55 protein-coding genes and 5 pseudogenes (1 of these 60 only partly in view) are annotated in these 55,353 nt (G+C 60.8%); 26 read left to right on the top strand and 34 right to left on the bottom strand.

The window, feature by feature from the left end; all coding sequences use genetic code 11:
• The 5 genes from RG836_RS22850 to RG836_RS22830 all read left to right on the top strand — a co-directional run.
• On the top strand, positions 1-215 hold the end of the coding sequence (locus RG836_RS22850) for a hypothetical protein (protein ID WP_310849802.1). It extends 790 nt beyond the left edge of the window; 215 of the gene's 1,005 nt are visible here — the last part of the coding sequence; its start codon lies off the left edge, out of view; it ends in the stop codon at positions 213-215.
• Positions 216-244: 29 nt separating this feature from the next.
• Positions 245-595, top strand: a complete 351-nt coding sequence (locus RG836_RS22845) for a hypothetical protein (RefSeq protein ID WP_310849799.1) — start codon at positions 245-247, stop codon at positions 593-595.
• Positions 596-956: 361 nt separating this feature from the next.
• A complete protein-coding gene (locus RG836_RS22840; protein WP_310849798.1) occupies positions 957-1,088 on the top strand; it encodes a hypothetical protein in 132 nt (43 codons plus the stop codon).
• A 180-nt stretch (positions 1,089-1,268) separates the two neighbouring features.
• Positions 1,269-2,048, top strand: a complete 780-nt coding sequence (locus RG836_RS22835) for a hypothetical protein (protein ID WP_310849797.1) — start codon at positions 1,269-1,271, stop codon at positions 2,046-2,048.
• A 72-nt stretch (positions 2,049-2,120) separates the two neighbouring features.
• On the top strand, positions 2,121-2,270 hold the full coding sequence (locus tag RG836_RS22830) for a hypothetical protein (RefSeq protein WP_310849795.1): 150 nt from the start codon (positions 2,121-2,123) through the stop codon (positions 2,268-2,270).
• Positions 2,271-2,427: 157 nt separating this feature from the next.
• Here the strand turns inward: RG836_RS22830 and RG836_RS22825 are convergent.
• From RG836_RS22825 to RG836_RS22815, 3 genes and pseudogenes are all read right to left on the bottom strand, one after another.
• A pseudogene (locus tag RG836_RS22825) lies at positions 2,428-2,697 on the bottom strand (integrase arm-type DNA-binding domain-containing protein); the annotation flags it as partial.
• 293 nt (positions 2,698-2,990) lie between these two features.
• Positions 2,991-3,452: pseudogene (locus RG836_RS22820) on the bottom strand (site-specific integrase); the annotation flags it as partial.
• A gap of 144 nt (positions 3,453-3,596) precedes the next feature.
• A complete protein-coding gene (locus tag RG836_RS22815) occupies positions 3,597-3,854 on the bottom strand; it encodes a hypothetical protein (RefSeq protein WP_310849794.1) in 258 nt (85 codons plus the stop codon).
• Here RG836_RS22815 and RG836_RS22810 point away from each other — a divergent pair.
• The 5 genes and pseudogenes from RG836_RS22810 to RG836_RS22795 all read left to right on the top strand — a co-directional run bounded on the left by RG836_RS22810 (position 3,798) and on the right by RG836_RS22795 (position 9,240).
• Positions 3,798-4,120, top strand: a pseudogene (locus RG836_RS22810) (cell wall hydrolase). The gene RG836_RS22815 and the pseudogene RG836_RS22810 overlap by 57 nt on opposite strands.
• Positions 4,121-4,506 (top strand): annotated as a pseudogene (locus RG836_RS27385) (lysis protein); the annotation flags it as partial.
• 200 nt (positions 4,507-4,706) lie between these two features.
• Positions 4,707-5,741, top strand: coding sequence for an acyltransferase family protein (locus RG836_RS22805; RefSeq protein WP_310849793.1), 1,035 nt, complete (start codon positions 4,707-4,709; stop codon positions 5,739-5,741).
• Between the two features lie 435 nt (positions 5,742-6,176).
• On the top strand, positions 6,177-8,756 hold the full coding sequence (locus tag RG836_RS22800) for a bifunctional diguanylate cyclase/phosphodiesterase (RefSeq protein ID WP_310849792.1): 2,580 nt from the start codon (positions 6,177-6,179) through the stop codon (positions 8,754-8,756).
• Between the two features lie 16 nt (positions 8,757-8,772).
• On the top strand, positions 8,773-9,240 hold the full coding sequence (locus RG836_RS22795; RefSeq protein ID WP_310849791.1) for an anti-virulence regulator CigR family protein: 468 nt from the start codon (positions 8,773-8,775) through the stop codon (positions 9,238-9,240).
• A gap of 62 nt (positions 9,241-9,302) precedes the next feature.
• Here RG836_RS22795 and RG836_RS27380 read toward each other — a convergent pair whose 3' ends face one another.
• Entirely contained in the window at positions 9,303-10,058 is a 756-nt protein-coding gene (locus tag RG836_RS27380) for a methyl-accepting chemotaxis protein (RefSeq protein ID WP_409078106.1), read from the bottom strand.
• Between the two features lie 99 nt (positions 10,059-10,157).
• A pseudogene (locus RG836_RS27375) lies at positions 10,158-10,895 on the bottom strand (cache domain-containing protein); the annotation flags it as partial.
• A 477-nt stretch (positions 10,896-11,372) separates the two neighbouring features.
• On the opposite strand from RG836_RS27375, the gene RG836_RS22785 reads away from it, so the two are divergent.
• From RG836_RS22785 to RG836_RS22775, 3 genes are all read left to right on the top strand, one after another.
• The gene (locus RG836_RS22785) at positions 11,373-11,801 is read left to right on the top strand and encodes a DUF2231 domain-containing protein (RefSeq protein ID WP_310849789.1); all 429 of its coding nucleotides are present in this window, start codon (positions 11,373-11,375) and stop codon (positions 11,799-11,801) included.
• Positions 11,798-13,093 carry a PQQ-dependent sugar dehydrogenase gene (locus tag RG836_RS22780; RefSeq protein WP_310849788.1) on the top strand — a complete coding sequence of 432 codons (1,296 nt, stop codon included), beginning with the start codon at positions 11,798-11,800 and terminating at the stop codon, positions 13,091-13,093. Before RG836_RS22785 ends, RG836_RS22780 begins: the two co-directional genes overlap by 4 nt.
• A gap of 162 nt (positions 13,094-13,255) precedes the next feature.
• Complete coding sequence (locus RG836_RS22775) at positions 13,256-13,453, top strand: hypothetical protein (protein WP_310849787.1); 198 nt, start codon at positions 13,256-13,258, stop codon at positions 13,451-13,453.
• 54 nt (positions 13,454-13,507) lie between these two features.
• On the opposite strand, the gene RG836_RS22770 is transcribed toward RG836_RS22775, so the two are convergent.
• The 7 genes from RG836_RS22770 to RG836_RS22740 all read right to left on the bottom strand — a co-directional run bounded on the left by RG836_RS22770 (position 13,508) and on the right by RG836_RS22740 (position 20,705).
• Positions 13,508-14,653, bottom strand: a complete 1,146-nt coding sequence (locus RG836_RS22770) for an alpha-hydroxy acid oxidase (RefSeq protein ID WP_310849786.1) — start codon at positions 14,651-14,653, stop codon at positions 13,508-13,510.
• Positions 14,646-15,905, bottom strand: a complete 1,260-nt coding sequence (locus RG836_RS22765) for a flavin-containing monooxygenase (protein ID WP_310849785.1) — start codon at positions 15,903-15,905, stop codon at positions 14,646-14,648. The genes RG836_RS22770 and RG836_RS22765 overlap by 8 nt, the downstream gene beginning before the upstream one ends.
• A gap of 115 nt (positions 15,906-16,020) precedes the next feature.
• Positions 16,021-17,175 (bottom strand): acetylornithine deacetylase, encoded by a 1,155-nt coding sequence (gene argE, locus RG836_RS22760; protein ID WP_310849784.1) that lies wholly within the window; start codon positions 17,173-17,175, stop codon positions 16,021-16,023.
• The gene (locus tag RG836_RS22755; protein ID WP_310849782.1) at positions 17,176-17,850 is read right to left on the bottom strand and encodes a DUF1028 domain-containing protein; all 675 of its coding nucleotides are present in this window, start codon (positions 17,848-17,850) and stop codon (positions 17,176-17,178) included.
• 56 nt (positions 17,851-17,906) lie between these two features.
• Complete coding sequence (locus tag RG836_RS22750) at positions 17,907-18,725, bottom strand: ABC transporter permease (protein ID WP_310849780.1); 819 nt, start codon at positions 18,723-18,725, stop codon at positions 17,907-17,909.
• 1 nt (position 18,726) lies between these two features.
• Positions 18,727-19,581, bottom strand: a complete 855-nt coding sequence (locus RG836_RS22745) for an ABC transporter permease (protein WP_310849779.1) — start codon at positions 19,579-19,581, stop codon at positions 18,727-18,729.
• Between the two features lie 95 nt (positions 19,582-19,676).
• Positions 19,677-20,705, bottom strand: a complete 1,029-nt coding sequence (locus RG836_RS22740; RefSeq protein ID WP_310849777.1) for a polyamine ABC transporter substrate-binding protein — start codon at positions 20,703-20,705, stop codon at positions 19,677-19,679.
• Positions 20,706-21,051: 346 nt separating this feature from the next.
• On the opposite strand from RG836_RS22740, the gene RG836_RS22735 reads away from it, so the two are divergent.
• Positions 21,052-22,026, top strand: a complete 975-nt coding sequence (locus RG836_RS22735) for a LysR family transcriptional regulator (RefSeq protein WP_310849775.1) — start codon at positions 21,052-21,054, stop codon at positions 22,024-22,026.
• 3 nt (positions 22,027-22,029) lie between these two features.
• Here RG836_RS22735 and RG836_RS22730 read toward each other — a convergent pair whose 3' ends face one another.
• From RG836_RS22730 to RG836_RS22700, 7 genes are all read right to left on the bottom strand, one after another.
• Complete coding sequence (locus RG836_RS22730) at positions 22,030-22,962, bottom strand: 2-hydroxyacid dehydrogenase (RefSeq protein ID WP_310849774.1); 933 nt, start codon at positions 22,960-22,962, stop codon at positions 22,030-22,032.
• Entirely contained in the window at positions 22,959-23,405 is a 447-nt protein-coding gene (locus RG836_RS22725; protein ID WP_310849772.1) for a type II 3-dehydroquinate dehydratase, read from the bottom strand. The genes RG836_RS22730 and RG836_RS22725 overlap by 4 nt, the downstream gene beginning before the upstream one ends.
• A gap of 15 nt (positions 23,406-23,420) precedes the next feature.
• Positions 23,421-24,032, bottom strand: a complete 612-nt coding sequence (locus RG836_RS22720) for a glutathione S-transferase family protein (protein ID WP_310849770.1) — start codon at positions 24,030-24,032, stop codon at positions 23,421-23,423.
• Positions 24,033-24,063: 31 nt separating this feature from the next.
• A complete protein-coding gene (locus RG836_RS22715) occupies positions 24,064-25,068 on the bottom strand; it encodes an NAD(P)H-quinone oxidoreductase (RefSeq protein WP_310849768.1) in 1,005 nt (334 codons plus the stop codon).
• The gene (locus RG836_RS22710; protein WP_310849766.1) at positions 25,065-26,219 is read right to left on the bottom strand and encodes an ABC transporter ATP-binding protein; all 1,155 of its coding nucleotides are present in this window, start codon (positions 26,217-26,219) and stop codon (positions 25,065-25,067) included. The genes RG836_RS22715 and RG836_RS22710 overlap by 4 nt, the downstream gene beginning before the upstream one ends.
• A 30-nt stretch (positions 26,220-26,249) precedes the next feature.
• Positions 26,250-26,675 carry a RidA family protein gene (locus RG836_RS22705; protein WP_310849764.1) on the bottom strand — a complete coding sequence of 142 codons (426 nt, stop codon included), beginning with the start codon at positions 26,673-26,675 and terminating at the stop codon, positions 26,250-26,252.
• 248 nt (positions 26,676-26,923) lie between these two features.
• Positions 26,924-27,967, bottom strand: a complete 1,044-nt coding sequence (locus RG836_RS22700) for a hypothetical protein (protein ID WP_310849763.1) — start codon at positions 27,965-27,967, stop codon at positions 26,924-26,926.
• Between the two features lie 171 nt (positions 27,968-28,138).
• Between RG836_RS22700 and RG836_RS22695 the strand changes: the two genes are divergently transcribed.
• On the top strand, positions 28,139-29,950 hold the full coding sequence (locus RG836_RS22695) for an ABC transporter ATP-binding protein (protein ID WP_310849760.1): 1,812 nt from the start codon (positions 28,139-28,141) through the stop codon (positions 29,948-29,950).
• Here the strand turns inward: RG836_RS22695 and RG836_RS22690 are convergent.
• From RG836_RS22690 to RG836_RS22680, 3 genes are all read right to left on the bottom strand, one after another.
• On the bottom strand, positions 29,947-30,912 hold the full coding sequence (locus RG836_RS22690) for an alpha/beta hydrolase (RefSeq protein ID WP_310849758.1): 966 nt from the start codon (positions 30,910-30,912) through the stop codon (positions 29,947-29,949). The genes RG836_RS22695 and RG836_RS22690 overlap by 4 nt on opposite strands.
• Positions 30,913-31,194: 282 nt before the next feature.
• Entirely contained in the window at positions 31,195-31,482 is a 288-nt protein-coding gene (locus tag RG836_RS22685) for a hypothetical protein (protein ID WP_310849756.1), read from the bottom strand.
• A 129-nt stretch (positions 31,483-31,611) separates the two neighbouring features.
• Complete coding sequence (locus RG836_RS22680) at positions 31,612-32,829, bottom strand: MFS transporter (protein WP_310849754.1); 1,218 nt, start codon at positions 32,827-32,829, stop codon at positions 31,612-31,614.
• Positions 32,830-32,985: 156 nt separating this feature from the next.
• On the opposite strand from RG836_RS22680, the gene RG836_RS22675 reads away from it, so the two are divergent.
• A complete protein-coding gene (locus RG836_RS22675) occupies positions 32,986-33,804 on the top strand; it encodes an AraC family transcriptional regulator (protein ID WP_310849752.1) in 819 nt (272 codons plus the stop codon).
• Positions 33,805-33,818: 14 nt separating this feature from the next.
• Here RG836_RS22675 and RG836_RS22670 read toward each other — a convergent pair whose 3' ends face one another.
• The 3 genes from RG836_RS22670 to RG836_RS22660 all read right to left on the bottom strand — a co-directional run bounded on the left by RG836_RS22670 (position 33,819) and on the right by RG836_RS22660 (position 37,067).
• Complete coding sequence (locus tag RG836_RS22670) at positions 33,819-34,856, bottom strand: alpha/beta fold hydrolase (RefSeq protein WP_310849751.1); 1,038 nt, start codon at positions 34,854-34,856, stop codon at positions 33,819-33,821.
• Between the two features lie 160 nt (positions 34,857-35,016).
• Positions 35,017-36,330 carry a sensor histidine kinase gene (locus RG836_RS22665; protein ID WP_310849749.1) on the bottom strand — a complete coding sequence of 438 codons (1,314 nt, stop codon included), beginning with the start codon at positions 36,328-36,330 and terminating at the stop codon, positions 35,017-35,019.
• Positions 36,327-37,067, bottom strand: coding sequence for a response regulator (locus RG836_RS22660; RefSeq protein WP_310849748.1), 741 nt, complete (start codon positions 37,065-37,067; stop codon positions 36,327-36,329). Before RG836_RS22660 ends, RG836_RS22665 begins: the two co-directional genes overlap by 4 nt.
• 294 nt (positions 37,068-37,361) lie before the next feature.
• Between RG836_RS22660 and RG836_RS22655 the strand changes: the two genes are divergently transcribed.
• Positions 37,362-37,592: a DUF2790 domain-containing protein gene (locus RG836_RS22655; protein WP_310849746.1), complete on the top strand. Its 231-nt coding sequence runs from the start codon at positions 37,362-37,364 to the stop codon at positions 37,590-37,592.
• Positions 37,593-37,674: 82 nt separating this feature from the next.
• On the opposite strand, the gene ppnN is transcribed toward RG836_RS22655, so the two are convergent.
• A complete protein-coding gene (ppnN, locus tag RG836_RS22650) occupies positions 37,675-39,048 on the bottom strand; it encodes a nucleotide 5'-monophosphate nucleosidase PpnN (RefSeq protein ID WP_310849744.1) in 1,374 nt (457 codons plus the stop codon).
• A gap of 244 nt (positions 39,049-39,292) precedes the next feature.
• Between ppnN and RG836_RS22645 the strand changes: the two genes are divergently transcribed.
• A complete protein-coding gene (locus RG836_RS22645; protein ID WP_310849742.1) occupies positions 39,293-39,820 on the top strand; it encodes a DUF3087 family protein in 528 nt (175 codons plus the stop codon).
• Positions 39,821-39,912: 92 nt separating this feature from the next.
• Here the strand turns inward: RG836_RS22645 and RG836_RS22640 are convergent, their stop codons facing one another.
• Complete coding sequence (locus RG836_RS22640) at positions 39,913-40,782, bottom strand: isocitrate lyase/PEP mutase family protein (protein WP_310849741.1); 870 nt, start codon at positions 40,780-40,782, stop codon at positions 39,913-39,915.
• A gap of 843 nt (positions 40,783-41,625) precedes the next feature.
• Here RG836_RS22640 and RG836_RS22635 point away from each other — a divergent pair.
• The 5 genes from RG836_RS22635 to RG836_RS22615 all read left to right on the top strand — a co-directional run bounded on the left by RG836_RS22635 (position 41,626) and on the right by RG836_RS22615 (position 43,454).
• Positions 41,626-42,324 (top strand): AzlC family ABC transporter permease, encoded by a 699-nt coding sequence (locus RG836_RS22635; RefSeq protein ID WP_310849739.1) that lies wholly within the window; start codon positions 41,626-41,628, stop codon positions 42,322-42,324.
• Positions 42,321-42,635 (top strand): AzlD domain-containing protein, encoded by a 315-nt coding sequence (locus tag RG836_RS22630; protein ID WP_310849737.1) that lies wholly within the window; start codon positions 42,321-42,323, stop codon positions 42,633-42,635. The genes RG836_RS22635 and RG836_RS22630 overlap by 4 nt, the downstream gene beginning before the upstream one ends.
• 117 nt (positions 42,636-42,752) lie before the next feature.
• Positions 42,753-42,956: a hypothetical protein gene (locus RG836_RS22625; RefSeq protein WP_310849735.1), complete on the top strand. Its 204-nt coding sequence runs from the start codon at positions 42,753-42,755 to the stop codon at positions 42,954-42,956.
• A gap of 50 nt (positions 42,957-43,006) precedes the next feature.
• Complete coding sequence (locus tag RG836_RS22620) at positions 43,007-43,162, top strand: hypothetical protein (RefSeq protein ID WP_310849733.1); 156 nt, start codon at positions 43,007-43,009, stop codon at positions 43,160-43,162.
• A 91-nt stretch (positions 43,163-43,253) separates the two neighbouring features.
• Entirely contained in the window at positions 43,254-43,454 is a 201-nt protein-coding gene (locus RG836_RS22615; protein WP_310849732.1) for a DUF2188 domain-containing protein, read from the top strand.
• A 55-nt stretch (positions 43,455-43,509) separates the two neighbouring features.
• Here RG836_RS22615 and RG836_RS22610 read toward each other — a convergent pair whose 3' ends face one another.
• Positions 43,510-44,214 carry an SOS response-associated peptidase gene (locus tag RG836_RS22610; RefSeq protein WP_310849730.1) on the bottom strand — a complete coding sequence of 235 codons (705 nt, stop codon included), beginning with the start codon at positions 44,212-44,214 and terminating at the stop codon, positions 43,510-43,512.
• Positions 44,215-44,359: 145 nt separating this feature from the next.
• Between RG836_RS22610 and RG836_RS22605 the strand changes: the two genes are divergently transcribed.
• Together RG836_RS22605 and RG836_RS22600 are read left to right on the top strand one after the other, a co-directional pair.
• On the top strand, positions 44,360-45,259 hold the full coding sequence (locus tag RG836_RS22605) for a polysaccharide deacetylase family protein (protein ID WP_310849729.1): 900 nt from the start codon (positions 44,360-44,362) through the stop codon (positions 45,257-45,259).
• Between the two features lie 292 nt (positions 45,260-45,551).
• Positions 45,552-45,887: a hypothetical protein gene (locus RG836_RS22600; RefSeq protein ID WP_310849728.1), complete on the top strand. Its 336-nt coding sequence runs from the start codon at positions 45,552-45,554 to the stop codon at positions 45,885-45,887.
• A 5-nt stretch (positions 45,888-45,892) separates the two neighbouring features.
• On the opposite strand, the gene RG836_RS22595 is transcribed toward RG836_RS22600, so the two are convergent.
• The 3 genes from RG836_RS22595 to RG836_RS22585 form a co-directional block, all read right to left on the bottom strand.
• Complete coding sequence (locus RG836_RS22595) at positions 45,893-47,134, bottom strand: NAD(P)/FAD-dependent oxidoreductase (protein ID WP_409078105.1); 1,242 nt, start codon at positions 47,132-47,134, stop codon at positions 45,893-45,895.
• A 65-nt stretch (positions 47,135-47,199) separates the two neighbouring features.
• The gene (locus RG836_RS22590; protein ID WP_310849725.1) at positions 47,200-48,288 is read right to left on the bottom strand and encodes a polyamine ABC transporter substrate-binding protein; all 1,089 of its coding nucleotides are present in this window, start codon (positions 48,286-48,288) and stop codon (positions 47,200-47,202) included.
• 123 nt (positions 48,289-48,411) lie between these two features.
• The gene (locus RG836_RS22585) at positions 48,412-49,770 is read right to left on the bottom strand and encodes a glutamine synthetase family protein (RefSeq protein WP_310849723.1); all 1,359 of its coding nucleotides are present in this window, start codon (positions 49,768-49,770) and stop codon (positions 48,412-48,414) included.
• A gap of 156 nt (positions 49,771-49,926) precedes the next feature.
• Here RG836_RS22585 and RG836_RS22580 point away from each other — a divergent pair, with 156 nt between their 5' ends.
• Positions 49,927-50,844 carry a helix-turn-helix domain-containing protein gene (locus RG836_RS22580; RefSeq protein WP_310849722.1) on the top strand — a complete coding sequence of 306 codons (918 nt, stop codon included), beginning with the start codon at positions 49,927-49,929 and terminating at the stop codon, positions 50,842-50,844.
• Positions 50,845-50,847: 3 nt separating this feature from the next.
• Here the strand turns inward: RG836_RS22580 and RG836_RS22575 are convergent, their stop codons facing one another.
• From RG836_RS22575 to RG836_RS22565, 3 genes are all read right to left on the bottom strand, one after another.
• Positions 50,848-51,210, bottom strand: coding sequence for an NUDIX hydrolase (locus RG836_RS22575; RefSeq protein ID WP_310849720.1), 363 nt, complete (start codon positions 51,208-51,210; stop codon positions 50,848-50,850).
• A 339-nt stretch (positions 51,211-51,549) separates the two neighbouring features.
• A complete protein-coding gene (locus RG836_RS22570; RefSeq protein ID WP_310849719.1) occupies positions 51,550-52,422 on the bottom strand; it encodes a hypothetical protein in 873 nt (290 codons plus the stop codon).
• A 236-nt stretch (positions 52,423-52,658) separates the two neighbouring features.
• Entirely contained in the window at positions 52,659-55,082 is a 2,424-nt protein-coding gene (locus tag RG836_RS22565; RefSeq protein ID WP_310849717.1) for a glucose/quinate/shikimate family membrane-bound PQQ-dependent dehydrogenase, read from the bottom strand.
• Positions 55,083-55,353 lie beyond the last annotated feature (271 nt).

Genomic DNA, 55,353 nt, shown 5'->3' with positions numbered 1-55,353 from the left:
TGGACAATGTGCTCAACAGCTCGACAGGTCATATGGAGGAGCAGCCGATTCTGAGTGCTGCGTTCTCTAGACCAACTGTTGACGGACTTAACCTCGAAACCATCAATCCGTCTGATGCGATGAAGAATTTTGTCCATAACATGAGTTTCAAAAAGGGCGCTGGATTCTCGGCTGTTGCCGCCCTTGATGCTCAGCGCTTCGCCGTAGTCGTATAACTGAATCATCTGAGAATCCAGAGAATGACATGGCAAACATAAAAAAAATTGGCTTGTACACAGGCATATTGGGGGCTTTGGCATCAGTGGCGGCGCTCGTCCTGCCTACCCCGGCGGTTTCGCACAGCTCCAGCGGCAACAACAGTCCGGTCATTTCTGGCAATGGCAATAACGTCAACTATCAATCCGGCTTTCCCGATCTTGAAACGATAAGAGCCCAGCGTCCCAATATTAGTGATCATCAATACGCTGCAATTAAACCCGGCATGACTTATGAACAGGTGCTGGACATCGTCAAGATTCCCGGTAAGGAGGCTGCCAGTGGCGGCAACGTGCAGGTCTATACGTGGGGGACGGAGGTGTACGTATATATGGTGTGACCTTGGTGGATGGCAAGGTTCAATCCAAGTCACATTGACGCGGTTTCAAGGTATTGCATCGCCCACCGGCGGGATGCGCATTAGAGAAAACTCAAGATTGAGAGTCAACGCTTCAGCCTGATTTTTCTCACTGGCTCCCGACCGTCATCACAAAGCCAATTTTGGTGCTCTAGAATGAGCGCTTGCTTAAGCCGGGAGAAGAGTTATGACTGTTCAGCTCAAGAAAGAACACCTGCAAACTGCTTAATATACCTACACTTGGAAACGCGACAACGGTGATGGTAGATACGCAGGCCCTAAAGATCGGTCGCGTGTCGACAAAGACGAGGGCTACGAGGTTCTGGAATTCATCGAGAACCTGATGAACAAGCACAGCAAGAAAACGCTGGGGGATGTTCATAATGCCGAGAACGCGCTCCATGCAAAAGAGCTGAGTGCCGTAGTAATGCGTGATGACCTGAACGCAAAGGTTAAAAAAGCGTTGGGCTGGTAACCTACTCGGGAACTCCTCAATGCCCGCCGGCTTGCCGGCGGGCATTTTGTTGGTTCGATGAAGGGATTGCATGACAAGGCGCAACGCATTTTTGAGAAGGCAGCAGGAGCGAGTGGAGACGAGCAGCCCCACCACCAGCGGTGATCGGGTTGGCACTGAATCTGTTCGTGAGAAAGCGGATTGGCTTTCTTTGTAGAAAAGCTCTCGCAGATCGTTCTCGTGGTAGTAGCAGTTTTCGGCTATTTCTACACCGTGAAACCCATCTACCAAAAGGATCGGCTGAAAGAGCAGGTTGCTGAGTACGAGGGCATCCTGAAAGAGCAACGACCCAAGGTTGCCGCGCTGGAAACCCAACTCAAGTCCCTGGCGGCTGAGCGAGACTTCGCCAAGGGTGAGCTGGAGGGCTTAGAGCGCAGTCTCAACGCTGCTCGCCAGGAGAAGAAGCAGCTCCAGAAACAAACGCGCTACATGGAGTACAAGTATTACACGGCGGAGGGGATGCCGGCCGTAACGGATAAGCAGGTGGCTGATGCTCAAGGTCGCGGAATAGAGGCTTCCTATCTATCAAGCATAAAAATGTTTTGCGGGCTTATCGGTATAAGGACTGAAGAATTCGGAAGTTTTCGCAGTTCAAAAGACATGCCTAAGGACGAATTCTACCCGTTCACCAAAAAGGAGATGGCTATTTGGAGTAGCTTCGGCGCTAAGCTAGTTGTCGATAGAGCTTTAAGTTGTGTTAAAGCGCAAAGTGCAAGTTATTCCAGGAAGTATGCAGATGACCCAGCCCACAAGATTTTAATCGCTGCGGCGGAGAAGGTCATTCTACAGAACATCAGCGAGCGTGCTACCAAGAACCCTTGGAGGCCAAAAGTTGAGCCTAAGGATATTATCGCTGAGCATCGTGGAGCGCTTGAAGGTTTCAAGCGTCGGAAGGCTGAAGAAGTGGCGAAAGCTGAGTAGGATTATGGCGGTTGGGAGAACGTGTGGGGAGATGCTCGGCGTACTATTGCCAAACAAAACTACGAAACGGCGATGAAAAACGCTGAGATCAAAGCCTGGAGTGACAGCTTTGGCGCTAATTATGCCGCAGAATCCAAAGCAAATGATTTTGCTCAGTCACTCAACAAGGCCTCTGCTGATCTAGTTCATGCCAGTATTTCAAACCAACAAGCCACGGGTTGACTCTCTCAAGCCGCCCTAGGTGCCATAGGCAGATCGAGAGTTCCCACTGCGCTGATAAAGTCCCTGGCAGACAACTCTGCAGCTTTGAAGATTCCGGTCGACCTTTTCTTGTGCATCGTCAAAATCACGCGAGCCAAATCGACATAATGATCGAGATTTTCTTTTGCTCGTTAGGATTGATCTGCTCATCAATGAGCGCCTGGGCCTGGTTGCGTGCCTTGTGGATGTTTGTCAGGGATTTGCGCGGCCAGGAGCCACAGGCGTACTCTTTGTATTGGTCGCCCCTGCGATACCGATAGAAAAAGCTGACTGATACACCGTCCTTACGCACTGAGATTCGACCGGAGAGATTGCCATCTTCCCTGAGGATGCGGCCGGCATCTTCAGCGGTCAGCGACTCGAACTCTTTGATGGTGATTTTGGCCATGAAATGGTTTCCCCTACTTTTACCCCCACAAAAACGTCGGCTCTTGATGGACGTTCTTGGACACTCGTAGAGCAGAACACCGCTGGAGCTCAAGTAAATACTCGCTTGGAAAAATCCAGAGTGAAATTTTGGAAGCTTTCAAGAAATATGAAAAAAGAGATGGGGTGCTAGGGGTCGAGTGTTCGAATCACTCCGTCCCGACCATTATTCCTGAGTAATATCAGACACTTAAGCCGATCAGATAGATCGGCTTTTTTGTGCCTGCGCAAAACCCGCGCAAAACTGGCGCAAAATTATCCGCTGATTTCGCTGATATTCAGGTCCGGAATTGCCTCGGACCAGATGACTTCCGCGTGGTCTCGCTGGTAGTTTTTTGTCATCGTCTCGCTGGCGTGCCCGGCGATCTTCTGACCATCCTTTCCGGATTTCTGGTACAGGTGAAGCGACAGTGCCCGCACCTCGTGGATGCCCGGCATTTCCTCTTCCTTCCAGCCCTTGTAACAGCCCGCCACCTCCCGCGCCTCTTTAAAGGCCCGCGTCAAATACCGCTGTTCGACCTGTGTCCAATGGTCCTTCGTTTGCGCCTGCTTCTGCTTCTTTCGATCGGGCCGGCGGTGGATCAAGTAAGGAGAAACGATGTCATCCCGGCACCGGCTGATCACCGCCTGTAGCTCATCGATCACCTTGAACCGAATTCAGGCCGCATCACTAGCCTTGGCGGTCTTCTGCTGGACCACATACAGAAATCCCTTCCGAAGCGTTCGAACCGCATATTCCGCTGCTTTCTCGCGTTGCGTCGCTCCATAGTGTCCCGCCGTGGGCTCCTCTATTCCTCGGCCATGGCCTGCCTCTTCAATTCCGTGGGCCGGTAGATCCAGCCATATCTGTTGTCGGCGCCGTTACACCTGGTTATTCACTCGCTTCATGCCGCCCACAGCTGGTGCCAGACAGCCGGCATCGATCAAATGGCCTGTTACCCCGGTATGACCTGAGCAGTAAAGCAGCTCGCCATTGAGCAGGCATTTTTTGTCTGGAGAAAAGTTATGGCTGTTACCGAGGAAGACCGCGACATCCTCGCCCGCCCGTTGTAGGGCGAGAGCCTGGCCGGCCAGATCGCCGTGGCCTGGACTATTTGCAAGCGCGAGTTCGATGGCCAAAACCATTCCTGGTGGGGGAGGGTTACGCAGGCGTGTGCCAGAAGCCTTATCAGTTCAACTGCTGGAATAGGAACGACCCGAAGTACTCCTACCCGAGTGGCGCCAAAGCGATTCTTTTTCGTGAGCTGGCGCAGGACCGGATTGCAGCTGACGGAGTGATTGATGGCAAGGTGCCTGATCCTACTGGTGGTGCCACGCACTATTACGCGACGACAATGACGAAGCCCTCGACTTGGGCGAAGGACGCCAAGCAGCTCGCCGAATAGGCCAGGTTACATCAAGACCATTTAACCGCCATCAGTAATGGGGCTGCCACCCAGATCCGCGCTGATCAAGACAAGCGTCTTCCGCTCGAGCGGCGGCTATCTGCCAGTGATCAATCCCACCACAAGGAACTGATCGGTGCCCAAACCGATCAGGCTTGCATCCGCGATCGTATTGCCACTGCCGATTTGCGGCTGTCAGATCCTTCTCGATGTCAAGGATTCAGCCAGTGGCTGCTTACTGCCGCCGCGGCATTGTTCATGGAGGATCGCGCGCCTGAACTGTCCCAGCGCATGCACAACGAAGTATCGCCATCACCGACGCTGGTGACCAAGGACTGATCGCACTGGCTGCTTGCCAGGCCTGCGCGCGAGAAGTGAATCGCTAAATCCTGCTAACAATTTTAGATTCATGACTGCAGATTAGGTGATTCACGGGCGAGCTCTCGGATCCCAAAATTACCCTAGTCGTGTAGAATCTCGGGCTTTCGAGGTGGGCTTTGCGATTATCCGTGTTAAAAACGGAATGTTGCTTATGTCTAGCGTGTTTCTTTAGTTGTTATATGGGGAGAGATTAAACGTGTCAGGTATGGATATGAAAATAACAGACAGAGAAAATTCGTTTGATCTGATTCGGCATTTCGCTGCGTTCCTAGTCTTATTTTCTCACCATTTTCCGATATCTGGCAGGCCAGAGCCATCGGTGCCAAGTTGGGATACATTTGGATTTGTAGCAGTCGTTATATTTTTTTCCATATCGGGCTATTTTATGCCTAAGAGTTTCTCCAATTCGGCGGGCTTTGTAGAGTTTATGGTCAAGCGCTGCAAAAGGATTTTCCCTGGCCTGTTTGTTTGTTCGATTATCATGGTTTATGTAATCGGACTTATATTTACGGCAGCTAGCGTTTACGACTATCTATTCTCGACGGTTCAATTTAAGACGGTTTTTTTGTTTACTGCCTTCATGGGAAGAACCATACCGACAGTGTTCTCCGATTTTACCTTTAAGGATGCCATCAATGGTAGCTTGTGGAGCCTACCGGTTGAATTTCTGTGCTACGTAATAATCGGGGCAGTTTTATCACTATTTAACTCCTGGAAGAGCATGGTTTGTCTGCTCTTGGCTGCCTGCATTGCTAATGCAACCCTCGGAATAAAGTGGGTCGACTTTGCCGTCTTCAACGTGCCGATGAGCTACCTATCGTTGTTCGGAACAGCCTTCTGTACCGGCGCGCTGATGTCAATGACCAGAGCTTCTTGGATGAAGTATCGAATTCCAATGGTGGCGATCTCGTTGTTGTTGATATGGCTATTGCGAGGTCGTCCAGAAGTTCAAATACTTGGCACGGCCAGCATTGCAGTACTGACAATTATCGTTGGTTTATCGTTTCAAGATAGGCTGATTCGCGGGCGGTTTGATATTTCCTATGGTGTGTATATTTATGCCTTCCCGATTCAGCAGCTCGTTGTCAACTGCGTAACGCGTGATTTCTGGCTGGGCATGTTCATATCCGCACTGCTATCGATCGTAGCGGGCGCATTGTCTTATAAGTATGTTGAGGAGCCATTTCTAAGAAGCAAGAAGAAAGTAAAGCGCGAACAGCTTTCAGTAGCTGGCGCCTGATGTAGATCTACTCAAGTTGCAGGTGCCGGGCACTAGATCGAGCGAGGGGGAGGCGACGAGCCGCGGCCTACGGTCATTCCGGCGTCGTGACCACCGCGAGCGTCGTCTTAAAACGGCCATCCCGTAAGGCCTTACAGACGTGCTGCGTGCATGAGGTGCTAGGGGTCGAGGTTCGAATCACTCCGTCCCGACCATATATTCAATGTCTTAGCCCAACCTGAAAAGGTTGGGCTTTTTCATGCCTGCAAAAACTCTCAGAGTCACCCCGACGCTCACCCCCGCAAAATACGCTCTCCCATCCATCAGCTATCCTCATCACTTCGGCGGGGCCCGGCTTATTCCAGGTTCGTGCGACGTACGGACACTCACCGTTCGGCGTGGACTGCCGATATAGATGATATGCAACTGAAATGCTTCAACGACTCGCGGGAATTTATGCCTAACGATCTCCCCACGCTCCCTCAATCCTCAAACAATCCCTCAAGCGTGGCCCTGACACGCGCATCGCTGTTCAAGTTCGTAGGTCTTTTGGCAGGCGTGTTCGTGCTCGCCTGTTATTCACTGTTTTATCTCGCGCAGAACCTGGATCGGACGGAGGAGGCTGAAAGTCAGTTTTACACGAAGAAAGCCGTGGAATCGTTGGAAAAAAACCTGAGCTCGACCGTCAAGGATTACGCGTTTTGGGGGGACGCTTACCAGCACCTGCATGTTCAAGTCGACGCGGATTGGGCCTACGTACGACAAAATATCGGCACGACGCTGTACACCGACTTAGGATTTCAGGGGGTGTTTGTCGTCAACGATGTCAATCGCACGGTGTACTCCCTGATCCGGGGTGAGAGGGTGGCCGTTGAAGTCGATCAGTGGCTGGGGCAGTCCATCGACTCGCTTCTCGATGAGGCGCGCGAGGGGGCTGAAACCGAGACGCCGACGACACGGTTCGTCAATGTCGGCGGCATGCCGGTCCTGGTCGCTGCGGCTGCCATTACACCGGGAACCGATCCGACGGTGGTAGCGGATGACAGGTTGGCGTCGGTGTTGATTTTTGTCGACATTCTGGACAGCAACAAGCTCGCTGCCATCGGCCTCGACTTTGGGATCGAGGGCTTGCACATGGCCACTGCGGATGAAATTCCCATGGTGCCGGTCTATCCTCTGGGCGAGACCGGTGAAGCAGGCAGTCTGCACTGGATACCGGAGCAACCCGGACTGCAATTATTGACCCTGGGGTTGCCCTTGGTGGGAATCGCCGCGCTGTTGGTGCTCCTGATGACTTGGGTCATCCTGCGTCGCACGTCTGTCGCCGCGAAGGTGCTGGATGCCAGTTATGCATCGCTGCAAAGCAGCCAAGCCGACCTGGCTACCAGTGAGGCACGCTTTCGCGATGTGGTCGAGGCGAGCTCCGATTGGGTCTGGGAGATGGACGGCGGCGGTTGCTTCACTTATCTCTCCGAGCGCTTTGAAAATGTCACGGGCCTTTCCAGGGATGCATGGATTGGCGCGCCGATCGATGATCTGCTGCGCACTGAGTCGGGCACATTATCGCAGTGGCTCAGCGTTCCGAACCGCCGTCCGGACATCAGTATCCAGTGTCGTTACGTCGATACCCATTGCCAGGAGCGCATCACCCGTCTTTCGGCACGAGCAATGGCGGGAGGCTTCCGTGGGACAGCAACCGACGTCACGGAGGAAGTTGAAGCCCGTCGGCGAATCGAATTTCTCTCTCAACACGACGCCCTGACCGGCCTTCCGAACAGGACACGGCTGCAGGAGTTCCTGGATGGCAAGCTCAAAGCGGTGCCGACCGTGGAACAACCCTTGGTCATGCTCAGTCTGGACCTTGACCGCTTCAAACCAGTGAACGATTTGCTAGGGCATGCGGCCGGCGATCTGGTGCTCAACCAGGTATCGAACCGCTTGGCGGACTGTGTTCGCCACGGAGATCTTGTTGCGCGTATCGGGGGTGACGAGTTCGTACTGATCCTCACCGATGTCACTTCCCAAGAGGAAGTCGAGACGCTCTGCCGCCGTTTGATTGATTCCATCGAAGAGCCAATACAGGTCAATGAACAAGAGGTTTTTGTCAGCGCCAGTATTGGCATCGCCATGGCGCCCACTGACGCCTGCGAGGCGGCCGAGTTACTACGCTACGCCGATATCGCGTTGTACGAAGCGAAGGCCGCGGGCCGTAATACATGGCGTTTTTATGCGGGCGATATGAACGCTAAGATCATTGAGCGACGTCGTCTGGAAAGCGACCTGCGCTTCGCGATCAAAAATGGAGAACTTCGACTGCATTTCCAGCCACGCTATCGGATCTGCGACGGGATAATGGTCGGCGCCGAAGCGCTGGTGCGGTGGCAACATCCTGAACGCGGTCTGATTCCTCCCGATACGTTCATCTCCATTGCGGAAGAATCCGGGCTGATTCTGTCGTTGAGCGACTGGGTCCTCCAAACGGCCTGTCAGTGTGCGGCGAGGTGGCCGGAACATTTGTTTGTATCAGTGAATCTTTCCCCTAGCGAATTCAAGCGAGGCAATATCGTAGCGCGCGTGCAGAAAGCAGTCCTCGATTCAGGGATCGCCTCAACGCGAGTAGAACTGGAGATTACTGAAAACGTCATGCTCGAAGACGCATCCGGCGCATTGGAACTGATGCATACGTTAAAACGTCTTGGAGTGCGCATCTCCATGGATGACTTCGGCACCGGTTATTCCTCACTGAGCTATTTGCGTACTTTTCCTTTCGATGGCCTGAAGATCGACCGGAGTTTCCTCAGCAAACTGGTTGAAAGCGATGATGACTCCATCATCCAGGCGATTGTCGGCCTGGGCCACGCGTTATCACTGACCGTGACGGCGGAGGGGATTGAAACGGCCGAACACTTGAGGCTGCTCAAATCGGTGTCGTGCGATGAAGGCCAGGGTTTCTTCCTGAGTCGGCCGCTCGATACCGAGGCTTTTGACTCGTTAGTGAAAGCCAAAAAAAGTAAAAACACCAAGAGTCGGGTTTGAAAAAGGAGAGCACCGTATGTTCAAAGCTCGCATGCTTATAACAACTCTAACCTGCCTGGCTCTCGCGATGGGCTCGGTAACGGCGCTAGCCGATCCGGGCAATGGCAATGGCAAAGGGCAAGGCAACGGCAAGGGCGGCCCGCAGAATAGCCAGGCGCATGGCAATCAGGGCGGCAAAGGCAAAGGTTCCAGCGCAGACAACTGGGATCGCTCGCCGGTTATTGATCGCGGCGGCGTCCTGGGGGTGCTCAATGGCTACCGTAATTACTGGACCCCGGGTCCTTCGTTGCCACCCGGGATACAGAAAAATCTCGCCAGAGGAAAGCCGCTCCCTCCGGGCATCGCCAAGAAACTGGATGGTCGGCTGGTCGGCAGGCTTCCCCACTACGAAGGCTATGAATGGCAGCAAGTGGGCACCGATTTGATCCTGGTGGCCCTGGCGACCGGCATTATTTACGAAGTCCTTAACGGTGCTTTTGATTAAGGTTCGCGTGGACCAACCCTACTCTTGAGCGGGGTTGGTCGCAGCCTCTAATCTTCCGTGCTTCAAATCCTGAATTGTTTGATTGCCGAATTCAGATCCGCACTGACCGCCGATAACTCCAACGCTGTGCCGGCCCCGCGCTGAGTATCTTGCGCGACGGTGTCGATAGAGGCCGCGATCTGTTGCACGCTGCGGTTGATCTCCTCCGAGACAGCTGTCTGTTCTTCGGCGGCGCTGGCGATTTGTGCGTTCATTGCGTTGATCGTCGAGATAAGGGCCGCGATGGCATCGAGGGACGTCATTGCCAGTACAGACTGTTCGCGTGTTCGGGTACCTGCGCTGCTGGATTGCTCCATCGCCGTCACGGTGTTGAGGGTGCCTGCCTCGAGTCGGCCTATCATGCCGTGGATTTCTTTGGTGCTGTCCTGGGTGCGGCTCGCCAGGGCCCGAACTTCATCGGCGACAACCGCAAAGCCACGGCCTGCTTCGCCGGCTCGGGCGGCTTCGATGGCGGCGTTGAGGGCGAGCAGGTTGGTCTGTTCGGCGATGCCGCGGATGACGGCGAGTACCCCGGCAATGGACTCAACCTCCGCCTTGAGTTTGCCCAGCGACGTGCCACTGACCTGCAAATCGCCCACCAGCCCGTGAATACTGTCCACGCTCGCATTGACGATTTCGGCGGCCGAGGTGCCTTCTTGCTGTGCCTGGCTGGCCGCCTGCGCCGCTTCTTGGGCGTTTTGCGCGACTTGTAAGGCAGCGGCCGACATTTCGTTGATCGCGGCCGCGACTTGGTCGGTCTCCTGCCGTTGCAGGTCCATCGCCCGCTCTGAACGCTGCGCCTGGCTGGTGACGTCGGCGACGAGCCGGTTCAGTCGATCGGTCATGCCCGCCACATTACCGACCAGGTCGCGGATCTTCTCGACGAAGCGGTTGAATGCCAAGGCCAGTTGGCCGAGTTCATCGTTGCGGGTGACGGGAAGTCGGTGGGTTAGATCACCGTCGCCGGACGCGATGTTTTCAAGTTGCAAGCGAAGTTGCAGAAGAGGCGCGAACAAGCGTTTTACCTGCCACGTTGCCAAGAGCGTCAGCAGGATAGAGGCAACGATACTCAGTATAAGTATCTGCAAGACCAATTCGGAGCGCCGTGATTCCAGGTCCGCCGCCGCTTGGGCAACTTGTGCATCGATGTCGTCCAGATTCACCGCCGTGCCGATCATCAGACTCCATTTGTCCAGATAGAGGGCGTACCCGATCTTCGGCACAACTTTGTCGCTGTTTGGAATAGGGAAGCGGTAGTTCTGATAGTGAGAACCGTCCTTGGCGACGCGCACCAGTTCATTGATCACGGGTACGCCGTCGGGGTCGCGAAAGTTGCTGAAGCTCTCGCCGATTTTGACGTCTTTGTCGGCCCAGAAAACCCGTACGCTGTTGGCGTCGTAGCCGAAATAATAGCCATCCGTGCCGTAGCGAAGTTGCTTGAGGATGCTGATGGCTTTGTCCCGAGCCGCGAGATCGCCCGGTGCGGATGCCTCGTAAATGGACGCGATCGCGCTCTGTGCAATTTGCACCGAGTGTTCCAGCGCACTTTTCCGGCTGGCGATCAGTGTGGCTCGGGTATCTTTGATCTGATCGTCAGCAGTCTTCTGCAACAACATGACCGAGAGGCCCGAGATCAGAAAGGCAAGCAGCAGGGCAGGGGCGACGCACAACAAGACGACCTTGCTTCGAATGGATAGGCTCATGTTCCAGTACCGGAAATTGTTATTGGGGTCGGTAAGAATGCGTGGTCATGATAATCAACGTTCATCAATCATGATGCCCGTACTACTACGTAGAAAACCAAGGAACGCAGCCATGTGCGGCGCGATATTTTCAGGGCGAGTGGTGAGGTTTTCCGGCGCAACTGTTGCGATCTGCGTGTCGTTAAAAATGATGGTACTGCCCGCATCCTCAGCGCAGTAGTGTCGTTCGCCGGCGAGCTGTGTCGCATTCTACGGAACGCTCAAGTGGCAAGCGCATTGAACCAACCCTGCGCAAAAACGATCCTCTTTATCGCGCCACCCAAACTCGCAACCCCGCCCAGCCAACTGCGCTGAGGTCAATCTTGCGTCGATGAACGATAAGGAGCCGCCGTGACCGACACTACTTACTCCCCCTACCGATGCCTTCCCGGCCCGCTGCACGCGATTGTGCTGGCGGGGACGGTGCCGCTGTTTCTTGGCGGGCTGTTCAGCGATATCGCTTACTACCAAACCTATCTGATCCAGTGGACCAATTTCGCCTCCTGGCTGATTGCCGGCGGGATGTTGTTCTGTGGATTGGCGCTGTTGTTCGCCTTGATCAATCTGCTGCGTGCGCCGCGTAAGTCGGGCCGCGCGACCCTGTATTTTCTTGTGTTGTTGGTGACGTGGGGCCTGGGATGGGTCAACTGTTTCGAGCATGCCAAGGATGCGTGGGCGGTGGTGCCGTCCGGGTTGATTCTGTCGGTCATTGTGACGGCGCTGAGCGCTGTGGCGGCGTGGATCGGACTCACTAACCTTCGTTCGGGAGCGCCGGCATGAGACATTCCTACGCATTGACTGCGCTGTCCATGGCGCTGCTGTTGAGCGCTTGCGGTGGTGAGAAAGACACCCCGCAAATCCACGGCGCGGACCCGAAACTTCCGGCGGCTGAGCGCGGCTTGCTGCCGAGCATGAAGATCGCCGAGCCTGCGGCCTGGGGCGATCAGAAGCCGACAGTGCCTGCGGGCTACAGCATTACGGCGATTGCCAATGAACTGGCGGTGCCTCGTCAGACGCTGGTGCTGCCGAACGGCGACATTCTGGTGGCCGAAGGCAAGGGCGGGGCCGAAGCGCCGAAGCTCAAGCCCAAGGATGTGATCGCGAGCTACATCAAGGCTCAGGGCAATACCAAGGTCAAAGGAGGCAATCGCCTGACGTTGCTGCGCGACGCCGATGGCGATGGCAAATACGAACTGAAAACCGTGTTCGCCGAGAACCTCAATGCGCCCTATGGCCTGGCCTTCGCCAACGGCAAGCTGTACGTGGCCAACCAGGATGCGCTGGTGCGCTTCGACTACACGGACGGCCAGACCAAAGCGTCCGGCGCGCCGACCACGGTCACCGAGCTACCGGCCAAGATCAATCACCACTGGACCAAGTCCCTGGCGATCACCCCGGACGGCAACACCTTGTTCGTCGGCATTGGCTCCAACAGCAACGTCACCGAACGCGGCATGGAAGTCGAACTGGACCGCGCGCAGATCTGGCAGATCGATGCCCAGAGCGGTGCGCACAAACCTTACGCCACCGGGGTGCGTAACCCGACGGCGCTGAAAGTCCAGCCAGGCACCGGGCAGTTGTGGGCCGTGGCCAACGAACGTGATGAACTGGGCCCGGACCTGGTGCCGGATTACCTGACCTCGATCCGTGAAGGTGGCTTCTACGGCTGGCCCTACAGCTACTGGGGCCAGAACGTCGATCCGCGCGCCCAGCCACAAGATCCGGCCAAAGTCGCTGCGGCGATCAAACCGGATTACAGCCTCGGCTCGCACGTTGCGGCACTGGGCGTGGACTTCTCCATCGCCGCCATGGGTGAGCCGTTCGCCGACGGCGCCTTTGTCGGTGAACACGGCAGTTGGAACCGCGATAACCCGGTGGGCTACAAAGTGGTGTTCGTGCCGTTCCGCGATGGTCGTCCGGCCGGTGAACCGGTGGATTTCGCCACAGGCTTCCGTGGCGCAGATGGCAAAACCCGAGGCCGCCCGGTCGGCGTGACGGTCGACCCACGGGGCGCGCTGATCATTGCCGATGACCTCTCCGGAATCGTCTGGCGAGTGACCCGCAATCAGTAAGTGACACAGCAACGGGGCCGGCGGGCCCCGTTGTTGTTTTTATCTCCGTCAGTTCTGAAACACTCCGATCTCACCACTCGTCCAAATCCCGGCACTTGCGCCGCCCTCGCGACCTCTGAATTTCATGCACGGATTTCCCGCGCTTGAGAATGGAGAGCCACCATGGATATCGATGAAAACGCGCCTGGGAACATTTCCCAGAACGGTGTCACCGGCGCGACCGACAACGAAACCGGGCACGATCCCAAGCAGCATCAGAGCGAAGTGCCGTTGCCGGCCGATGACGAAGCGCCGCTTGAGGAAGACATGACGGACGTGGAGGCCAACGATTCGGTGTCGGAGGAACATCCCGCACCGTAGTCGTCCCTCAGCGAAAACAACCCGGCCCCTGCGCCGGGTTTTTTAATGACACCGTCATTGCCTCGGCAACAAAATCCCCCGATCCACCTGCCGCACATCGGTCCTGCCACAAAACGCCATGGACAGGTCCAGCTCATTGCGGATGATCTCCAGCGCGGTGCTCACACCCCGTTCGCCCTGGGCGCCGAGGCCGTACATCATGGCGCGGCCGATGTAGGTCCCGCGCGCGCCGAGGGCAATGGCTTTGAGCACGTCCTGCCCCGAACGGACGCCGCCGTCGAAGTGGATTTCCGTTTGCTTGCCCACCGCATCGACGATGGCCGGCAGTGCGGAAATCGACGAGGGCGCGCCGTCCAGTTGGCGGCCGCCGTGGTTGGATACGATGATCGCGTCGGCACCGGTTTCCACGGCGAGACGAGCGTCATCGGGGTCGAGGATGCCTTTGACGATCAGCGGGCCGCCCCAGCGTTTTTTGATCCAGGCCACGTCCTGCCACGACAGGCGTGGGTCGAACTGTTCCTGGGTCCACTGCGTCAGCGACTTGATGCTGTCGACGCCGGTGGCGTGGCCGACGATGTTGCCGAATTGCCGGTTGGAGGTGCGCAGCATGTTCAGGCACCAACGGGGTTTGGTCGCCAGATTGACAAGGTTGCGCAGGGTCGGTTTCGGCGGCAGGGACAGGCCGTTTTTCTTGTCCTTGTGCCGCTGGCCGAACACCTGCAGGTCCATGGTCACCACCAGCGCCGAACAGTTGGCGTCGCGGGCGCGTTCGATCAGGCGCTCGACGAAGCTGCGGTCGCGCGTCACGTACAACTGGAACCAGAACGGATGACGCTGCGTCGCCTGCGCGACCGCTTCGATCGAGCAAACGCTCATGGTCGACAGGGTGAAGGGAATGCCGGCATTTTTTGCCGCACGGGCGGCGAGGATTTCCCCGTCGGCGTGCTGCATGCCGGTCAAACCGGTGGGCGCGATGGCCACCGGCATGCTGACCGCTTGGCCGACCATGGTTGTCGCCGTGCTGCGCTGGCTGATGTCGCAAGCCACTCGCTGGCGGAAGTGCAATTGCTGAAAATCCGCCTCGTTGGCGCGGTAGGTGGACTCGGTCCACGAACCGCCGTCGACGTAGTCATAGAACATGCGCGGCACGCGTTTGCGGGCGAGCCGGCGCAGGTCTTCGATGCAAGTCATCTCAGTCATGGCGCGGTTTTTCGTACGCCATGTAGCCGTTCTTGATGACGATATGGTCGGCGACGTATTTCGCGTCGTGCCACACCCCGTAGATAAATGACGAAGCGCGGTTTACCAGGTTTGGAAGGCCGAGGAAATACACGCCGCTTTCCGCCGAAATCCCGCGCTTGTGGAAGGGTTCGCCGCGCTCGTCGAACGCGTTGACGTTCAGCCAGGTGTAATCAAAGGTGAAACCGGTGGCCCACAACACGGTGGTGATTCCGGCCTGCGCCAGGTCGAGGCTGAGGATCGGATGGCTCAGGCACTCCGGGTCCGGCAGCAGCGTCCAGGCCTCGGGTTCGAGCGGGAAGGGCAGGCCGTTCTTTTCGATATAGGCGTCGGCATCGCGCAGCACGTCGAAGTACGCCTGATCGCCGAACGCGATGTTCTCCGCCAGGCCGGGCTGGAAGGTCATGACCCCGTCGTTGAAGGATTCGGTCAGGCCTACCAGATTGATGCCGGCATGCGCGAGTCGGCGGAAATCGATGGTGCGGCCGCCGTCATAACCGCTTACGGCGAAGGCCACGTGCTTTTTCTTCGGGATGAATTTGACTTCGTCCCACAGGCCCAACGCGCCCAGCCACCAGCAGTAGTCGCGACCGCGATAGGAGCGCGGCGGGCGGTAGTGTTCGCCGACGGACAGGTACACCGTGCGCCCGGCCTTGCGCAGTTCTTCGGCGATCTGCGAACCGGATGCACCGGCGCCTACTACCAGCACCGCGCCGTCGGCCAGTTGGCCGGGGTTCTTGTAGGCCGAGGAGTGCAATTGCTGGATCGGCGCGCTCGCCGGGACGATGTTGGGGAAGGTCGGGCTCTGAAACGGCCCGGTCGCCACCACCACGTTGTCTGCGTCGAACTCGCCGGCGGAGGTCAGCACCTTGAAGCCGGGACGCTCGGCGTGCCGCTCCACTGCGGTGACTTCAACCCCGGTGCGCACTGGCGCATCGAGCATTTTCACGTAGTCCTCGAAGTACGCAGCCATGCGTTCTTTCGGCGGAAAGGTTTCCGGAGAAATGTCATCGAAGGCCATGGTGGGAAAGCGGTCGTGCCAGGCCGGCCCGTTGGCCACCAGCGAGTCCCAGCGTTCCGAGCGCCAGCGTTCGGCGATCCGGTGGCGTTCCAACACAACGTGCGGCACGCCCATGAGCGCCAGGTGCTCGCTCATGGCGATGCCTGCTTGCCCGGCCCCGATGACCAAGGTGTTGATTTTTTCCACTGACATGTGAGGTTCCTAAAAGTGACCGCCCTTGATGGGGATTGGGGTAATTCTGCTCAGCCGGGCTGCGTTGCGACATCACGCTTTGCGAACCCAGCGCTTAGGAAAAAACAAAGCGAGGTCAGGCCTGGCGCACCGCCAGCGTGAGGCGTTCGAGCATCACATCGCAGGCGTGCAATTGCGCAACGCTGACGAACTCATCGGGCTTGTGGCCCTGGTCCATGCTGCCGGGGCCGCAGACCACCGTGGGGATGCCGATCGCATCGAACAGCCCGCCCTCGGTGCCGAACGCCACGGTGCTGAAAGCCTCCGAACCACAGAACTCGGCAATCAATTGCGCGGCCTGGCTGTGGGCGTCGGTGGCCAACCCTGGGTACGCCGACAGCTCGGAAAAACGCAGGCTGCTGGCGGCGTTGACCGCTTGCATGCGCGGCAGCACTTGTTGCTGGGCGTAGGTCTGCAATTGCTGCGCGACCTGCTGCGGATCCTGGTCGGGCAAGGCGCGAATTTCGAAGTCGAAACGGCAGTCGGCGGGGACGATGTTCAGCGCGGTGCCGCCGCTGATCACGCCGGTCTGCACCGTGCTGAAGGGCGGGTCGAAGCGTGGGTCTTGCAGGTGCGGTGCGCGCAGGGTCGAACCGATGCGGCCCAGTTCACCGATCAGCTCGGCGGCGTACTCAATCGCGTTGACACCGTTGGGCGCGTAGGCCGAATGACAGGCTGCGCCGTGCACATCACAGCGCATCGCCAGTTTGCCTTTGTGGCCGAGCACCGGTTTCAGCTCGGTGGGTTCGCCGATGATGCACAGCAGTGGCGTGTGCGGCCGTTGTTGCAGCTCCGCCAGCAACGAGCGCACGCCCAGGCAACCGACCTCTTCGTCGTAGGACAGGGCAATGTGCACCGGCAGGCGCAGCGGTGCGGCCAACAACGCCGGCACGGCAGCCAGCACGCAGGCGATATAGCCCTTCATGTCCGCAGTGCCACGGCCGTACAACTTGCCGTCCCGTTCGCTCAGTTCGAACGGCGGCACCGTCCACGCCTGGCCATCCACCGGCACCACGTCGGTGTGGCCCGAGAGCACGATGCCCGGCCGGTCATCCGGACCCAACGTGGCGAACAAGTTGGCCTTGCTGCGCTGTTCGTTGAAGATCAGCGAGCACGGCACCTGCAGCCCGGCCAGGTAGTCACGGACGAACTCGATCAGGTGCAGGTTCGATTCACGGCTGGTGGTGTCGAAGGCGATCAGCGATTTCAACAGTGATTGGCTGGCGCTCATTCATTCGTCTCCTGGCACGCCATAGCTCGGTGCCTGGGTCGGATCAAGGGCGCGGGTGATGTAGTCCTGCAATTGCGGCCGGTAGGCAAGCCACAGCTGTTCGAGTTGGCCGATCGGGTCGTGCTCGGCCCAGTCGACGCGCAAATCGGCGATGGGCCAGATCAATTCATCGACCACCACCATCGCCGCCGAATGCACCGGCCCGGCTTCGCCACCGGCAGCCACCGCTGCTTGCATGGCGGTGATCAAGCGATCGCCCAAGTGCCCGGTGCTGGTCTCGAACGCTTTGACCAGCGCCTCGATGACGGATTGATCCGACAACATATTGCCGGCGCCGACGCACTGCTCACCGGCCAGCGCATGGTGACAACCGAGGGTGTGGCTGCCGCTGAAAAACGCCGTGTTGCCGTGGTGGTCGATGGCGGTGAGCTGCCGGTATTGGCCATGCCGGTCGTTGCTGATCGCCGTGTCCAAGGCTTGCTGCAACGACACGCCTAGCTCCAGTTGATCCAGCACCACCAACCCCAACGCGGGCAGGGTGATGTTTTGCGTGGCCACCGCACCCACGCCGGGGCGCAGCCATGGGCAACGGGCGCCGACGGCAATGCTCGACGAACTGATGGCGATGCCCAACTGACCGGTTTCGGCACAGCGGCCAATGATTGAAAACGTCATGGTGATTGATCCTGTATGCGAAGAGGCAAAGTGTCAGAACGTCTGCGGCGCACGGCTCATCGCGCACCCTCGACGTTGAGCACGCGGCCCAGTCCGAGGAAACGATTGGCCAGCGTCAGCAACGTGGCCGTCGAGGCGATGTACATCACCGACAGCGCCGCCAGGGTCGGGTCGGCAAACTCGCGCACGTAGTTGTACATGGCCACCGGCAAGGTCTGGGTGACCTGGGTGGTGACGAACAGCGAGGCGGTGAATTCGTTGAAGGACAGGATCGCCGCGAACAGCCAGCCGCCGAACAGCCCGGGGATCATCAGCGGCACGGTGATGGTCCACACCACTCGCAACGGCGACGCGCCGAGGCTGGCGGCGGCCAGTTCTATGCGCTGCTCAAGGTTGTGCAGCGACACGTACAGGCTGCGCAGCACGAACGGTAGCACCAGCACGATGTGGCAGAAGATCACCAGCGTATAACCGCGGCCCAGATTGAGTTGCGCCACCAGCATCAACAGGCCGAGGCCGATGGTGAAGTGCGGAATGAACAGCGGCGATAGCAGCACACCTTCGAGCACCCGCTTGCAGCGGAATTCGTAGCGGTGGATGGCAATCGCCAGGGTGGTGCCGATCACTACCGCCAGGGTCGAGGCCCACGCGGTGATGATCAGCCCGGCGTAGAAACCGTTGCGGAAGTCGTCGTAGTTCAGCGCCCGCTCGAACCAGCGCAGCGACCAGCCCTTGGGCGGAAAGAACAGCACGGCAGTGCTGCTGAACGACGAAATCACCACCACCACGGTCGGCAGCAGCACGAACAGCAGGATCAGCGCCACCAGCGCGCGACCGGCATACCCCAGCCATTTATCGTGATTGGAACGGGTCATGTCAGTGGCCTCCGGCGGTTTGCAGGGAACGGGTCATGCGCTTGAGGGACACCAGCAGCAACACCGTGAGGATCAACCCGGCAACGCTCAGGGACGCGGCGAACGGGAAGTTCAGCGATGAGAAGCCCAGTTGATACACCAGCGTCGCGATGGTGCTGACTTTGCCGCCGCCAATCAGTTGTGGCGTGGCGAAGGCGCTGAAGGTCCAGGCGAACGCGGTGGTGAGGCTGGCCACGATGCCCGGCAGCGACAGCGGCAGGGTCACGGTGAGGAACGCGCGGATCGGCCCGGCGCCGAGGCTGGTGGCGGCTTTTTCGTAGGCCGGGTTGATGTGCGACAGCCCGGTGGCGAGCATCAGCACCATGATCGGCATCGTCACGTGCACCAGCGCCAACACCACGCCGGTCTGGGTGAACATCAGTTGCAACGGCTTGTCGATCAGGCCGATGGACAGCAACAGGCTATTAAGAAAGCCGCTGCTGCCCAAAACGATAATCCACGAATAGGTGCGCACCACTTCGCCGAGAAACAGCGGGGTGATGGCGATGATCAGAATGCTCGACTTCAACCACCCGGTGCGGGTGCGCACCAGGGCATAGGCCAGCGGATAGCTGAGCAGCAGGCCGAACACGGCGGTCTTGAAACTCAGTGACACAGTGTTGAAGAACGCCTGGGCGTAGAGGCCTTTGAGCAAGCCCTGGAAGTTGTCGAGGGTGAAGCCGCCAACGTCCAGCGAGCCGGGAATGTACGCGCGCACGCTGTATTGCAGCACGGTCAGCATGGCCAGGGTCAGGCCGAGCGCGGTCAGCGCCGCGGGCAGCACGAACCACAGGACAAACGCAGGTTTTCGAGTCATTGGAGGGTTCCGTCAAAAGCGGCCGTCAGGCCTGGCCGCTGGGATAACTGGCTCAACCGAAACCGGCGCGGACCACGCCGCGCCGGTGGTCGGGCTTAATGCGCCATGATGTTTTCAGAGAACCACTTGCGCCAATCGGCGGACTTCTCGGCACGCAGTTTCGGGTCGACGTTGAGGGTCGCGTCCCACTGCGCCGGGGTGGTGAGCATCCCTGGCAGCTTGGCGATTTCCGGGTCGACCTTGGCGTTGGTCACCACCGGGCTGCCGTGGTTGATTTTGGCGATCTTGGCTTGCACGTCCGGCGACAGGGCGATGTTCATGAACTTGTAGGCCAGCTCGGCTTGCTTGCTGCCTTTGTTGATGCCCATCGCGTCGACGCCCAGCACCGCGCCTTCCTTGGGAATTGCCAGTTTGATGTCCACGCCTTCTTCCATCATGTGGTAGGCGTTCATCGACAGCATGACTTGCACCGGGGTCTCGCCGGTGGCGATCAGTTGCTGGCTGTTGGCGTCGTTGGTGTAGAACGATTTGATGTTGGGGATCAGCGCTTTGAGCTTGTCCTGGCCTTTTTCCCAGTGCTCGGCATCACTGCCGGCTAGCTTGGCCGAGACCGCGATGATGTGGCTCGGGTCCCAGTCTGGCAGGGCCAGGGTGCCTTTGAGTTCCGGTTTCCACAGGTCATTCCAGCTGTCGAAGGTTTCGCCCTTCGGCACAAGGTCCGGACGGTAGCCGATGGTGTAGACGTAGCCCCAGACGCCGATGTGCGACGGGCTCAGCTGCGCCTGATGCACCAGGTTGGCGGCGTTCGGCAGCTTGCTCATGTCCAGGGTTTCGAACAGGCCGTCGGTGGTGTAGAGCCAGCCCACGTGCGAAGTGGTGAAGGTCAGGTCGGTTTCCGCTTTGCCCGCCAGTTTGGCTTTGTTCAAACGGTCGATGGTGCCGCCGGTGACGTATTCGACTTCGACGCCGGTTTCCTTGGTGAACTGCTTGCCGATGGCTTCGTCGATCAGTTCCTTAAAGCTTCCCCCCCAGGTGCTGACGACTAATTTGTCAGCGGCGTGGGCATTTGCAGCCGCCAGCAGGCTGGCGCTCAACACGGTCAAGGCAATGGCGTTACGCAGCATTTTCTATTCCTCATGGGTGATTCGAAGGTTGGCAAGTGGTGCGCCACTCTGGTGCCCTGTATTGGTGCGAGGGCCGTGATGGCTTGATGAACCCATGATGGGGGGAGGGCGGCGATTCGGTAAAACAGGCTTTGCCGTGCTACTGCGTCGGAATTCCTGATGCAGCCCTGACGGGAGGTTTGCGCAGGTTTTGCCTAAGCAACGCTGCGGTAAACACGCATTGGCCGGACCCCCGGCACGGGGTGAAGATCAGGCTTCGCGCGGCCCCGGCACGCTCCCTGCATTCACTTGCATTGAACCAAGGCGCCTAGGCGCGTCGCTCGATTCATTGCCTGGAGAGCCTTCTATGCTCAGTCGAATCACCCAACGCCAACTCGAATACTTCGTCGCCTCCGGTGAGGCCGGCAGCCTGCTCGGCGCCTCGGAGCGCATTCACGTGTCGTCGCCTTCGATCTCGGCGGCGATCACCCACATCGAATCCGAACTCGGTGTGCAGCTGTTCATCCGCCATCACGCGCAAGGGGTGTCGCTGACCACCATCGGCCGCCATGTGCTGAAAGAAGCCAAGCTGATTCTCGAGCAGATGAACAACCTCTACACCATCGCTTCGGAGTCGCTGAACATGGTGCGCGGGCCGTTGCGGGTCGGCTGCCTGGAATCGCTGGCGCCGATGATCACCCCAGAACTGGTGTTCGGCTTTGGCCGGGCGTTCCCCGGCGTGCGCATCACTCAGGTCGAAGGCAACCATGAACAACTGCTGGAAAAACTGCGCAGCGGCGAGATCGACATCGCCCTGACCTACGACCTCGCGGTCAGTGACGACATCGACTTCCAGCCCCTGGCGCAGTTGCCACCGTATTTGATGGTGGGCGAGCATCACCCGTTGGCGAACCTGCCGGCGGTGACCTTCCATGACCTGGAAACCTACCCGATGGTGCTGCTCGATATTCCGCTGAGCCGCGAGTATTTCCTCAGCCTGTTTATGCAGTCCGGGGTGACGCCGAACATCGTCATGCGCTCGAGCAACCTCGAAGTGGTGCGGGCGATGGTCGCTAACGGCGTCGGCTACAGCATCGCCAACGTGCGGCCCAAGGCCAACCTGACCCAGGACGGCAAACGCCTGATCCGCGTGCGCCTGGCCGGCGAGCATCGGCCGATGCAACTCGGCTACGCGACCGCCAATAACTCGCAGCTGTCGCGGGTGGTCAGTGCCTTCGCCGAGCGGTGCCGGATGTTCGTCTCCGACCAGTACATTCCCGGCATGGCCGCGCCGAGTTTCTTCGATCCGCACACCGTACGCACGCTCAAGGGTGTGGGCTAGGCGTCAGTAACCGCGCACCGGGTCGACCTGGTGCAGCACCGTTTCACCCCGGCCCAGGCGCAGGATGTTTTCGGCAACCTGCGCCGCGCCGGTGGCGGGGATCGCCACGGAGGCCAGGTGCGGAGTAATCAACACGTTGTCCATGGCCCACAGCGGGTCTTGCGGCGGCAGCGGTTCGCGATCAAACACGTCGAGGGTCGCTTCGCTGATCTGCCCGTTGGCCAGCGCAGCAGTCAGCGCTTGTTGGTCGACCACTGCCCCGCGCGACACATTGATAAAGCAACTGCCCGCCGGCAATAACGCCAGGCGTTCGGCCGACAACAGCCCTTCGGTTTGCGCGGTCAGTGGCAGCATCACCACCAGGATGTCGCTGCTGGCGAGGAAGCCGTCCAATTGCTCCATGCCGTTGACGCAGTTCACGCCATCGAGTTGTTTGGCCGAGCGCGACCAGCCGCGCACATCGAAGCCCTGGCGCGCCAGTTCCAGCGCGGTGTACGCCCCCAGTTCGCCCAGACCCAGCACCCCGACTCGCACGCTCGACGGCAAACGCGGGTGCAGGTAATGCCAGCGGCGTTGCCGTTGCGCCCGTTCGAACGCCGGGATATCGCGTGCATAACGCAGCACGGCGAACAGCACGTAGCCGGCCATCATGCGCCCCATGTCGGGGTCGGAAACCCGGGTAATTGGCACCTTGGGCAGGTCATCACGACCGACCAGCGAATCGACTCCGGCGCCGAGGTTCACCAGCAATTGCAGCTGGCGATACGGGGCAAAAAAGCCGTGCGGCGGTTTCCAGGCCAGTACGTAGAGCACGCTGTCCGGGTCGTCGACGTCTTCGGCCTGGCAGATGCGCACACCGGGCAACAGTGGCGCGAGCAACGCCTGCCATTCCTCGAAACTGTCGAATTGGCTGTAGAACACCAGCGTCGGGATCATGCCTGCGCTTCCAGCAATTCGGCAGTAGCGCTCAGTGCCATGCGATAGCCCAATTGACCGAGACCGGCGATCACCCCGGTGGCGGCTTTCGACACGTAGGAGTGATGACGGAAACTTTCGCGCTTCCAGATATTGCTCATGTGCACTTCGATGATCGGGCCGTCGAAGGCCAGCAAGGCATCGAGGATCGGCACCGAGCTATACGTCAGCCCGGCGGCGTTGATGATGATCGCGCTGGCGTGCAGCCGCGCTTCCTGAATCCAGTCCACCAGCACGCCTTCGTGGTTGCTCTGGCGAAACGCCAGGTGCAGGCCGAGTTCGCTGGCGTGGGCCTGGCAGCGCGCTTCGATGCTGGCGAAACTTTCGCTGCCGTAGGTGCCGGATTTGTCCAGGCCATACAGGTTGGCGTTGGGGCCGTTGAGGAAATAAACCGTGTGGGGCATGGGGACTCCAGGGCGTCAGGCGACCGGTCGGGTCGCGAGCATGGCAGGGTGTTGGGCGAAACCGTCGAACCAGTCGGCGGCGGCGGGGTGGTGCGCCCGCCAGTCGAGTTCGGCGAAGCGGAAATCCAGATAGCCGAGACCGCAGGCGATAGCGATCACGCCAATGTCGTCGGGCGTCGGGCTCAACTGCGGGGCCTGGCGTTCGATCTCCGCCAGGGCCGCGTGCACCTTGGTCAACTGTGCTTCGCGCCATGCCGGCCACTGTTTGTCGGCCGGCCGCGCGCTGGTTTCGTACCGGGCCAGCAACGCCGCGTCCACCAAACCATCACCGAGCGCCTGGCGGGCCAGGTTGAGCCAGCGCTGCGCACCGTTGCCGAACAGCGAACCACCGGCCCACGCATCGAGGTACTCGCAAATCACCCGGCTGTCGTACAGGCACAAGCCGTCGGCGGTTTGCAGCGCCGGCACTTTGGCCAGCGGATTGAAGCGAGCGATGCGCACGTCGCGGTGGATCGGGTGCGCGGCGGATTCCAGCGGTTCGATCTGCTCGGTGATGCCCAGGCAATGCGCGCTGACCATCACCTTGCGCACGAAGGCCGAGGTCGAGGCGAAGTACAGTTTGAACATGGCGGCTTCCGGGTTATGAATCGTGATCGGGCTACAGCGCGGCCACGGTCAGCAGCACCTTGCCGAGATTGGCGTTGGCCTCCAGCAAACGATGGGCCTCGGCGGCCTGCGACAACGGCAGTTGCGCGTAAATCAACGGGCGCACCGCGCCGGACGCCAGCCATGGCAGCAGATGTTGGCGAATGCACGAGGCCAGGCGGGCTTTTTCCTCGCGGCTTTTCGGGCGCAAGGTCGACGACGTGAGGCTCAGGCTTTTGCGCATCAGCAGTTGCAGATCGAGTTCGATCTTCGCCCCTTGCAGGAACGACAGACTGACGTGGCGGCCGCCCGGCGCCATGGCGTCGAGGTTGCGCGCCACATAGGGACCGCCGACGTTATCCAGCACCACATCGACCCCACGGCCCTCGGTGCACTGCCTGATCACCTCGACGAAATCCTCGCTGTGGCGGTCGATGGCGCGCCAGATCCCCAAGGCTTCGAGCATCGCGACTTTCTGCGCGCCGCCCGCCGTGGCAATCACCCGGGCGCCGGCGGCTTGCGCGCACTGCACGGCAAAACTGCCGACGCCGCTGGCGGCGCCGTGGATCAACACCGTGTCGCCCGCTTGCAGGCGACCCAATTCGAACAGGTTGTGCCACACCGTGAAGGCCGCTTCCGGCACCCCGGCGGCGTGCTCCAGCGACAGTGCCTGCGGCACCGGCAGGCAATGCTCGGCGATGGCCACGCAGTACTCGGCGTAACCGCCGCCACTGAGCAACGCCATGACCCGATCACCGACCACGAAATCCGTGACCCCGGCACCGACAGCGGCCACCGTGCCGGCTGCTTCCAGGCCCAGCACGTCGCTGCTGCCCGGCGGGACCGGCATGCCACTGCGCTGCATCAGGTCGGGACGATTGACCCCGGCGGCGGCGGTGCGGATCAGCAGCTCGCCGGCCTGTGGCTGGGGCATCGGCCGTTGCACTGACTGGAGCACGTCAGGGCCGCCGGGTTCACGGGCGATCACCGCGTTGATTGTTTCGGCAAGCAGGTTCATGGGGTTTGCGGCTCCAGGGCGAAAGCGCAGACGCCCTCGTCATCGAAGGTCAGACCCGCGGCGGCGCCGACGGGCCAGCGGGTCAAGGCGTCGAGCCCGGACTGACGAACGAACAGGCGGGTTTGCCCGAGGGCTGGCACGTCCAGATGAATGTCGACGTGATCACCCTGGAACACATGGGCAGTCACCGTGGCGCTCAGAAGTGAGTTCGGCCCGAGCGCGCCGAGGCGGATGTTTTCCGGGCGGACGTAGACGTCGAGGCGCGCACCGACGGCTGCGTGTACCCGCTCGGCGGGCAGACGCAGCGGGCTGTTGCCGAGTTCCACGGTGGCCATCTCGTCGCGGCTGACGTAACGGCCCGGCAGGACGTTGACGTCGCCGACGAAACTGGCCACGAACGGATCTTCCGGGCGCCGGTAAATGTCATCCGGGCTGCCGATCTGCCGCACGTGGCCGGCGGACATCACCACCACCCGGTCGCTCATGCTCAGGGCTTCGCCCTGGTCGTGGGTGACGAACACGGTGGTGACGCCGAGCTTGCGCTGGATGTCCTTGAGTTCTAGTTGCATCGACAGCCGCAGGTTTTTATCCAGTGCGGAAAACGGTTCATCGAGCAGCAACACCTTGGGCCGGATCACCAACGCCCGCGCCAGGGCCACCCGTTGTTGCTGGCCGCCGGACAGTTCGCTCGGTTTGCGCTCGCCGTAGCCTTGCAGCTTCACCAGCGCCAGCGCCTGCTCCACCCGTTCGGCGATTTCCGCCTTGGGCACGCGGCGCATGCGCAGGCCGTAACCGACGTTCTTCGCCACGCTCATGTGCGGGAACAGCGCGTAGTTCTGGAACACGATGCCGATTTCCCGCTGGTATGGCGGGGTCTCGGTGACCAGTTGGCCATCGATGAAAATCTCGCCGTTGTCGGCTTCGGCGAAACCGGCCATCAGGTTCAGCAGCGTGGTTTTGCCGCAGCCCGAAGGGCCGAGCAGGGTGACGAACTCGCCTTCCATGATCTTCAGCGAGACCTTGTGCAGCGCCGTCGAGTCGCCGAAGCGCTTGAGCACGTTGTCCAGTTGCACGGCTACGTTGCGCGGCGCCAATTCCGCGAGTTCGGCGCTGGTCGCGGGGGTAAAGGGTTTGATCTGTGCAGTCGCCATGGGCGCTCCGTTGAGAAGGGGGCTAAGAGGTCAGGCGGCTGGCCAGTCGTCCGGGATCACCGCGATCACGTCGATTTCCATCAGCCACTCGGGCTGGCCGAGGCCGGAAATCACCAGGCCGGTGGAGATCGGGAACACGCCTTTGAGCCACTTGCCCACCTCGCGGTACACCGGCTCGCGGTAGCGCGGGTCGATCAGGTAAGTGGTGGTCTTGACGATGTGCGAGAGGTCGGAGCCGGCCTCTTCGAGCAATTGCTTGACGTTTTTCATCGCCTGCTCGGCCTGGGCGCGCGGATCACCGAGGCCGACCAGGTTGCCGGCGAAGTCGGTGCCAATCTGGCCGCGCACGTACACGGTATTGCCGGCGCGCACCGCCTGGCACAGGTCGTTGTCCAGCGACTGGTTGGGGTAGGTCTCTTTGGTGTTGAACATACGGATGCGGGTGTGAGTAGGCATGCCGGGAAGCTCTCAGGGATCGGAATGAACCCAGCTTCACATTGCCCCCGGTTTGACGAAACCAGCATTTGCGCGGGGTAGTGCTTAGGAAAAGCCGAAGCCTGATTCGGTGTGGGCTGAAGTGGCGGGTTTGACGGCGCGTTGAAGGCTCTGGCACCAGGCGATCAAGCCGTTCAATGGCTGATCGCCTGGCAGATTGAAGGTTAGCGTGAACGGCGTTTCACGCCGCCGCCTGACCTTTTTCGGGGTTAGCGTCCGATGATGACCACGGTCATGTTGTTGTCGTGTTGCGGGTAGTGGGTGATCAGGGGCCAGGTGGAGATGTCATGCTTGAGGCCAAACGCGTTGTGCTGTTCATCCGGTGCGACGAAAACCGTCAGCGTGTGCTGCGCCGGACCATTGAACAGATGCGCGCGGTCATAGATCTGCATTTCGCGCTGAGTACCAAGGCCTTTGGGCAAACGCCCCATCACTAAGGTGTTCGGTTTCGGCCCGGTGCCGTAATAGCCATGGCCCAACTGCTTGTAATGCGGGTGTTTGACCGTGTAGCGCGAATACAACGTCACACAGCGCCGGACCACGTCCCATTGCACCGGCAAATGATGGGTCATCGAGTTCACCGCCAACAGTGACTGGCGCAGATCGTTGTAAGCTTCCCCGCGCCGGGCCACGACCGCCGCTCGCGCGGCAGGGGCAGCGGTTAGGAAATCGGCTTCGAGTTCGGCACAGAGCGCGATCGGATCTCGCAGGTAGGCGCGGGTATTGGCCAACGCCTGGGTCATGCTCTGGTGCACCGTTTTAAAGGTGCCGACGAACATTTCCCGCGAAGCGAATCGGGAACTGACGCCACTGGTGGGGGCGATTTCGCCCTCGTGATCGAGACCGGTCAGCAGTCTGTCCATCAGTTGCTGGTCGGTCAGGGAAGGACCATGCCGAGCGAACACGTGGCCGCCGTCCTCTTGACGCGCGCGCATGTGCGCGCTGAGACGGATCTCCTTGGCCGCAGCGCTGTTCAACTCCTCCAGCAACGTCATGGCGGGCGGTGCGGGGTTCATGTTCATCACGTTCAAGCCATTCATCGGCGGTGGCGGCGGAAACGGCGCGGCTGGTGGCCCGGCATTCGGCGCGGCTTCGACGATGGCGGGCGGCCGCGTGGGCATATCGCTGACTGGCGACTGCACAGACGCCTGTGGGCGCCGCTGCAGTACGCCGCCGGTGACCGGCGGCATCGAGTAGTCACCGGTGGTCAACCAGTTGAAGTACTGTTGAAAGGAATCAAGAATTCGCAGCATCCGTCGAGCCTCTGGAAAGTAAGTTCTGCCTGAACCCCTGAGGGCACCCAGTTATCCACTGAGCTAAAACGCCTGGGCGTGGCGATTTATTCCATGTCGGCAAAAAGCCCTGAAGCAGCCGCGCGTGGGCCGCAGTACCATGGCCCATCGTTCACGATCGCCGAGCCGTCAATGCCCACCCTCACTCGTTTTACTTCGCTGCTCGACCAGGCACGGCGTGCCTTGCTGCTGGTCTGGAGCACCTCCCGCGCGTTGTTTCTTGGCCTGATCGTCGCGACCCTGGTGGCCGGCATTCTTCCGGCGCTGGCGGCGTGGCTTGGCCAGCGGATCGTCGACGCGGTGGTCGCCGCTATGCAATTGCACGCACAGCAGGGCAGTGCGCCGCTGTGGCCAGTGGTGCGTTACGTGTTGTTCGAAGCCGGGGTATTGGCGTTGCTGTCCGGTGCGCAGCGGGCGTTGTCGGTGCAGCAATCGTTGTTGCGGGTGCAGTTGGGGCAGAAGGTCAACACGCTGATTTTGGAAAAGGCGCAAACCCTGTCGCTGGTGCAGTTCGAGAATTCCGAGTTCTACGACAAATTGGTGCGGGTACGCCGAGAGGCCTCGACCCGGCCGCTGGCGTTGGTGATGAAATCCCTGGGGCTGATCCAGAACCTGATCGTGCTGATCAGCTTCGGTGTGTTGCTGGTGCACTTCTCGCCTTGGGCCCTGGTGCTGCTGGTGATCGGGGCGTTGCCGGTGTTTTTTGCCGAGGCGCATTTTTCCGGCGATGCCTTTCGGCTGTTCACCCGTCGCGCGCCGGAGAGCCGTCAGCAGAGTTACATCGAGACGCTGCTGTCCCACGAGGCCTACATCAAGGAGGTCAAGCTGTTCGGCTTCGCGCCGCTGTTGTTGCAGCGTTATCGCGAGACCTTCAACCGCTTGTACGCCGAAGACCGACGCCTGACCCTGCGCCGGGATGGCTGGGGCTTCGTCCTCGGCCTGCTCGGCACTGGGGCGTTTTACCTGGCCTACGCCTGGGTGGTGATCGACACCGTGCACGGCAGCATCACCCTTGGGCAAATGACCATGTACCTGGTGCTGTTCAAGCAAGGGCAAAGCGCGGTCAGCAGCAGCCTCAGCGCCATCAGCGGTTTGTACGAGGACGGCTTGTACCTGTCGAGCCTCTACGAATACCTGGCTGAACCGGTGGTGGCGACGCCGGGGCACCTGACCGTGGGCGAATTGCCGGGCGATGGCTTGCGCTTCGAAAAGGTCGGCTTCCGTTACCCCGGTTCCAGCCGCGCGGCACTGGCCGACATCGACCTGCACCTGGTGCCGGGGCGCAGCCTGGCGCTGGTCGGCGAGAACGGTTCCGGCAAGACCACGCTGATCAAGTTGCTGACCCGCCTGTACCGTCCCGACCAGGGACGCATCCTGCTCGACGGCAGCGATCTGCAGGATTGGGAAGAGCAAGCGCTGCGGCGGCGGATCGGGGTGATTTTCCAGGACTACATTCGCTACCAGTTCACCGTCGGCGAAAACATCGGCGTCGGCGACACCCGGGCATTCAACGATGAGCAACGCTGGAAAGACGCCGCCGCCGAAGGCATGGCCGCGCCGTTTATTGAAGGCCTGGATCGTGGATACGCCACGCAGCTCGGGCGCTGGTTCGCCGGCGGCCAGGAATTGTCCGGCGGCCAATGGCAGAAAATCGCCCTGTCCCGCGCCTACATGCGCCGCGACGCCGACATCCTGATCCTCGACGAACCCACTTCAGCCCTCGACCCCGCCGCCGAAGCCGCGGTGTTCGAACACTTCAGCCAGCACACCCAGGGCCGCATGACCCTGCTGATCTCGCACCGCTTCTCCAGCGTGCGCAACGCCGACCACATCATTGTCCTCGACCAGGGCACCCTGCTGGAGCAGGGTGATCACCCAGCCCTCCTCAGCCTTGGCGGACGCTATGCGCAGTTGTTTGATTTGCAGGCGAGGGGGTATCGCTAACTGCGCGGCGTTGACGCATTGCCCCCCGACGCCGTCTGCGCAACCGGTGTGGCCGGCCGGGCCTTGATCAAGCCGTCGATGGCTTGCCGATACTGACTGCCGCCCAGGCTCATGCTGTTGTTGTGCGTGCCACCGGGCACCAGCAACAGCCGTTTGGGCTCATTGGCGGCGTTGAACAGTTGCTGGCTGAAGCGCGACGGCATAAAGGCATCGGCTTGACCATGGACCACCAGCAGCGGCATGCCGATGTCGGCGATTTTGTCGATGGAGTCGAATTTCTGCGACAGCAACCAGCGCACCGGCAGCCAGGTGACCGGCAAGTTGTTGTCGGCCACGGCGGCGACCGCATCGCCGAGGGAGGTGAAGGTGGATTCAATCACCAGGCCACGCACCGGCACCGGGACCTTGTCTTTGCTGGCCTGGGCCGCCAGCTCTGCGGCCAGATCGACGGCTACCGCACCGCCGAGGGAGTGCCCGTAGATCAGGCGTTTGCCGGCGTCCGGTTGCATCTCGGTGAAGCGTTGCCACGCGGCGCGCGCGTCTTCGTAGACGCTGGCCTCCGACGGCAAGTCGCCCTTGCTCTGGCCAAACCCGCGGTAATCGATGGCCAGCACCGAATAACCCATGGCGCGCAATTGCTCGATGCGGAACGCCTGGCCGGTGAGGTTCCAGCGCACGCCGTGCAGATACAAAATTGCCGGCGCATCCTTGCGCGCCGCCGGCCACCACCAGGCGTGCAGATTTTGCCCGGCCTTGAAACTGGCGGGCTTGATGTCGAATTCCTGGACGTCGCTCGGCAGCCCGCGATACCAGCCAGCGGTGCCGGGCTCGATGCGGAACAACAACTCGCGTTCCTTGTATTTGAGCGCGGCGCAGCCCGCGGGCAGGCCGACGATCAGCGTGGCCATGCACAACACGGTGAGCCAGCGGCGGGCCAGGCGGCTTATCAGGGTGGAAAACATTCGGTGGTCCGCAAGGTTGGGCGCAACGTTCGGGTTTTAACAGAAGTCGCGCGGCGGTGGGGATTAATTCGACGGATGCCGCTCACACCGCTGGATCTGTGGGAGCGAGCCTGCTCGCGAAGGCATGAGTGAAGGCGCTGGAGATGTGTTGTCTGGTCAGACGCCATCGCTGGCAAGTCGAATCGTCGCACCGCAGCTCCCACAAGGTCCGAGCCCAAACCCCACCCAGCAAAAAGCCCGGATGCGCCGGGCTTTTGCGATGTAGCAGTCAATTCAGGCCAATCAGTAGCGCTGATACTTCGAACCAAACTCAGCGCGGTTGTCGGCGACCAGTACACCATTGGTCACGGCATTGGCAGGGTTCAGTGCAACGCGGTTCTGTTGCAGACGATCCGAACCGCCTTCAGCCACCTGGTTGCCTTGCAAACGATCCGAACCATCGGCGGCAATGCGGCTTTCGATCAGACGGTCCGAGCCGCCTTCAGCGATCATGGTCCGAGGTTTGGCAGCAGCAAAAGCGTTGATAGCGAAGACCGAGAGAACAATGCTGAGGATGAGTTGGCGTTTCATGTCGTTTGCTCCGGGAGGTGCTAAGTGGGTATGGAGGCGATGTTACGCCGCGCAGTTTTTATGAGAACTTCATTGACGTGATGGTGACTATCAACGCCGACGATGTTGCCGCCGTTTCCAAGCCGCTCGTCACGCTCGGCTCGCGCCTGCCGGTACGGCAACTGCTGCGCTCTGCGGCTTCAGCAGCGGCGTCAGCGCCAACATCAGCAGCGACACCACCAGCAACAGCAGGCACGACAGGGCGTAACCGCCAGTGTGGTCGCGCAGGTAACCGAACACGATCGGGCCAGTGGCCGCGATCAGGTAGCCGACGAATAACATCAGCACCGTCCAGGTATTGGCTTCGGCGGCGCTGTGCACGTTGTCCAGTGGCAGCGTCATCGCCAGTGTGAACGCCATCCCCAGGCCCACCGCGATCAGCATCACCGCGATAATCAACCCGGTTTGCGCGTACAACCCGGCCAGGCCTGCGGCGGTCAACGCGGTGGCGATGGCCAGCCACACGCGCCGGTCGTTGGAGCGGCCGGCGAGGCTGCCCATGGCGAAGCTGGCCACGGCGAACACCGAGGTGAACAGGCCGAGCAGGGCGCCGGGGCTGATCGAGGCTACATGCCATTCAGTGGCGGCCGGGGCCAGCCAGGCGAACAGCGCATAGACGATGAACTGGCTGAGCCCGAAGTACAGCGCGATCAACCACGCTTTGGGCTGGCTCCACGGCAGGCCGATCGGCTTGACCGGTGCGACTGGCGCCGCAGCCGGTTTGGCTGTAGCGAAACGAGTCGCGAGGATCCGCCAGCTCAGCACCGCCGCCACGCACAACACCGCCCAGACCCCGGCTCCCAGGCGCCAGCTGCCGCCCAGTTGCGCGAAGAACTCGGTGCTGACCGCCGCCACCGTGGCGCCGACACTGAGACCGGCGGCATAGATGCCCATGAAGAACGAGGCGCGATGGGCGAAGTGGGTCTTGATCCAACCGCCAATCAGCGCACCGCCGATGGCAATGCCGACGCCCACCAGCACTGTGCTGGAAAGCAACGCGGCGGTGGAGTCCGACAGCGCCCGCAGCAGGGTCGCGGCGCCCAACAGGATCAAAGCCGCGATCACCGTGCGGTCAGCGCCGAAGCGCCGGGCGATGCCGGGGGCGAGTAGGGCGAACAGCGCCATGCACACATCGGGAATCGACGTCAGCAAGGACGCCTGGGCATAGCTCAACTGGAAATGTTGCTGAATCTGCAGCAGCACCGGCCCGATCGACACGATGGCCGGGCGCAGGGCCAGCGCCAGGATCAGCAGGCCGAGGACAGCGGCCAGGGTGTTGCCTTTGGAGGTGGGCGAATGCGTGTTCATGGCATCTCTCGCTACGGTCAGTGGGGCCGGGAAGGCAGGGCTCCACGGTAACCAGCGAGGCGATGGCGCGGATGACAGCTTCTGTCGACCAAGTGACACATGACGGCGCGTCACGCGGGATCGTATGATCAACCTCCCTTCGCCGGAGAACCCGTCATGCCCGATCGCGCCCCGCAGCCTGCGCCGCCGATTTCGCCCCGTAGCGAGGATTACGCTGTGTACGAGGCGGTGCCACTGCCGATGACCGCCATGCCGCGTAACCAGCCCGGTGGCACTTACAACGCGCCGCACAGCCACGCTCACGGGCAATTGCTCTATGCCAGCAGCGGCCTGATGCGCGCCGCCACGGAACAGGGCTTGTGGTTTCTGCCGCCGGGCCGGGCGTTGTGGATTCCTGCCGGGGTGGTGCACGACCAGTTGATGCTCGGCCCGGTGCAGATGCGCTCGATCTACATCGATGCCGATCTGGCCGCGCAGTACGGTGAGCGCTGTCGGGTGGTGGAAGTCAGCAAGCTGCTGCGAGAACTGATCCTGGCGCTGATCGCCGAGCCGATCGAGTACGTGCTGGAAGGGCGCAACGCGCACATTGTGGCGCTGATCCTCTGCGAACTGCAGAGCGCGCGCAGCTTCGCCCTCGAGCTGCCGTGGCCGAAAGACCGGCGCCTGGTGGCAGTGTGTGAAGCGATCCTGGCTGCGCCGGAACAATCGCAAACGGTCGAATACTGGGCCGACCAAGTCGGTGCCAGCGCTCGCACCTTGATTCGTTTGTTCATCAAAGAAACCGGGCTGACCTATCGTCAATGGGTGCAGCAGGTGCGCTTGACCGAAGCCCTCAGCCGCCTCGAACAGGGCGAAGCGGTGGGGCGCGTCGCCAGTCAGTTGGGCTACGCCAGCGCCAGTGCTTTCAGCGCCATGTTCCGCACCGTGCTGGGAGAAACTCCCAGCGAATACGTGGCGCGTCGGGCACTGAGCTGACGCACCGGTTCGGATTACAGCGCCATCACATCCGTGACTGCGTCGGCAAAAGCTTGCGGCGCTTCTTGCGGCAAGTTGTGCCCGGCGTTGGTGATCTGTCGATGGACCCGTTTGCCGGTGAAGCGCGCGGCACTTGAGGAGCCGTCGTTGGCCGGGATCACGCCGTCGGTGATGCCATCCAGAGTCACGCTCGGCACGCTGATCGGTGGCAGCGCAGCCAGGCGTTTTTCGATCTCGGCGTAGGCCGGGAAGCCGTCGGCCAAGCCTAGGCGATGACGGTAGGAGTGAATTACCACATCGACATAATCCGGGTGATCGAAGGAGGCGGCCGTGCGTTCCAGAGTCGCATCGTCAAAGGCCCAGGTTGGCGAGTTGCGGGTCCAGATCACTTTGGCGATGCCGCGACGGTCGGCGGCCAGGCCGAGGCGGCCACGTTCGGTCTGGAAGTAATACTGGTACCACAGGCCGGATTCGACTTTGGCCGGAATCGGCGCGGTGGCGTGAGCGATGTCCTGGATCAGGTAACTGTTGACCGACACCAGTCCGGCGCAGCGCTCCGGCCACAATGCCGCGGCGACGCACGCGGCGCGTCCGCCCCAGTCGAAGCCGGCGAATACGGCTTTCTGGATTTTCAGTGCGTCCATCAGTGCGATCAAGTCAGCGCCGATCGCGCCCTGTTGCCCGGAGCGTGGTGTGGTGCTGTCAATAAACGTGGTGCTGCCATGGCCGCGCAGGTGCGGCACGATCACCCTATAGCCGCGTCCGGCGAGGATCGGCGCGACTTGCTCGAAACTCTGGATGCTGTAAGGGAAGCCGTGCATCAACAGCACCACAGGACCGTTTTTCGGCCCGGCCTCGTAGTAACCGATGTCGAGTACGCCGGCGCGGATCTGCTTGATCGGCGCCATCAGCTTGCCCGCGCCACCAGCGTTGAAGCTGTCGGCGGCCTGAGCCAGGTTGACGTTAAGCAAGTCACCGGCGGCAAGGCTGACGGCGCCAATCCCGGCGACCTGGAGAAACTGCCGGCGTTTGTTGTTGATGGTGTCGGACACGGGTTGACCCTCTACGTGGTTGGGCGAATCGGGAGCGGTGCAGCGCTCCCGTTCGTTCCCACAGTTGACCGCGTCGAGGTATCTGCTCTGTTTCAGAAAAGCCGCCAAGTTAAAGCGGATGTATCAAGCGGCGGCTGGTACACAGTGCGTTACACGGCCCTCAGGGCAGGGCCGGCGCGAGCTCCAGTTCGGCACATAAACCGCCACCCTCGCGGTTGCTCAGGTTCAGTTTGCCGCCCAAGGCCAGCGCCAATTGCTGGGCGATCGCCAGCCCGAGGCCGGTGCCGCCGGTGTTGCGGTTGCGCGAGTTTTCCACGCGGTAGAACGGCATGATCACCTGGGCCAGTTCTTGCTCGGCAATCCCCGGCCCGCGATCCATGACCTTGATCGAGCAGCCGCCGTCAGGCCGCACCACCATGTGCAACTCGGCGGCGCCGGCGAACTTCAAGGCGTTGTCGGTCAGGTTCACCAGCACCCGGCGCAAGGCGTGGGGGCGGGTGTCGATCACCGCCGGGCAAGCGCCTTCGAGTTGCACCTGTTTGCCCACGTCCTGATAGTCAAACACCAGGCTTTCGAGAAACGAGCCGAGGTCGATACGGCAACTGGCTTCAGTTGCGCCGTGCACGCTGCGGGCATAGGCCACGCCTTCGCGAACCAGGTGTTCGATCTCGCCAAGGTCATTGCACAGCTTATCCTTCTCGCTGGACTCGTCCATGAATTCGGCGCGCAGTTTCATGCGGGTGATCGGGGTTTGCAGGTCATGGGAAATCGCTGCCAGCAGCTGCATGCGCTCTTTGAGATAGGCGGCGATACGGTCCTGCATGGTGTTGAACGCCTTGGCCGCGTAGGCGACTTCGGTCGGGCCTTTTTCGTCAAGGTGCACGGTGTGGGTGTTGGGGTCGAGGTTGTCGACCGCGTTGGCCAATCGGGTCAACGGGCGAATCGCCGTGCGCACCGCCAGCCAGGTGCACAGCAACAGCAAGCTCAGTTGCACCATCAGCACCAGCGGCAGCCAGGTCGAGAGCGGCATCACCGAGGGGCGCACGTCGATGGTCAACGGGCTGCCATCGGCCAGTTTCAGTTGTGCCTGATAGTGCGGCCGCGCGTCTTGGATGCGGGTATAGGTGGGCGAATAGGATTGACCGACGGCATCCTCGATGGACAGTACCGCGTTAGGCGCGTCCTTGAGATCGACCGGCGTGCCGGGCAAGCCTTCGCCCAGCAGGTAGCGGTAGGTGCGTCGTTCGAAACGCGGCACCCAGTCGGCGCGTTCGGCGGCCGGCAGTCGATCGAGCACCGACACGGCAATCGCCACGTCGTTTTCCAGATTACCCATCAACATGGCTTCGGCGCTTTGGTAGCGCTCGTAGAACTGCACGCCAAACGACAGGCCGTGGGCGACGATCAGGCCGACCAGGAAAATCAGCGACAACCGCGAGGCCAGTGTGCGTGGCCACAGTCTGGACAAAGTCATGAGTCGGCGCCGAGCAGTTCCACTGGATAAGAGAACACGTAGCCTTCGCTGCGCACGGTCTTGATGTAGGTCGATTCCCGCGAGTCATCGAGCAGGCGCTGGCGCAAACGGCTGACCAGCAAGTCGATGGAGCGATCGAACAGATCGGCGTCGCGGCCCTGGGTCAGGTTGAGCAATTGATCGCGGCTGAGCACCCGTTGCGGATGGTCGAGAAACACCCGCAGCAAGCGGTATTCGGCGCCGCTCAGCGCCACCAGCGTGTCGTCTTCGTCGAGTAAGTGGCGGGCGGTGGTGTCGAGGCGCCAGCGGCCAAACTTCAGCAGCCGACCGCTTTCGCTGATCAGCAGGTTGGGCGGCAGCATCCGCGTGCGGCGCAGCACGGCGTTGATCCGCGCCAGCAGTTCGCGGGCGGCAAAGGGTTTGGTGAGGTAATCGTCGGCGCCCATTTCCAGGCCGATGATGCGGTCGGTTTCATCGTTGCGCGCGGTGAGCATCAGAATCGGCGTGGCCTTGTGTTTACCAGCGCGCAGTTCGCGGCACAACAACAGCCCGTCGTCGCCTGGCATCATGATGTCCAGCACGATCAGGTCGACGGTGTTGGCTTCGAGAAAGCTGCGCATTTGTCGGCCATCGGCGACCACCGTGGTGCGCAGGCCGTTTTTTTTCAGGTAATTGCCGACCAGCTCCCGGATTTCGCGATCGTCATCGACGATCAGAATGTGGTTCACGTGTTCCATCGTTCAACCCTCTTTTTATTCGCGCGTGGCGCATTCTAGGGAGCAGTGGGAAGCCTGCCTGCGAGCCTTTGTATCTCTTTGTATCTAAACCCAATCTTGATACATGCGTATACAGAACCATAGTATCGGGTAGGGCTTTGTACCGAAACGTATCCAGCCCCCATGCCGATACCTTATGCCTAAATAACCCGTGTTTTACGACACAGCCCAGATACCTCGAGGGCATTTAATGGGTTCCATCGAGACAAGACAACTTGGCTCACCCGCAAACCATTAAACCCTGAGGATCACACCATGAACGTTAAAACCCTGATCGCCGCCAGCCTGTTCGCCGTCGCCAACGTCGCTGCGCTGTCCGCCCAGGCTGCGCCCCGTGCCGACATCCACAAGGTTATCTCCATCGTTGAAGCCAAGGGCGATGGTTGCGGGGTGATTGATGCGCGCATGACTTACCTGGATTCCAAGGGGCAGCAGCAAGTGCTGGATTACAGCAAGTTTGGTGATGACTGCCAGGAAGGTAGCTGATCACGAGCCTGGAACCAGGCTGATTGAACGCAATCGAGTGACGCAGTGCGTCACTCGAGTTTTTTTGCGCGGGCCGTTGGCGCTAAGCGACGACGCGGTAGCACGGCACATACGCCGCGCCGCCGGGCAGTTTCATCCGGTGCTGGGCGACGAAGGCTTTGAGCAACTGATCCAGCGGCTGCATGATCGCGGCGTCGCCGTGGATCTGGTACGGGCCGTGTTGTTCGATCAGGCGAATGCCCTTGTCCTTGACGTTGCCGGCGACGATGCCGGAAAACGCCCGGCGCAGATTGGCCGCCAGTTCGTGGGGAGGCAGGCTGCGGCTGAGCTTGAGATTGGCCATGTTTTCGTGGGTTGGATCGAATGGGCGCTGGAAGCCTTCGTCGATTTTCAGCAGCCAGTTGAAGTGGAAGGCGTCGTTGCGTTCGCGGCGGAACTGCTTGACCTGCTTCAAGCCCTGGGTCATTTCCCGCGCTACTTCCGCCGGGTCATCGATGATGATCTGGTAGTGCTGCTTGGCGGCTTCGCCGAGGGTCGCGCCGACGAAGGCGTCGAGTTGCTCCAGGTACGGCGCGGCGCTGCGTGGCCCGGTGAGGATGACCGGGAAGGGCAGGCCAGCGTTATCCGGGTGCATCAGAATGCCCAGCAGGTAGAGGAACTCTTCGGCGGTGCCGGCGCCGCCGGGGAAAATAATGATGCCGTGACCGACGCGGACAAAGGCTTCCAGGCGTTTTTCAATGTCCGGCAGGATCACCAGTTCATTGACGATCGGGTTCGGCGCTTCGGCGGCGATGATTCCCGGCTCGGTCAGGCCCAAATACCGGCCACTGGTGATGCGTTGCTTGGCGTGGGAGATGGTCGCGCCTTTCATCGGCCCTTTCATCACGCCGGGACCGCAACCGGTGCACACATCGAGGCTGCGCAGGCCCAATTCATGCCCGACTTTCTTGGTGTACTGGTATTCCTCGGTGCTGATGGAGTGACCGCCCCAACACACAACAATCTTTGGCTCCACGCCCGGACGCAGGGTGCGGGCGTTGCGCAGCAGGTGGAAGACGTAGTCGCTGATGCCTTGCGAGCTGTCCAGGTCGATGCGCTGGCTGCCCAGTTCGTTTTCGGTGTAGACGATGTCGCGCAGGGCACTGAACAGCATTTCCCGGGTGCTGGCGATCATCTCGCCGTCGACGAAGGCGTCGGCCGGGGCGTTCAACAGTTCCAGGCGCACGCCGCGGTCTTGCTGGTGGATGCGGATTTCGAAGTCTTTATAGGCTTCGAGGATGGTCTTGGCGTTGTCAACATGGGCGCCGGTGTTGAGGATGGCCAGGGCGCATTGGCGGAAAAGGTCGTAGATGCTGCCGGAACCGGCTTCGCTCAGCTGCTGCACTTCGCGTTGGGAGAGGGTTTCCAGGCTGCCTTTGGGGCTGACGGAGGCGTTGATGACTTGACGTTGGATCATTCAGGTTTCCTTAAAACGATGCCCGGCAGGCTGATAAAAAAACCGTGGCATCCGAATAGTGTGCATCCAGTGCTGAAGATGGCATGAACCACGGCGGATCGCTATGTACTTGAGAGGATAGACGTTTTGGCAGGGTTCGGCGTTCCCCGCGCATTGTCGGAAAAGTCGACGCACATAGCCAAATCCGTCGGACAGGTGATAATGCCCGACGTTTTTTGCCCGCTCATTGAAGGAATACCGCGCCATGTTCGAGATCCGGCCGATCGACCCTCCCACTTATCGAAGCCAGACCCGACGCAGCACCCTGATCATTGCCGTGGTGTTCCTGGCTCTGGCGATGCTGTTGTCGTCGTTGGCGGTAATGCTGCTGGGCGAGCCTGGTGGCGATAATTTTCGCTTGAATGTCGCCGGCGTGGCCCTGGCGCTGGCAATCACCGCGGCGTTGCTGCGGGGGGCGTTCTGGTCGCAGCCGTGGATGGCGTCGGCGGTGTATGGCTGGCGGCTCAAGCGCAGCCTGATGCGCATCACCAATGTCATGCACCAGGTGACCGAAGGCGTGGCGCGCCACGATCCGACAGCGATGAAACTGTTGCGTTTCTATCATCTGGGGCTGAGCCAGATGCACGACCTGGATGGCAACTCCAGCGACCACAGCCAATTGCTGCGCGAGGCGGATCAGCACACCGAGAAGATGCAGGCGTCGGGGCTGGACATTGATCAACCGCGCCTGGACCGGCAATGGCTCGAGGACCTGAAGGCGAAAAACCGCTGAGGGGGATGGCGGGAAGGTCAGCCGGGCGCTGACGCGATGGCCCTGGAAGACGGCGCAATCATTCGCCGATTCCAGGCCTGCGGTTTAGCTCGTTACTCTTTGACGCTCATGTACTCTTCGGCCCACTGGATGTAATCCTCGGGCTGGGTGTAGGTGTGGGTCAGTTCGGTGGCGCTCAGGTCCGAGGCCTGGGTGAAGATCTGCCGCTGTTCGCGCAGTGCGTCATACGTGGCTTTGATCGCCGCGAAATAAGCGCCGTGGCCGTCGATGGTCACCCGCACACCCAGTTCCGCCAGGCGTTTGTCGTCGCGCAGCAGCGGGTTGCCGTAGGTCACCAGCATCAGCGGCACGGTCAGGTGCTCGGCGATTTGTTCCAGTTGTTCGAAGTCACGCACACCGACCATGCAGATACCGTCGGCGCCGACGCGCTCGTATTGCTGGGTGCGGCTGATGATTTCCTGGATCGGCAAGATGCCGGCGTTGGTCCGGGCAATAATCGCCAGCTCTGGATCGACCCGGGCTTCGAGGGCAGCGCGAATCTTGCCAACCCCTTCGGCGACGGAAATCAGGTCGGTCGATTTGCGCCCGAATTGCGCCGGCAGCAGGGTGTCTTCGATGGTCAGCGCGGCGACGCCGGCACGTTCCAGTTCGACCACGGTGCGCATCACGTTCAGGGCGTTACCGTAGCCGTGGTCGGCGTCGGCGATAAATGGCAATTGCGCGACGCGGCCGATGCGCGTGGCCTGTTCGGCGAATTCGCTGAGGGTGATCAGCGCAAAATCGGGGGCCGCCAGCACCTGCAGCGAAGCCACCGAGCCACCGAGAATCCCTACTTCAAAACCCAGGTCGGCGGCGATGCGCGCTGACATCGGGTCGAACACCGAGGCGGTGTGGTAGCAGGTATTGGAAGCGAGCAGTTGGCGGAAATTGCGGCGTAAATCTTGATGGGAAAGCCTGGTCATACGAACTCCACAAACAAATGGAAAGGCTTGAGCAAAGGTGTCAACGCCGAGAAGAGCGAAAGGCTATCACGCTGCCCGGTAAAAGATGATGACGTTTTATTGTGCAAAGTCACCGAACTCGGCACGCATCTGACCGTTGGATTTGGTCTGATGTAGCAATTTGTCCGCCTGTTCGACGGAGCTGGGCGTGGTTGCCGGTTCTTGGGTACATATCGGTTGCTGCGGTCGTACTTGGTTCCTGTGGGAGCTGGCTTGCCAGCGATGGCGTCGGGTCGGGTGATGGATTTGGTTGGTGTACATATCCGTTGCTGCGGTAACGGCTGCTAACGGTTCCGCTCTTACAGCGGGTCACTTTTTCAAACGCCAAAAAGTAACCAAAAGGCTGCCCCTGACGTACGGCCCCTCGCTGGGGCTCGGGGTCCCTTCGCTCCGGCATTCATCCGGGGGCATCGCCCTCCGGTTGGCTTCGCTGGCACCTACATGCGATGAGTTCGACTGCGTCGAACGGCGCTGCGCGCCAATCCCCGGATGAACACCTCCACTCAGCCTCCCGACGGGGCGGGTGGATCAAAAGCAAGATCAAAAGCGAGGCAAGCTGACACTCGACTTGATGGTGTACGCAATTATTGCGGACACCTCCGCCCCCTGTGGGAGCTGGCTTGCCAGCGATGACGGCCTCCCAGCCAACCAATCACTAAAAGATGTAGCCCGCTCGCGAAGACAAACTTCCAGCCGCCGCCTGACTCAAGCTATTTCCCAGCCCCCAAATCTTCTGCACATTTATTCAAGCCTTTTGCCGAACAGGCTGGCACAGTCAGGAAAATTTCAGGATTGAAGGGTGTTATGGCGAGTTCTCTTTTGCCGCGCAGTGCTTTTTTGCGCGGGGCGGTGGCGATTATGCCGTTGTCGTTGGCGACGGCGCCTTGGGGGTTGTTGGCGGGGTCGATGGCGATTGAGGCCAATTTGACGCCACTGCAGGCTCAGGGGTTGTCGGGGATTGTGTTTGCCGGCGCGGCGCAATTGGTGGCGATCGGCATGTTGAAGGGTGGGGCGGGGATTTTTTCGATTTTGTTGACCACTTTGCTGCTGACTTCCCAGCATTTGTTGTACGGCATGAGCATGCGCTCGGTGATTGCACCATTGCCGGGCCGGTGGCGGGTGGGGTTGGGTTTTTTGCTGACCGATGAATTGTTCGCCCTCACCAGCCAGCACGACCGCCAGCAGTTCAACCGCTGGTACGCCTTGGGCGTCGGGCTGACGTTTTACGTTGCGTGGAATCTGTTCACCCTGGCCGGGATTGTGTTGGGGCGCAGTATTCCGGGGCTGGAGCACCTGGGGCTGGATTTTTCGATTGCCGCGACCTTTATCGCCCTGATCACGCCGGTGGTGCGCAATGTGCCGACGGTGGTCTGCGTGGCGGTGTCGCTGTTTTGCTCGGTGTTGTTCAGCTATTGGCAGTGGGGCTCGGCGCTGGTGGTGTCGGGGTTGGCGGGGATGACCGCAGGCTTTATCTGCAACAAGTTCTATCGGGGGCAAGCATGATGGTCTGGGCGGTGATTGTCGGCATGGGCCTGCTGGTGTTTCTCAACCGCTACGTGTTTCTCGAGCCGCGCTTGCCGTTGCGCCTGAGCAGCAACGCGCGGCAGTTCCTTGGTTTTGCAGTGCCGGGCATGCTTACGGCGATTTGTGGGCCGATCATTTTTCTGCCGGACAAACAGCTCAATCTGCAGTGGGACAATCCCTATCTGCTCAGCGCTCTGGTGGCGGTCGGGCTGGTGCTCTACACCCGCAGTACATTGCTGAGCATGTTATTGAGCATGGGGTTTTTCTTTGTGCTGCAGGCCTGGCTGTAGCGGCGGCGGATGAAAGGCGGCACCGTCCGTCTGGTGGCCCGTGCCAAGCGGGTTTGTGGCGGTCGTAGTCAGTAGAAGATCGAAAATGTTCGATTGTGTTCGCTGAGGTACGCCGCCATGACCACCCCCGACGAGTTCAGATTCCACGCCCATGAGCTCATTCTGGAGCTGGATGCCGCGACGACGGAAATGATGAAATTGATCTCCGCCCACCAGATGAGCGGGCCGGAATGGGACAGCGCTACGCGCTTGCAACACGAGGCTTACGAGCGCTGGATGAGTTACCTGCAACAGACCGAAACCAAGGCGCCACGGCGTTGATCTATGCTCAAGACAAGGCTGGTATTTCCCCGCGCCCGATGGAGGTGAGCATGTCCAGAGACCCGCAACATAAGGATCCACGCACGCCTGATGCGCCGACGACCGAGGAAGATGTCGAGCACCAGGAGCCGCCTCAGACCTGGAAGCATCCCGACGACGGCAAGAGCCTGTCGGACCGCGACGAAGAGCGGCCGCTGAAGCCCTGAAGCGCAACCGGATGTGCGGCCCTTCGCGAAGGGTCGCACAGGTGTATGGTTGAGTCCGTAGGCGATTGATCTCAAGCGAATGGAGGTGACCATGAGCATGGCGATGATGACCAAAATGCACATGAACGGCTATGACGTAATCAACGTAAACAACGGCCCGTGGCGGGTCTGCACCCAGAATGACCGGCTCGCGTCGTTCAGTTCAAAGGAGCAGGCGCTGGCTTTTGCGGCGGCACTGCCAGGTTACAAGCCCCGCAAAAAACCTCAGGCCAAAGCGCACGACCGAGCCTGATCGCGACTGTGCAGTGGTGAGCCCCGACCCGTCGGGGCTTTTTGCTGCGTGGGTTTCAGGGCTGATCCGCGCGCATCACCTCGCTGTGCGGTTCAATCAACTCCGGGCCCTGGTTGCGCACATTGCCCACCGCCCGCGCGACTTTGAACCATTCGAACGCCTGGGACGATTCGCCCTGCAGCAGGGCCATTTGCTCGGCGCGAGCCATGGGCGTTGCCGGGTCGAGCCATTCCCGCGCCAGGTCCGGCGACAGCACCACCGGCCGGCGATCGTGCAAGTCGACCATGCCGCCCTCGGCGTCGGCGGTGATGATGACGAAACCATCGTGCTCACTGGCGGCACGTTCATCCGAGGGAAACTGGCCGATCGCCGCGCAGAGGATCGGTGCCTGGTCGCGGCGGCGGATCAGCCAGGGTTGTTTGGTGGCGCCGGCGTCCGCTGTCCATTCGTACCAACTGTCCACCGGCACAATCGCCCGGTGCGGCCAGATCGCCCGGAAGAACGGACCATGGGCAACTTTCTCGACCCGCGCGTTGATAGGCGCGGCGCGGTCCTTGGCCCAATGTGGCCGCCAGCCCCAGCGCACGGCGTGGACATGCAGCCGATGCTCCGCCTGGTGCAGCAGGGCCAGTTGCTGGGTGGGCGCGGCGTTGTAGCGCGCCGGCAACTGGCCGGCGGTGTGGTCGACCCAGGCGTCGGGAATGCTCAGGGTGGCGACGAAATCATGGATGCCCCGATATTGCGTCAAACGTCCACACATGACTTGCCCCCTCCGCTGATGAATTGAGCTTAGTCGAGTGGGGCGTCGGGGTTATTTTTCGGCGCGCGAGCGGCAGAGGGTGCATCGTCGCGGCGCAACCGTCATGATTCGCACCCGTTGTTCGAATCGGATTTCGTTTATTTCCATGAAGCTTATTGTCAGGGCGCTTGCCGCCATCGCCCTAGCGGTCGGGTTGCTCGGCTGCATCGCCGCACCGATCGAAATGACCCCGCAGACCGAGCAGCGCTTGCGCACGCAAGCGCCGATCCGGTTTCTGCTGACGTTTGACGATGGCCCCAGTGCGTCGAGCTTCTATAACCCCAGTTTGCGCATCCTCAAAGGTTTGGCCAGCAACCCGGTGCAACCGGACCTGAAAGCGGTGTTTTTCGTCCAGACTCGCGCGCCTCGGGCCGGCGGCAGCGAGATTGGCAAGGGCGTGATGGCCTTGGAACACCGGACGGGGCACGTGCTCGGCTTTCATACCGCGACGCCGTGGCACACTAACCACCGGTCGCTGGATGATGCACAACTGGAACAGGCACTGAGCAACGGCACGGCCGATATCCAGGCGATTACCGGCGCTGCGCCGACCCTGGTGCGGCCGCCCTTCTGGAATTACGACCAGCGAACCTTCGCCGGGTATCAGCGCCATGGCTTGAAGGTGTTGTTGACCGATGTGAGCGCCAACGACGGCAAGATTTGGGGTTTCAATGGCAGCCCCCGGCGCCGCGCCAACATGCAGCGGCAAGTCTCGGAAGTGCGAGAACGCATCGCCCGGGGCGAATTGCCCACGGTGGACGGGGTGATCCCGGTGGTGGTGACGTTCCATGACCTCAACCGCTACACCTCATGGCACACCGAGGAATACCTGCAAATCCTCCTCGACAGCGCCCGGGAAAATGGCCTGGCGGTCAGCGCCAAACCGTTTTACGACGACACTGCCGAACTGCAACGTGCCGCCCTGGCTCGCACCGTTGAGCGCAGTGGCCAAGCCGAACACTTGCCGGGTTTTTGGGGGTGGTGGTGGGGCGGAAATTCGCGGTGAGGCAGTGGAGCGGGATGTTGCCAGTGCCGCCGTCTTCGCGGGCAAACCCGCTCCCACGGGGATTGTTGGTGTTGGCGACAATTGCTGTGCACTGCAAATCCTGTGGGAGCTGGCTTGCGAGCGATGGCGTACTGGCAAGCGACACATCCCTTTTGCCAGGGCCGCCGTCTTCGCGAGCAGGCTCGCTCCCACAGGGGATCTTCCGTGTTGGCAGTGAGTGCTGATACCCACAAGGGGCTGATGTCTGGCACGGCGGAGTGCTACAGTCGGTTTTTTTCCTTGAGGACGCTTCATGCGCAATGTTATCGGGGCGTTTGCAGCCCTGTTGCTCGCAGGGTGCTCGGTGCCCAGCTCGTTGGTTCCCGGTGAGCCGAACTACAGCAAAATCTCGCCCAAGCCACCCAAGGAGTACGCCGCGTGCGTGTTGCCGGCCTGGCAAAAAGAAGTCCCCAAGACGACCCAGACCGGCATTTCCAATGGCTACCGGATCAACGCGCCGAGCCTGGTGACCGCCGATGAGGTGCTGGAAATCACCAAGTTCAAGAGCGGCAGCCGCATCTCCCTCTACGAAGGCCCGCCCTGGGCCAAATCCGGTGACTTGCGCAAAATCGTCCGCGATTGCCTCTAGCCATTTCACCCGAGCATTTCGCGCAGGCGATACCAAAACATCCCCAGTGCCAACAATGGCGAGCGCAAGGCCTTGCCGCCCGGAAAGGTCATGTGCGGCACGGCGCTGAACACGTCCAGGCCCTGGCTATGGCCAGCGTGGATGGCTTCGCCGAGTAACCTGGCGCACCAATGGGTAACGTTGAGCCCATGGCCCGAGTAGCCCTGAGCATAGAAAACGTTTGGATGCTGGCTCAGGCGCCCGACCTGCGGAAAGCGATTGGCGCTGATGCCGATCTTGCCGCCCCATTGAAAGTCGATGCGCGTCTCGGCCAGTTGCGGGAACACCTTGAGCATTTTTGGCCGCATGTACGAGGCGATGTCTGCCGGGTCGCGCCCCGAGTAATGGCAGGCGCCACCGAACAGCAGGCGCCGATCGGCGCTGAGTCGGTAGTAATCGAGGCCGACTTTCTGGTCACACAGCGCCAGGTTCTGCGGGATCAGGCGCTGCGCCAGGTCCGGCGCCAGCGGTTCGGTGGCGATGATGTAACTGCCCGCCGGCAGCACCTTGCCACTGAGCTGGGGTTCGAGTTCTTCCAGATGCGCGTTGCACGCCAGCACCAACTGATCGGCGCGCACATTACCGCCGGCGCAGCGTACTTGCACCGTGTCGCCGTGAATCAGCTGCAGCACCGGGCTCTGCTCGAAGATTCGCACCCCCAGTGCCTCGGCGACCTGCGCTTCGCCGAGCACCAGGTTGAGCGGATGCAAGTGCCCGGAACCCATGTCGATCAGGCCCCCAGCGTAAACGTTGGACGCCACCACTTGTGCCATTTCGTGCGGGCCGACCAGATGGGTCTGCGGGCCATAACCCAGTTGCTGCAGATGCGCTTGCTCGTCACGGAACGCAGCGAACTGCGCCGCGGTATTGGCCAGTTCGCAGAAGCCCCAGCGCAGGTCGCAGTCGATGCCGTGCTGGCGAATGCGTTCGCCCACCAGCTCCACCGACTCGATGCCGGCGCGCTCCATGTAGCGCACGCCGTCGGCGCCGACGTAGCGGGCAAACCCGGAAACGTCATGGCCGATGCCGCGAATCAGTTGCCCGCCGTTGCGCCCGCTGGCGCCCCAGCCGATGCGCCGCGCTTCCAGCAGCACCACCGAGAGCCCGCGCTGGGCCAGTTCGATGGCGGTGTTGACGCCGGTGAAACCGCCGCCAATCACGCAGACATCGGCCACCAGATCACTGCCCAACACCGGCCGTTCGGGCATGGTATGCGCCGTGGCGGCGTAGTAAGAGCGCGCGTGAGCGGCGCTCGTTTGTGGATTCACCGCGTTCATTTGTTGGACTTCACTTTGCTCCAGGAGCGGGTCATCACACGCATGATCGCCGGGCTCGGGGTGGTGGAAATGTACAGTTTGTCGAGCACTTCCTGCGGCGGGTACACCTCAGGGTTGTTCACCAGTTCCGCGTCCATGAACTCCTTGGCGGGCGGGTTCGGATTGGCATAGCCGACCGTGGCGCTGACCTTGGCGATCACCTGCGGGTCAAGCAGGTCATTAATAAAGGCGTGCGCCTCCTTGGTATTGCCGGCATCAGCGGGAATCGCCAGCAGGTCGAACCACAGGTTGCTGCCTTCCTTGGGAATGGCATACGCAATGTTCACGCCGTTCTTGGCTTCCTTGGCGCGATTGGCGGCCTGGAACACATCGCCCGAGTAACCGAACGCAACGCAGATCTCACCGTTGGCCAGGTCGGAGACGTATTTGGAGGAATGGAAATAAGTGATGTACGGGCGAATCTGCAGCAGCCGGGCCTCGGCCTTTTTGTAGTCCTCGGGGTTCTCGCTGCGCGGGTCCATGCCCAGGTAGTTGAGGATCGCCGGGAAAATCTCGTCCGGCGAATCCATCATCGACACGCCGCACTGGCTGAGTTTCTTCAGGTTCTCTGGCTCGAACAACACCGCCCAGGAGTCGACTTTGTCGATGCCCAGCACTTGCTTGACCTTGTCGACGTTATAGCCGATGCCGTTGGTGCCCCACAGGTACGGCACCGAGTGCGCGTTGCCCGGATCGTTTTTTTCCAACAGGGCCAGCAGTTTCGGGTCGAGGTTTTTCCAGTTGGGCAGTTGCGCCCGGTCCAGTTTGAGGAACGCGCCGGCCTTCACCTGGCGGGCGAGGAAGTGGTTGGACGGCACCACCACGTCATACCCGGTGCGACCGGCGAGCAACTTGCCCTCGAGAGTTTCGTTGGAATCGAAGACGTCATAGATCACCTTGATCCCGGTCTTCGCCTGGAAGTCGGCGAGGGTGGTTTCACCGATGTAATCGGTCCAGTTGTAGACACTGACCTTGGATTCAGCCTGCGCGCCGGCGCTGCACAGGGTGGCGAGGGTCAGCGGGATCAGGGATTTCAATAGACGCATGTCGATACCTCGTGGATGGGTTGAAGTTTTACTGCTCTGGAGGCCGTCTTCGCGAGCAGGTTGCTGCGTTCAAATGTAGGAGCGAGCCTGCTCGCGAAAACGCCCGCTCGAACAGCGAAAATCTCAGACACTCAACAACAAAAACTCGCGCTCCCAGGAGCTGATCACGCGCTTGAAGTTTTCATGCTCGGCGCGTTTGACCGCGACGTAGCCGCGGACGAATTTGCTGCCCAGGTAGCGTTCGATGGTCGGGCAGTCTTCCATGTGCGCCAGGGCATCTTCGAGGGTGATCGGCAGGCGCAGATTACGTCGTTCGTAGGCGCGGCCCTGAACCGGCGCGCTCGGTTCGATGCGTTCGATCATCCCCAGGTAACCGCACAACAGACTCGCGGCAATCGCCAAATACGGGTTGGCGTCGGCGCCGGGCAAGCGGTTTTCCACGCGCATCGCATCGCTGCTGGCAGTGGGCACGCGCAAGCCGACGGTGCGGTTTTCCTCGCCCCATTCGACGTTCACCGGGGCCGAGGTATCCGGCAGGAAGCGGCGGAACGAGTTGACGTTGGGCGCGAACATCGGCAGCAATTTCGGGATGTATTTCTGCAAGCCACCGATGTGGTGCAGGAACAGTTCGCTCATGCTGCCGTCGCTGTTGGCGAAAATCGGCCGGCCGCTGGCGATGTCGACCACGCTCTGGTGCAGATGCATGGCGCTGCCGGGCTCATCGCCAATCGGCTTGGCCATGAAGGTTGCCGTGACGTTGTGCTTGAGCGCCGCCTCGCGCAGGGTGCGCTTGAATACGGTGATCTGGTCAGCCAGATCCAGCGCATCGCCGTGGCGGAAATTGATTTCCATCTGCGCCGGGCCGTCTTCGTGGATCAGCGTATCGAGGTCCAGGCCTTGGGCCTCGCACCAGTCGTAGACGTCTTCAAACAACGGATCGAATTCGTTGGCGGCGTCGATCGAAAACGACTGCCGGCCGCTTTCCGCACGGCCCGAACGGCCCAGCGGTGCCTTGAGCGGCAGGTCCGGGTCTTCGCAGCGCTGGGTCAGGTAGAACTCCATTTCCGGCGCGACGATCGGCCGCCATCCTTTGTCGGCGTACAGTTGCAGGACTTTTTTCAGCACGTTGCGCGGCGACAGTTCAATCGGGTTGCCGAGTTTGTCGAAGGTGTCGTGGATGACAATCGCGGTCGGTTCGATCGCCCACGGCACCAGGTACATGCCGGCCGGATCGGGGCGGCAGACCATGTCGATGTCGGCCGGGTCGAGCAAATCGTAGTAGATGTCGTCGTCGACAAAATCCCCGGTTACCGTTTGCAGCAGCACACTTTCCGGCAGGCGCATGCCTCGCTCATGCAGGAACTTGTTGGTCGGGGCAATTTTGCCTCGGGCGATGCCGGTCAGGTCGCTGACCACGCACTCTACTTCGGTAATCTTGTGATCTTTCAGCCATGAATACAGCTGATCGAAAGGGGCATTCATAAAAACCTCGTGATGGATGGCGCCGGGATCTGCGGTTGCCTCCCTGGCAGGCTTTCCCTGTGGCGCGTTGGCGATTATCTTGGTCGAGCCTCGACGTTCCATCTATCCACTTTGAGCAGCACCAAAACGCACCAAACGAGTGCGTAAGGTCACCCCATGACAGCGTCCAATCCGCTTCAGGTTCAAGCGTTCAACACCTTCGATGTGGCGGAACAGATCCGTGCCACCCCAGGCTGGACCCAGCATTACCAGCAAATGTCCCCCGGGCATTTCACCGGGCTGGTGCGCTATCTGGACCTGCAAGGCGTGGAGATTTACGAGGAGTGCATGAACACCCGGGTCGAGCAGAATTTCAGCGCGCCGCCGGGTTCACTGGCGTTTTGTTTTGATCGCAGTGACAACGCGCTGTACGTGTTGAACGGCGAAAGCCGCAACATCTGGATCACCCCGGAAAATTATCAAGAGATCGCCGTGGTGTTCGGTCCGGACTTCGTCCAGGGCCAGGGGCTGGGAGGCGAACAACTCGACGGTTTGTTCATGGCGCCGCTCAATTGCCAGCAGAACGCGTTGTTCAGCCGTTGGCTCAGCGGCACCCTGACGCGCCTGGCGCAGACCATCGACCCGCCGAGCCGCGAAGCACTGACCCAGCAGTTACTCGACGATTGCCTGTACGTCCTCGATAACGCTTGCGTCTGCCTCGACCGCGGTGCCCTGCAGCGGCGCAGTGATGAGCGCGCAATCATGAAGCGGGTAGGGGAATGGGCGGCGGACGCGCCGGAAGAAACCCTGAATGTGTTGGAGTTGGCGCACGTGGCAGGGGTGTCGTTGCGCCAGTTGCAGCAGGCGTTCAAGGCCTACACTGGCATGGCGCCGGCGCAGTGGTTGCGCTTGCGGCGACTCAACAGTGCCCGCCGAGAATTGCTCAGCCGCGATGCCCACGAAACCACGGTGGCGGAAGTGGCGATGCACTGGTCGTTTTGGCATCTGGGGCGGTTTTCCAGCAGCTACCGTGCGCTGTTCCAGGAATTACCGAGCGAAACGCTCAAGCGCAATGTGGTTCGCCGCAGTCGTTAACGGTCAAAGGCGCCGCTGGAAGGCTTTGACGATACGCACCGTGGCCTCGCTGACGTTCAGATTGGCCACCGATTCCAACGGGTGCCAGATGCAATCGATGATCTCGTTGTGCGGATGGACGCGGTCAACGTCGATCACCGAGGCTTCGAACACATGGTGCTCGGTATCCCCGGCGGTCAATGCCATGAGGTACAGCACCTGATCGACAACCAACCCGGTTTCCTCCCACAACTCTCGTTCGGCCGCCGCCGCGTGGCTTTCACCGCGCTCGACTTTGCCACCGGGCAGCGTCCACCGGCATTTCGGTTTGCGCACCAGCAGGATATGCCGGTCTTGCTCGCAAATGACGGTGGCTCGAATTTTCATTGGGTCGCTCAACGTGGGCTTGTCATGGTTTTGTCACTAAACGTACATAAAAGTGCAATATTCAGGCCGTTTCGCGGGTTAGCTAGCCACTCCAAGGTTGATGACATTCTAAAAAGTGTGGTTATTGAATCAGTTATAGACGTAATTAACCGAACGGGTAACGAATTTCTTGTTACGTTCCTACCCATTCAGTTAAGATCGCCCCGCGTTCACCACCACGGTTTATGCATTTTTAAATCCCAAGCTTCCATCAGCTGCTTGGGATTTTTTTTTGCCTGCTTTTTTTATAGGCAATAAAAAACCCGGCTGATCAGGCCGGGTTTTCGATGTCATGTTGCGTTAAGAGCCCCACTGCGAGCGTAGTTTGTCCTGCAGACTTTTGAATACTTCGTCCAGCGACGGCAGGCTTTTTTTCGAATCCTGCGGCGGCTGGGTGTCGACCCCGGCGAGAATCTCCGCGAGGTTGTGGAAGTGCCCGCCGTCCTTTTTCGTCGTCGATGACGTGTCAGAACCCGGCGCCAGTACGGTCAGCGCTGCTTCCAGCATCTGGTGCTGTTTCAGCCATTCCGGGGCGGCTTTTTCTTCCGGGCTCATGCCGTCGAGGAATTTCAGCGCCGCGCGGGCCCGACCGATCGGATCGTTGGCGTAGGGATCCTTGTAGTTCTTTTCCTGATCCGCCGGGCCGCTGTAGTGGCCGGTGGCGAGTTGTTCCTGCTGACGCATCAGTGCGTTGGCCGAGGCCTGCTCGTCGGCGGTGAACAAACCGTCCTTGTTGGTGGCCACTGCGTACAGCGAGCGACGGTCGAGATCACCCATCAAAGCGTTGCGGTCTTCCTCGCTGCCGGCGTAAGGCTTGCCGCCGTCCTTCATCAGCGCGTATTTCTCGTCCATGCGTTTGCGCGCATCGGTCGCCACTTCGGAGAAGGTCTTGTCCTTGGAGCTGGACACCGCGCCCGGCTGGCTGACGCCCAGTGCCAGCGCATCGGCGTTCATCCCCGCGCGCACCGGGAAATACAGGCCATTGCCCGACACCGCGCTGCTGTAGCTGCTGGAGGTGTTCGACAACTTGACCGTGTCCGAAGCCTGGGACGTGTCGCTGGCCTGATCGGCGTCCGTCGCGACCGCGGACTTGTCGGTGGTGCTGGTGCGCTCGTTGGCGACCTTGCCGTAAGTGGTCGCTGCCGTGCTGAATGAAGAGACACCGATGCTCATCGCGCTTCCTTATTGTGTCGAGTCGTCCGCTGAGGGATCGTCGCTGGGCATGCTAACGGTCCGCTGTGGGCGAGTCTATATACATAGGTATGACGCCGTGCCCAGGTTCTCGGGGCAATGGCCTATCGTGGGGTATCGGCTGGCGGCAGCGTTTCTTGATGCAGCGCGCGCCGATTCACCGGCGCAAAAAAACCGCTGCACCCCGGCAGGGTGACAGCGGTGTGTGACAGCCGGGTTTACTGACGATCAGGCAGGGCGTAGGCAATCACGTAGTCACCGCGATCCGCTGATTGCCGCGCGCCGCCAGCGGTAATGACGATGTATTGCTTGCCGGTTTTCGGCGAAACAAAGGTCATCGGTCCGCCCTGACTGCCCACCGGCAGACGGGCCTTCCAGACTTCTTTGCCGTTGGCTGAGTTGAAGGCGCGCAGGTAGTAATCCTGGGTGCCGGCGATAAAGAGCAAACCGCCCTGGGTCGACAATGTGCCGCCGAGGGTCGGCATGCCGATCGGCAGGGGCAGGTGCATTTTGATCCCCAGCGGACCGGTGTCCTGCACGGTGCCGACCGGCACTTGCCAGGCGATTTTCTGGCTCTTCATGTCGATGGCGGTGAGCGTGCCGAACGGCGGCGCCTGGCACGGGATGCCGGCAATCGACAGGAAGCGGTTTTTGTTCACCGCATACGGTGTGCCTTTGAGCGGTACCGCGCCCATGCCGGTGTTCAGCGCTTCACCGCCGGCCGAGGCCTGGGCGTCTTTCTGCTGCGGCACCATTTGAATCCACAGGCCAAGGCGCATGTCGTTGACGAAGATAAAACCGTGCACCGGGTCGGTCGACAGGCTGCCCCAATTCATCCCGCCCAGCGAACCGGGAAAGCTCAGCGACACGTCGGTGCCCGGCGCGGTGTACAAGCCGTCATAGCGCATCTGCTTGAACGAGATCCGGCACAACAACTGGTCGAACGGCGTGGCCCCCCACATGTCCGATTCGCGCAAATGCTGCGCGCCGATCTGCGGCATGCCGACGGATTTTGGCTGGGTCAGCGAGTAGGGTTCGTTGGGGATGTCCGAAGCCTTGACCGGTACTTCTTCGACCTTGGTCAGCGGCTGGCCGGTGGCGCGGTCGAGGACGAAAATCTGCCCGGCCTTGGTGCCGATCACCACGGCCGGCACGCTGCGCCCGTCGGGGACGGTGAAGTCGATCAGGCTCGGCTGCATCGGCAGGTCGAAGTCCCACAGGTCGTTGTGCACCGTTTGGTAAACCCACTTTTCCGCGCCGGTCGTGGCGTTGAGCGCCAGCACCGAGGCGCCGTATTTGTGGTTCAGTGCGGTGCGTTCGACGCCGTAGATGTCGGTGGAGGAACTGCCCATCGGCAGGAAAATCGTGTTCATCACCGGGTCGTAAGACATCGGCGCCCAACTGTTCGGCGTGCTGCGCACGTAGGTGCGGTCCGTGGCCGGGGCTTGTGTGTTTTCTGGGTTGCCAGGGTCGAAGGCCCAGCGCATGGCGCCGGTCATCACATCAAAACCGCGAATCACGCCGCCGGGCATGTCGGCCTGGACGTTATCGGCGACGCGCCCGCCGACCACCACGGTGGTGCCGGCCATCAGCGGTGCCGAGGACAGTTGATAGTAGGAGTCCGGCACGTTGCCCAGGCCGGCCTTCAAATCGACCTGGCCGTTGTCACCGAAGCCTTGGCAGAAGGCGCCAGTGTCGGCATCCACTGCGATCAGTCGGGCATCGATGGTGTTGGTCAGCAAGCGGCGCTGGCAGTTGGCGCCTGCCGGCAGGGCCACGGGCAGGGCCGGGGTGTTGCCGTCGCCGGATTGGGCGAGCGGGGCGCTAGCATCAAAGTAGGCCAGCCCACGGCAGCGCTGCCAGACCTTGCTCTGGGCGTCGATGGAATTTTTCCACAACTGTTTGCCGGTGTCGGCATCGAGGGCGATCAGGTTGTTGTGTGGGGTGCAGATAAACACCTTGTCGCCGACTTGCAGCGGGGTCATCTGGTCTTCGGCACCGTTGCCGTCGCTGATCGCCACGTCGCCGGTGTGGTAGATCCAGGCGGGTTGCAACTGGTCGACGTTGCTGCGGTTGATCTGGTCCAGCGCGGCAAAGCGGCTGCCACCTTCGTCGTTTCCGTAGTGCGCCCAGTTTTTCTGCGCCTTGGCCGGGTCGACTTGAGTCAGGCCCGGTCCGTTGCCGGTCGGTGCCACCGAGGGGTGCGGCACGAACATGCCCGCCGCTGCGGCAACAATGCCGAGCGCCAGCACGCCACTCAGCACGTAACCCGCGCGACCGCCGGCCAGGCCATTGGCCCGGCGCAGGCTTGGGTAGGCCAGCGCCACCAACATGCTCAATACGCCGAAAGCGAACAGGCGCGAGACCAGTGGCCAGAAATGCAGCCCGGCATCCGCCAGCGCCCAGATCACCGTCAACAGCATCACGACCGCGAACAGCCCGGCACCGAGCAAATGGCGGCGGCCAAGCAACAGCGCGGAGGCCATCAGCCCGAGCCCTGCAAGCAGGAAATACCAACTGCCGCCCAACGTAACGAGGTACGCGCCGCCCGCCGCGAACAGCAATCCAAAAATCAAAACGCCCAGCGCCGCCAACCAAATGGGCCAGCGGCGCACGTTCGCCGTCGTTCGAGAATCAGTCATGTCTCATGTTCCAGATATGTAACTATTTAGTTAGTACACAACAATACCAAAAAAAGCCCCGGCCGCGACAGGCTCGTCGTCCGGGGCAATGGGAGAACAGTCTTGTGTGGCCAGTAACAATGCCCGGCGCGGTTAGCTGCTAATCCTTGTGCGAGCCTGCTCGCGAAGGCGTCCAGTCAGGCAACATTGATTTTGCAGGTGCCGGCCTCTTCGTCGGAACGCCGCCCGGAACCGGCGGGCTCCCACAGGAGAAGTGCGTACAACTCGAAAC

Origin of the sequence: Pseudomonas rhizozeae (genome assembly GCF_031583775.1) — a bacterium.
Taxonomy (GTDB): domain Bacteria; phylum Pseudomonadota; class Gammaproteobacteria; order Pseudomonadales; family Pseudomonadaceae; genus Aquipseudomonas.
Note: the sequence above shows the minus strand (reverse complement) of the source record. Positions and strands in the feature narration are given on the sequence as shown.

Excerpts from the sequence above, each read along its gene's own strand:
- RG836_RS22845 (WP_310849799.1), top strand. The coding sequence starts at position 245 with ATGGCAAACATAAAAAAAATTGGCTTGTACACAGGCATATTGGGGGCT.
- RG836_RS22840 (WP_310849798.1), top strand. The coding sequence starts at position 957 with ATGAACAAGCACAGCAAGAAAACGCTGGGGGATGTTCATAATGCCGAG.
- RG836_RS22830 (WP_310849795.1), top strand. The coding sequence starts at position 2,121 with ATGAAAAACGCTGAGATCAAAGCCTGGAGTGACAGCTTTGGCGCTAAT.
- RG836_RS22805 (WP_310849793.1), top strand. The coding sequence starts at position 4,707 with ATGGATATGAAAATAACAGACAGAGAAAATTCGTTTGATCTGATTCGG.
- RG836_RS22800 (WP_310849792.1), top strand. The coding sequence starts at position 6,177 with ATGCCTAACGATCTCCCCACGCTCCCTCAATCCTCAAACAATCCCTCA.
- RG836_RS22795 (WP_310849791.1), top strand. The coding sequence starts at position 8,773 with ATGTTCAAAGCTCGCATGCTTATAACAACTCTAACCTGCCTGGCTCTC.
- RG836_RS27380 (WP_409078106.1), bottom strand. The coding sequence starts at position 10,058 with ATGGACCTGCAACGGCAGGAGACCGACCAAGTCGCGGCCGCGATCAAC.
- RG836_RS22780 (WP_310849788.1), top strand. The coding sequence starts at position 11,798 with ATGAGACATTCCTACGCATTGACTGCGCTGTCCATGGCGCTGCTGTTG.
- RG836_RS22775 (WP_310849787.1), top strand. The coding sequence starts at position 13,256 with ATGGATATCGATGAAAACGCGCCTGGGAACATTTCCCAGAACGGTGTC.
- RG836_RS22770 (WP_310849786.1), bottom strand. The coding sequence starts at position 14,653 with ATGACTGAGATGACTTGCATCGAAGACCTGCGCCGGCTCGCCCGCAAA.
- RG836_RS22765 (WP_310849785.1), bottom strand. The coding sequence starts at position 15,905 with ATGTCAGTGGAAAAAATCAACACCTTGGTCATCGGGGCCGGGCAAGCA.
- argE (WP_310849784.1), bottom strand. The coding sequence starts at position 17,175 with ATGAGCGCCAGCCAATCACTGTTGAAATCGCTGATCGCCTTCGACACC.
- RG836_RS22755 (WP_310849782.1), bottom strand. The coding sequence starts at position 17,850 with ATGACGTTTTCAATCATTGGCCGCTGTGCCGAAACCGGTCAGTTGGGC.
- RG836_RS22750 (WP_310849780.1), bottom strand. The coding sequence starts at position 18,725 with ATGACCCGTTCCAATCACGATAAATGGCTGGGGTATGCCGGTCGCGCG.
- RG836_RS22745 (WP_310849779.1), bottom strand. The coding sequence starts at position 19,581 with ATGACTCGAAAACCTGCGTTTGTCCTGTGGTTCGTGCTGCCCGCGGCG.
- RG836_RS22740 (WP_310849777.1), bottom strand. The coding sequence starts at position 20,705 with ATGCTGCGTAACGCCATTGCCTTGACCGTGTTGAGCGCCAGCCTGCTG.
- RG836_RS22735 (WP_310849775.1), top strand. The coding sequence starts at position 21,052 with ATGCTCAGTCGAATCACCCAACGCCAACTCGAATACTTCGTCGCCTCC.
- RG836_RS22730 (WP_310849774.1), bottom strand. The coding sequence starts at position 22,962 with ATGATCCCGACGCTGGTGTTCTACAGCCAATTCGACAGTTTCGAGGAA.
- RG836_RS22725 (WP_310849772.1), bottom strand. The coding sequence starts at position 23,405 with ATGCCCCACACGGTTTATTTCCTCAACGGCCCCAACGCCAACCTGTAT.
- RG836_RS22720 (WP_310849770.1), bottom strand. The coding sequence starts at position 24,032 with ATGTTCAAACTGTACTTCGCCTCGACCTCGGCCTTCGTGCGCAAGGTG.
- RG836_RS22715 (WP_310849768.1), bottom strand. The coding sequence starts at position 25,068 with ATGAACCTGCTTGCCGAAACAATCAACGCGGTGATCGCCCGTGAACCC.
- RG836_RS22710 (WP_310849766.1), bottom strand. The coding sequence starts at position 26,219 with ATGGCGACTGCACAGATCAAACCCTTTACCCCCGCGACCAGCGCCGAA.
- RG836_RS22705 (WP_310849764.1), bottom strand. The coding sequence starts at position 26,675 with ATGCCTACTCACACCCGCATCCGTATGTTCAACACCAAAGAGACCTAC.
- RG836_RS22700 (WP_310849763.1), bottom strand. The coding sequence starts at position 27,967 with ATGCTGCGAATTCTTGATTCCTTTCAACAGTACTTCAACTGGTTGACC.
- RG836_RS22695 (WP_310849760.1), top strand. The coding sequence starts at position 28,139 with ATGCCCACCCTCACTCGTTTTACTTCGCTGCTCGACCAGGCACGGCGT.
- RG836_RS22690 (WP_310849758.1), bottom strand. The coding sequence starts at position 30,912 with ATGTTTTCCACCCTGATAAGCCGCCTGGCCCGCCGCTGGCTCACCGTG.
- RG836_RS22685 (WP_310849756.1), bottom strand. The coding sequence starts at position 31,482 with ATGAAACGCCAACTCATCCTCAGCATTGTTCTCTCGGTCTTCGCTATC.
- RG836_RS22680 (WP_310849754.1), bottom strand. The coding sequence starts at position 32,829 with ATGAACACGCATTCGCCCACCTCCAAAGGCAACACCCTGGCCGCTGTC.
- RG836_RS22675 (WP_310849752.1), top strand. The coding sequence starts at position 32,986 with ATGCCCGATCGCGCCCCGCAGCCTGCGCCGCCGATTTCGCCCCGTAGC.
- RG836_RS22665 (WP_310849749.1), bottom strand. The coding sequence starts at position 36,330 with ATGACTTTGTCCAGACTGTGGCCACGCACACTGGCCTCGCGGTTGTCG.
- RG836_RS22660 (WP_310849748.1), bottom strand. The coding sequence starts at position 37,067 with ATGGAACACGTGAACCACATTCTGATCGTCGATGACGATCGCGAAATC.
- RG836_RS22655 (WP_310849746.1), top strand. The coding sequence starts at position 37,362 with ATGAACGTTAAAACCCTGATCGCCGCCAGCCTGTTCGCCGTCGCCAAC.
- ppnN (WP_310849744.1), bottom strand. The coding sequence starts at position 39,048 with ATGATCCAACGTCAAGTCATCAACGCCTCCGTCAGCCCCAAAGGCAGC.
- RG836_RS22645 (WP_310849742.1), top strand. The coding sequence starts at position 39,293 with ATGTTCGAGATCCGGCCGATCGACCCTCCCACTTATCGAAGCCAGACC.
- RG836_RS22640 (WP_310849741.1), bottom strand. The coding sequence starts at position 40,782 with ATGACCAGGCTTTCCCATCAAGATTTACGCCGCAATTTCCGCCAACTG.
- RG836_RS22635 (WP_310849739.1), top strand. The coding sequence starts at position 41,626 with ATGGCGAGTTCTCTTTTGCCGCGCAGTGCTTTTTTGCGCGGGGCGGTG.
- RG836_RS22630 (WP_310849737.1), top strand. The coding sequence starts at position 42,321 with ATGATGGTCTGGGCGGTGATTGTCGGCATGGGCCTGCTGGTGTTTCTC.
- RG836_RS22625 (WP_310849735.1), top strand. The coding sequence starts at position 42,753 with ATGACCACCCCCGACGAGTTCAGATTCCACGCCCATGAGCTCATTCTG.
- RG836_RS22620 (WP_310849733.1), top strand. The coding sequence starts at position 43,007 with ATGTCCAGAGACCCGCAACATAAGGATCCACGCACGCCTGATGCGCCG.
- RG836_RS22615 (WP_310849732.1), top strand. The coding sequence starts at position 43,254 with ATGAGCATGGCGATGATGACCAAAATGCACATGAACGGCTATGACGTA.
- RG836_RS22610 (WP_310849730.1), bottom strand. The coding sequence starts at position 44,214 with ATGTGTGGACGTTTGACGCAATATCGGGGCATCCATGATTTCGTCGCC.
- RG836_RS22605 (WP_310849729.1), top strand. The coding sequence starts at position 44,360 with ATGAAGCTTATTGTCAGGGCGCTTGCCGCCATCGCCCTAGCGGTCGGG.
- RG836_RS22600 (WP_310849728.1), top strand. The coding sequence starts at position 45,552 with ATGCGCAATGTTATCGGGGCGTTTGCAGCCCTGTTGCTCGCAGGGTGC.
- RG836_RS22595 (WP_409078105.1), bottom strand. The coding sequence starts at position 47,134 with ATGCCCGAACGGCCGGTGTTGGGCAGTGATCTGGTGGCCGATGTCTGC.
- RG836_RS22590 (WP_310849725.1), bottom strand. The coding sequence starts at position 48,288 with ATGCGTCTATTGAAATCCCTGATCCCGCTGACCCTCGCCACCCTGTGC.
- RG836_RS22585 (WP_310849723.1), bottom strand. The coding sequence starts at position 49,770 with ATGAATGCCCCTTTCGATCAGCTGTATTCATGGCTGAAAGATCACAAG.
- RG836_RS22580 (WP_310849722.1), top strand. The coding sequence starts at position 49,927 with ATGACAGCGTCCAATCCGCTTCAGGTTCAAGCGTTCAACACCTTCGAT.
- RG836_RS22575 (WP_310849720.1), bottom strand. The coding sequence starts at position 51,210 with ATGAAAATTCGAGCCACCGTCATTTGCGAGCAAGACCGGCATATCCTG.
- RG836_RS22570 (WP_310849719.1), bottom strand. The coding sequence starts at position 52,422 with ATGAGCATCGGTGTCTCTTCATTCAGCACGGCAGCGACCACTTACGGC.
- RG836_RS22565 (WP_310849717.1), bottom strand. The coding sequence starts at position 55,082 with ATGACTGATTCTCGAACGACGGCGAACGTGCGCCGCTGGCCCATTTGG.